General features: G+C 67.1%; 57 protein-coding genes and 1 pseudogene. 36 read left to right on the plus strand and 22 right to left on the minus strand.

Features of this window, described 5'->3' with window-relative positions; translation table 11 throughout:
• From WFJ36_RS16645 to WFJ36_RS16670, 6 genes and pseudogenes are all read right to left on the minus strand, one after another.
• Positions 1 to 424, minus strand: a pseudogene (locus WFJ36_RS16645) (ATP/GTP-binding protein); the annotation flags it as partial.
• Positions 425 to 433: 9 nt separating this feature from the next.
• Positions 434 to 1,945, minus strand: a complete 1,512-nt coding sequence (locus WFJ36_RS16650) for an SCO6880 family protein (RefSeq protein ID WP_336643761.1) — start codon at positions 1,943 to 1,945, stop codon at positions 434 to 436.
• The gene (locus tag WFJ36_RS16655; RefSeq protein ID WP_336643762.1) at positions 1,932 to 3,479 is read right to left on the minus strand and encodes a hypothetical protein; all 1,548 of its coding nucleotides are present in this window, start codon (positions 3,477 to 3,479) and stop codon (positions 1,932 to 1,934) included. The genes WFJ36_RS16650 and WFJ36_RS16655 overlap by 14 nt, the downstream gene beginning before the upstream one ends.
• 48 nt (positions 3,480 to 3,527) lie before the next feature.
• A complete protein-coding gene (locus WFJ36_RS16660; RefSeq protein WP_336643763.1) occupies positions 3,528 to 4,277 on the minus strand; it encodes a hypothetical protein in 750 nt (249 codons plus the stop codon).
• A gap of 3 nt (positions 4,278 to 4,280) precedes the next feature.
• A complete protein-coding gene (locus tag WFJ36_RS16665; protein ID WP_336643764.1) occupies positions 4,281 to 4,574 on the minus strand; it encodes a hypothetical protein in 294 nt (97 codons plus the stop codon).
• Between the two features lie 5 nt (positions 4,575 to 4,579).
• On the minus strand, positions 4,580 to 5,182 hold the full coding sequence (locus WFJ36_RS16670; protein ID WP_336643765.1) for a DUF6668 family protein: 603 nt from the start codon (positions 5,180 to 5,182) through the stop codon (positions 4,580 to 4,582).
• A 150-nt stretch (positions 5,183 to 5,332) separates the two neighbouring features.
• Between WFJ36_RS16670 and WFJ36_RS16675 the strand changes: the two genes are divergently transcribed.
• The 20 genes from WFJ36_RS16675 to WFJ36_RS16770 all read left to right on the plus strand — a co-directional run bounded on the left by WFJ36_RS16675 (position 5,333) and on the right by WFJ36_RS16770 (position 19,544).
• Complete coding sequence (locus WFJ36_RS16675) at positions 5,333 to 5,590, plus strand: helix-turn-helix domain-containing protein (RefSeq protein WP_259955011.1); 258 nt, start codon at positions 5,333 to 5,335, stop codon at positions 5,588 to 5,590.
• Between the two features lie 132 nt (positions 5,591 to 5,722).
• On the plus strand, positions 5,723 to 6,145 hold the full coding sequence (locus WFJ36_RS16680; protein ID WP_336643766.1) for a hypothetical protein: 423 nt from the start codon (positions 5,723 to 5,725) through the stop codon (positions 6,143 to 6,145).
• The gene (locus WFJ36_RS16685; protein ID WP_336643767.1) at positions 6,145 to 7,245 is read left to right on the plus strand and encodes a M23 family metallopeptidase; all 1,101 of its coding nucleotides are present in this window, start codon (positions 6,145 to 6,147) and stop codon (positions 7,243 to 7,245) included. The genes WFJ36_RS16680 and WFJ36_RS16685 overlap by 1 nt, the downstream gene beginning before the upstream one ends.
• A 9-nt stretch (positions 7,246 to 7,254) precedes the next feature.
• Positions 7,255 to 8,694 carry a MinD/ParA family ATP-binding protein gene (locus tag WFJ36_RS16690; RefSeq protein ID WP_336643768.1) on the plus strand — a complete coding sequence of 480 codons (1,440 nt, stop codon included), beginning with the start codon at positions 7,255 to 7,257 and terminating at the stop codon, positions 8,692 to 8,694.
• Positions 8,691 to 9,572: an FHA domain-containing protein gene (locus WFJ36_RS16695; RefSeq protein ID WP_336643769.1), complete on the plus strand. Its 882-nt coding sequence runs from the start codon at positions 8,691 to 8,693 to the stop codon at positions 9,570 to 9,572. Before WFJ36_RS16690 ends, WFJ36_RS16695 begins: the two co-directional genes overlap by 4 nt.
• A 55-nt stretch (positions 9,573 to 9,627) precedes the next feature.
• Complete coding sequence (locus WFJ36_RS16700) at positions 9,628 to 9,861, plus strand: hypothetical protein (RefSeq protein ID WP_082108529.1); 234 nt, start codon at positions 9,628 to 9,630, stop codon at positions 9,859 to 9,861.
• A gap of 292 nt (positions 9,862 to 10,153) precedes the next feature.
• Positions 10,154 to 11,239: a hypothetical protein gene (locus WFJ36_RS16705; RefSeq protein ID WP_336643770.1), complete on the plus strand. Its 1,086-nt coding sequence runs from the start codon at positions 10,154 to 10,156 to the stop codon at positions 11,237 to 11,239.
• A 532-nt stretch (positions 11,240 to 11,771) separates the two neighbouring features.
• Positions 11,772 to 13,127 (plus strand): ParB/RepB/Spo0J family partition protein, encoded by a 1,356-nt coding sequence (locus WFJ36_RS16710; protein WP_336643771.1) that lies wholly within the window; start codon positions 11,772 to 11,774, stop codon positions 13,125 to 13,127.
• A 397-nt stretch (positions 13,128 to 13,524) separates the two neighbouring features.
• Positions 13,525 to 14,478, plus strand: a complete 954-nt coding sequence (locus WFJ36_RS16715; protein ID WP_336643772.1) for a DUF3560 domain-containing protein — start codon at positions 13,525 to 13,527, stop codon at positions 14,476 to 14,478.
• Positions 14,479 to 14,509: 31 nt separating this feature from the next.
• On the plus strand, positions 14,510 to 15,061 hold the full coding sequence (locus WFJ36_RS16720) for a hypothetical protein (RefSeq protein ID WP_336643773.1): 552 nt from the start codon (positions 14,510 to 14,512) through the stop codon (positions 15,059 to 15,061).
• A 343-nt stretch (positions 15,062 to 15,404) separates the two neighbouring features.
• Positions 15,405 to 15,650, plus strand: coding sequence for a glutaredoxin family protein (locus tag WFJ36_RS16725; RefSeq protein ID WP_336643774.1), 246 nt, complete (start codon positions 15,405 to 15,407; stop codon positions 15,648 to 15,650).
• 3 nt (positions 15,651 to 15,653) lie between these two features.
• Positions 15,654 to 15,866 (plus strand): hypothetical protein, encoded by a 213-nt coding sequence (locus WFJ36_RS16730; protein ID WP_336643775.1) that lies wholly within the window; start codon positions 15,654 to 15,656, stop codon positions 15,864 to 15,866.
• Between the two features lie 111 nt (positions 15,867 to 15,977).
• Positions 15,978 to 16,382, plus strand: a complete 405-nt coding sequence (locus WFJ36_RS16735) for a DUF6573 family protein (RefSeq protein WP_336643776.1) — start codon at positions 15,978 to 15,980, stop codon at positions 16,380 to 16,382.
• Positions 16,383 to 16,453: 71 nt separating this feature from the next.
• Positions 16,454 to 16,678 (plus strand): hypothetical protein, encoded by a 225-nt coding sequence (locus WFJ36_RS16740; RefSeq protein WP_336643777.1) that lies wholly within the window; start codon positions 16,454 to 16,456, stop codon positions 16,676 to 16,678.
• Positions 16,679 to 16,742: 64 nt separating this feature from the next.
• A complete protein-coding gene (locus WFJ36_RS16745) occupies positions 16,743 to 17,111 on the plus strand; it encodes a single-stranded DNA-binding protein (RefSeq protein ID WP_336643778.1) in 369 nt (122 codons plus the stop codon).
• Between the two features lie 115 nt (positions 17,112 to 17,226).
• Complete coding sequence (locus WFJ36_RS16750; RefSeq protein ID WP_336643779.1) at positions 17,227 to 18,027, plus strand: ParA family protein; 801 nt, start codon at positions 17,227 to 17,229, stop codon at positions 18,025 to 18,027.
• Positions 18,028 to 18,031: 4 nt separating this feature from the next.
• A complete protein-coding gene (locus tag WFJ36_RS16755) occupies positions 18,032 to 18,415 on the plus strand; it encodes a hypothetical protein (RefSeq protein WP_336643780.1) in 384 nt (127 codons plus the stop codon).
• A complete protein-coding gene (locus tag WFJ36_RS16760; RefSeq protein WP_336643781.1) occupies positions 18,412 to 18,843 on the plus strand; it encodes a DUF192 domain-containing protein in 432 nt (143 codons plus the stop codon). Before WFJ36_RS16755 ends, WFJ36_RS16760 begins: the two co-directional genes overlap by 4 nt.
• Positions 18,836 to 19,171: a hypothetical protein gene (locus WFJ36_RS16765; RefSeq protein ID WP_336643782.1), complete on the plus strand. Its 336-nt coding sequence runs from the start codon at positions 18,836 to 18,838 to the stop codon at positions 19,169 to 19,171. The genes WFJ36_RS16760 and WFJ36_RS16765 overlap by 8 nt, the downstream gene beginning before the upstream one ends.
• 40 nt (positions 19,172 to 19,211) lie before the next feature.
• The gene (locus tag WFJ36_RS16770) at positions 19,212 to 19,544 is read left to right on the plus strand and encodes a hypothetical protein (RefSeq protein WP_336643783.1); all 333 of its coding nucleotides are present in this window, start codon (positions 19,212 to 19,214) and stop codon (positions 19,542 to 19,544) included.
• Positions 19,545 to 19,592: 48 nt separating this feature from the next.
• Here the strand turns inward: WFJ36_RS16770 and WFJ36_RS16775 are convergent, their stop codons facing one another.
• The 3 genes from WFJ36_RS16775 to WFJ36_RS16785 form a co-directional block, all read right to left on the minus strand.
• On the minus strand, positions 19,593 to 20,891 hold the full coding sequence (locus WFJ36_RS16775; protein ID WP_336643784.1) for an ATP-binding protein: 1,299 nt from the start codon (positions 20,889 to 20,891) through the stop codon (positions 19,593 to 19,595).
• 147 nt (positions 20,892 to 21,038) lie between these two features.
• Positions 21,039 to 22,034, minus strand: a complete 996-nt coding sequence (locus tag WFJ36_RS16780) for an ATP-dependent DNA ligase (protein WP_336643785.1) — start codon at positions 22,032 to 22,034, stop codon at positions 21,039 to 21,041.
• 3 nt (positions 22,035 to 22,037) lie between these two features.
• Complete coding sequence (locus WFJ36_RS16785) at positions 22,038 to 22,265, minus strand: DUF2188 domain-containing protein (protein ID WP_336643786.1); 228 nt, start codon at positions 22,263 to 22,265, stop codon at positions 22,038 to 22,040.
• 199 nt (positions 22,266 to 22,464) lie between these two features.
• Between WFJ36_RS16785 and WFJ36_RS16790 the strand changes: the two genes are divergently transcribed.
• Positions 22,465 to 22,794 carry a DUF7882 family protein gene (locus WFJ36_RS16790; protein WP_045264356.1) on the plus strand — a complete coding sequence of 110 codons (330 nt, stop codon included), beginning with the start codon at positions 22,465 to 22,467 and terminating at the stop codon, positions 22,792 to 22,794.
• Here WFJ36_RS16790 and WFJ36_RS16795 read toward each other — a convergent pair.
• From WFJ36_RS16795 to WFJ36_RS16815, 5 genes are all read right to left on the minus strand, one after another.
• Complete coding sequence (locus WFJ36_RS16795) at positions 22,791 to 23,066, minus strand: hypothetical protein (RefSeq protein ID WP_127481599.1); 276 nt, start codon at positions 23,064 to 23,066, stop codon at positions 22,791 to 22,793. The two genes, WFJ36_RS16790 and WFJ36_RS16795, sit on opposite strands and share 4 nt — an antisense overlap.
• 53 nt (positions 23,067 to 23,119) lie before the next feature.
• Positions 23,120 to 23,458, minus strand: coding sequence for a DUF7882 family protein (locus WFJ36_RS16800; RefSeq protein WP_336643787.1), 339 nt, complete (start codon positions 23,456 to 23,458; stop codon positions 23,120 to 23,122).
• Positions 23,459 to 23,758: 300 nt separating this feature from the next.
• Positions 23,759 to 23,935 carry a CsbD family protein gene (locus WFJ36_RS16805; RefSeq protein WP_082066565.1) on the minus strand — a complete coding sequence of 59 codons (177 nt, stop codon included), beginning with the start codon at positions 23,933 to 23,935 and terminating at the stop codon, positions 23,759 to 23,761.
• Positions 23,936 to 23,972: 37 nt separating this feature from the next.
• A complete protein-coding gene (locus WFJ36_RS16810) occupies positions 23,973 to 24,734 on the minus strand; it encodes a DUF2382 domain-containing protein (RefSeq protein WP_127481601.1) in 762 nt (253 codons plus the stop codon).
• 75 nt (positions 24,735 to 24,809) lie between these two features.
• Positions 24,810 to 25,472: a hypothetical protein gene (locus WFJ36_RS16815; protein ID WP_206516654.1), complete on the minus strand. Its 663-nt coding sequence runs from the start codon at positions 25,470 to 25,472 to the stop codon at positions 24,810 to 24,812.
• Positions 25,473 to 25,686: 214 nt separating this feature from the next.
• On the opposite strand from WFJ36_RS16815, the gene WFJ36_RS16820 reads away from it, so the two are divergent.
• From WFJ36_RS16820 to WFJ36_RS16835, 4 genes are all read left to right on the plus strand, one after another.
• The gene (locus WFJ36_RS16820; protein ID WP_058631423.1) at positions 25,687 to 26,406 is read left to right on the plus strand and encodes a hypothetical protein; all 720 of its coding nucleotides are present in this window, start codon (positions 25,687 to 25,689) and stop codon (positions 26,404 to 26,406) included.
• Complete coding sequence (locus WFJ36_RS16825; RefSeq protein WP_046746438.1) at positions 26,384 to 26,797, plus strand: phage holin family protein; 414 nt, start codon at positions 26,384 to 26,386, stop codon at positions 26,795 to 26,797. The genes WFJ36_RS16820 and WFJ36_RS16825 overlap by 23 nt, the downstream gene beginning before the upstream one ends.
• Positions 26,794 to 27,357 carry a DUF3618 domain-containing protein gene (locus WFJ36_RS16830; protein WP_058631421.1) on the plus strand — a complete coding sequence of 188 codons (564 nt, stop codon included), beginning with the start codon at positions 26,794 to 26,796 and terminating at the stop codon, positions 27,355 to 27,357. The genes WFJ36_RS16825 and WFJ36_RS16830 overlap by 4 nt, the downstream gene beginning before the upstream one ends.
• A 62-nt stretch (positions 27,358 to 27,419) precedes the next feature.
• On the plus strand, positions 27,420 to 28,517 hold the full coding sequence (locus tag WFJ36_RS16835) for a YihY/virulence factor BrkB family protein (RefSeq protein ID WP_336643788.1): 1,098 nt from the start codon (positions 27,420 to 27,422) through the stop codon (positions 28,515 to 28,517).
• A 32-nt stretch (positions 28,518 to 28,549) separates the two neighbouring features.
• Here WFJ36_RS16835 and WFJ36_RS16840 read toward each other — a convergent pair whose 3' ends face one another.
• Both WFJ36_RS16840 and WFJ36_RS16845 read right to left on the minus strand, forming a co-directional pair.
• Positions 28,550 to 29,266: a TetR/AcrR family transcriptional regulator C-terminal domain-containing protein gene (locus tag WFJ36_RS16840; RefSeq protein ID WP_127481604.1), complete on the minus strand. Its 717-nt coding sequence runs from the start codon at positions 29,264 to 29,266 to the stop codon at positions 28,550 to 28,552.
• 218 nt (positions 29,267 to 29,484) lie between these two features.
• Positions 29,485 to 29,688, minus strand: a complete 204-nt coding sequence (locus tag WFJ36_RS16845) for a hypothetical protein (protein ID WP_127481605.1) — start codon at positions 29,686 to 29,688, stop codon at positions 29,485 to 29,487.
• 700 nt (positions 29,689 to 30,388) lie between these two features.
• Here WFJ36_RS16845 and WFJ36_RS16850 point away from each other — a divergent pair.
• Together WFJ36_RS16850 and WFJ36_RS16855 are read left to right on the plus strand one after the other, a co-directional pair.
• Entirely contained in the window at positions 30,389 to 30,727 is a 339-nt protein-coding gene (locus WFJ36_RS16850; protein ID WP_336643789.1) for a DUF7882 family protein, read from the plus strand.
• Positions 30,728 to 30,781: 54 nt separating this feature from the next.
• Positions 30,782 to 31,057, plus strand: coding sequence for a hypothetical protein (locus WFJ36_RS16855; protein WP_336643790.1), 276 nt, complete (start codon positions 30,782 to 30,784; stop codon positions 31,055 to 31,057).
• Here the strand turns inward: WFJ36_RS16855 and WFJ36_RS16860 are convergent.
• Together WFJ36_RS16860 and WFJ36_RS16865 are read right to left on the minus strand one after the other, a co-directional pair.
• Positions 31,054 to 31,383, minus strand: a complete 330-nt coding sequence (locus tag WFJ36_RS16860; protein WP_336643791.1) for a DUF7882 family protein — start codon at positions 31,381 to 31,383, stop codon at positions 31,054 to 31,056. The genes WFJ36_RS16855 and WFJ36_RS16860 overlap by 4 nt on opposite strands.
• A 300-nt stretch (positions 31,384 to 31,683) precedes the next feature.
• Entirely contained in the window at positions 31,684 to 31,980 is a 297-nt protein-coding gene (locus WFJ36_RS16865) for a DUF7882 family protein (protein ID WP_336643792.1), read from the minus strand.
• A gap of 34 nt (positions 31,981 to 32,014) precedes the next feature.
• Here WFJ36_RS16865 and WFJ36_RS16870 point away from each other — a divergent pair, with 34 nt between their 5' ends.
• The 6 genes from WFJ36_RS16870 (at position 32,015) to WFJ36_RS16895 (ending at position 37,178) form a co-directional block, all read left to right on the plus strand.
• A complete protein-coding gene (locus WFJ36_RS16870) occupies positions 32,015 to 32,947 on the plus strand; it encodes an NAD(P)-dependent oxidoreductase (protein ID WP_336643804.1) in 933 nt (310 codons plus the stop codon).
• A gap of 641 nt (positions 32,948 to 33,588) precedes the next feature.
• The gene (locus tag WFJ36_RS16875; protein ID WP_336643793.1) at positions 33,589 to 33,930 is read left to right on the plus strand and encodes a DUF7882 family protein; all 342 of its coding nucleotides are present in this window, start codon (positions 33,589 to 33,591) and stop codon (positions 33,928 to 33,930) included.
• A 469-nt stretch (positions 33,931 to 34,399) separates the two neighbouring features.
• A complete protein-coding gene (locus tag WFJ36_RS16880; protein WP_336643794.1) occupies positions 34,400 to 34,969 on the plus strand; it encodes a recombinase family protein in 570 nt (189 codons plus the stop codon).
• Positions 34,966 to 35,481: a hypothetical protein gene (locus WFJ36_RS16885; protein WP_336643795.1), complete on the plus strand. Its 516-nt coding sequence runs from the start codon at positions 34,966 to 34,968 to the stop codon at positions 35,479 to 35,481. The genes WFJ36_RS16880 and WFJ36_RS16885 overlap by 4 nt, the downstream gene beginning before the upstream one ends.
• 50 nt (positions 35,482 to 35,531) lie before the next feature.
• Complete coding sequence (locus WFJ36_RS16890; protein WP_336643796.1) at positions 35,532 to 36,158, plus strand: hypothetical protein; 627 nt, start codon at positions 35,532 to 35,534, stop codon at positions 36,156 to 36,158.
• A gap of 30 nt (positions 36,159 to 36,188) precedes the next feature.
• A complete protein-coding gene (locus WFJ36_RS16895) occupies positions 36,189 to 37,178 on the plus strand; it encodes a zeta toxin family protein (protein ID WP_336643797.1) in 990 nt (329 codons plus the stop codon).
• 181 nt (positions 37,179 to 37,359) lie between these two features.
• Here WFJ36_RS16895 and WFJ36_RS16900 read toward each other — a convergent pair whose 3' ends face one another.
• Positions 37,360 to 37,722, minus strand: a complete 363-nt coding sequence (locus WFJ36_RS16900) for a hypothetical protein (RefSeq protein ID WP_336643798.1) — start codon at positions 37,720 to 37,722, stop codon at positions 37,360 to 37,362.
• 252 nt (positions 37,723 to 37,974) lie between these two features.
• Here WFJ36_RS16900 and WFJ36_RS16905 point away from each other — a divergent pair, with 252 nt between their 5' ends.
• From WFJ36_RS16905 to WFJ36_RS16915, 3 genes are read left to right on the plus strand one after another with little or no spacing between them, the layout of a single operon-like run.
• Positions 37,975 to 38,388, plus strand: coding sequence for a plasmid mobilization protein (locus WFJ36_RS16905; protein WP_144797853.1), 414 nt, complete (start codon positions 37,975 to 37,977; stop codon positions 38,386 to 38,388).
• Positions 38,385 to 40,076, plus strand: a complete 1,692-nt coding sequence (locus WFJ36_RS16910; RefSeq protein WP_442927882.1) for a relaxase/mobilization nuclease domain-containing protein — start codon at positions 38,385 to 38,387, stop codon at positions 40,074 to 40,076. Before WFJ36_RS16905 ends, WFJ36_RS16910 begins: the two co-directional genes overlap by 4 nt.
• 12 nt (positions 40,077 to 40,088) lie before the next feature.
• A complete protein-coding gene (locus tag WFJ36_RS16915; protein WP_336643800.1) occupies positions 40,089 to 40,931 on the plus strand; it encodes a hypothetical protein in 843 nt (280 codons plus the stop codon).
• Positions 40,932 to 40,980: 49 nt separating this feature from the next.
• On the opposite strand, the gene WFJ36_RS16920 is transcribed toward WFJ36_RS16915, so the two are convergent.
• The 3 genes from WFJ36_RS16920 to WFJ36_RS16930 form a co-directional block, all read right to left on the minus strand.
• Entirely contained in the window at positions 40,981 to 41,448 is a 468-nt protein-coding gene (locus tag WFJ36_RS16920) for a DUF4913 domain-containing protein (RefSeq protein ID WP_336643801.1), read from the minus strand.
• Entirely contained in the window at positions 41,445 to 43,232 is a 1,788-nt protein-coding gene (locus tag WFJ36_RS16925; protein ID WP_336643802.1) for a type IV secretory system conjugative DNA transfer family protein, read from the minus strand. The genes WFJ36_RS16920 and WFJ36_RS16925 overlap by 4 nt, the downstream gene beginning before the upstream one ends.
• Positions 43,229 to 44,475, minus strand: a 1,247-nt coding sequence (locus WFJ36_RS16930) for an ATP/GTP-binding protein (RefSeq protein WP_336643803.1), incomplete at its 5' end; no start/stop codon positions are given. The genes WFJ36_RS16925 and WFJ36_RS16930, both read right to left, overlap by 4 nt.

Here is a 44,475-nt window from a genome sequence, read left to right on the forward strand (position 1 = left end):
CGTAATCCGGCTTCAAGTCGCCCAGCACGAGCGGCATCACGCCGTAGCCGGCGAGGCCCGTGGCCATGCGCCGGATGATCGTCGACTTGCCGAGTCCGGGCTTGCCGAGCACGAACACGGACGGGTTGCTGATGAGCTTGGCGCGCTGGAACCAGCTGATCGGGTCGCAGCACACGGTCGCGCCCGTGTAGATGTGGCGGCCGAGGGGAACGCCGACCATCGGCGTTCCCGTACCGATCGCGAACGGCCACAGGCCGCAGACCTGGACCGTCGTGCCGCGCCATTCGTCGGGCTGCTGCACGTAGAACGACTCACCGCGGCCGCGGCCGAGCCACCCGCGCAGGCCCGGGCGCTCGGGGCGAACGGCCGGTGCCTTCTTCGGGGCGTCGACCTTCGACGCGCGGCGCTTCTTGGTGATAGCCACAGCGACCTCCTACAGGTTGTTTCGCAGCTCGGCGGGAATCTTGATGTGCTTGGACAGGACGAGCCCCAGCGGGAGCGCCGCGGCGAAGGCGCTGTCCTGCGAGCCGTAGACGGGCCGCAGACGCAGCCGCGCGGTCGCGCCGAGGTTGTCGATCGCCGCGACGGCATCCGCTTCCTCAGTGGGCGTGCGCACCGTGGCGGTGACGAGCATGCCGAAGTTCACGAGGCCGGCGCCGCTGGCCTCTTCTGCCGCGGTTGCCGCGGCCGCGCGCATCGACATGACGTCGCGGGCCTTCGCTTTCGCGTCCGCCGTGGCGCGGAACTCAGCCGCCCGCAGGTCGGCCTCCACCATCGCCGCGGCGCGAGCCGGGGAGATAGGCCGGTACAGCAGAGTGATGCGCTTGCGCGCAATGTCGCGGTGCGGTGCCAGGAGACGGCCCAGGACGCCGGACTGGACGTTGCCGCGCGGTGCGCCGGTCATCGACCAGGTGACCGAGTGACCGGAGTCGTGGCGGTAGCTCGCCCAGTTCGCCTGCGCCGCGGACGGGCCGACGTCGTTCCAGTCCAGCTCGGGCGGCTGGCCTGCTGCGTGCGCCTCGTCGATCAGCACGGAGGCTGCCGGGTCGTAGGCGATGCGGATGACCTCGCAGAGCTGCTGCGCCGTCAGTGGGTGTGCCGCGCCTGCCCCGGTCGCCTGGAGCGTCTGAGTGAGGCCCGGCAGACGCGATGCCAGCTCGCGGGCCATGTCATCCGGCTTGCGTCGCTTGCCGCCCTGTCGCGCGGCGGCACTGAACGTGATCGTCACGTACGCGCGGACGATGCTCGAGCCCGCGGGGTAGCGGTCGACGGCCTCGATGAGCATTTCGCGGGCGAACGCCGGGGCGTTGTCGTCGAGGTTCGTTTCGACCTCGCGACGCAGGCGCGTGCCGGAATCGGGGGCCGTCTCGATCGTGACCGTGGCCGCTTCGACGCCGGCCTCATCGGCCAGGTTCGCGAGCCAGTGGCCCCAGTCGGCCACCCAGACGTCGATCTGCTCGGCGTCGACGAGCGATGCACCGGCAGGCTCCGTACCGATCACGATGCTGTAGTTCGCCGTGGACGGGTGGAACAGCAGCGCGAACGGGCGATTGTACGAGTCGCGGTGCTCGCTGAGGCGGATCGTCGACGCCAGGCCGGGGAGCTGGTTCGTGCCCCAGGGCGTGCGGCCCGTGGGACCGGAGCGGTAGACGTTCGTGCCGCGCGAGCGGGCGACCCACCAACCGGCACGGTTGGAGATCCGCGAGAGCGCGTTCTTCCCGTGGGAGTCCCGCACCATCAGCAGAACGAGCAGAAGCAGGATCACCACGGCGGTGATCGCCGCGTCGAGCATGCCCCGCGTCATCAGGACGAGCACGACGACGAGCATGCCGACAAGCAGCAGACCCGTACCGACCGCGCCGAGGCCGAGAAGGCCGGCCGACGTCGGTCGACGCCAGTTTCCATATGTGCGAGCCTGTCGGCTCGACGTCTCAACGGTTGCCACTGGGACCCTCCCCTGTTGCCTGATCGCCTAGTTTCTGTGCAGCGCCCTTCGCTGCGTCGCCTACCTGTTTCGCCGCGCCGACCGCTGCGCCAGCAGCAGCCCCCCACGGACCCGCGGCAGCGCCAGCAGATGCGCCCGCGGCAGCTCCACCACCAGCGGCAGCAGCACCACCACCAGCGGCCGCGGCTCCGCCACCTGCGGCGGCTCCACCACCGGCAGCAGCACCACCGCCACCCGCGGCTGCGCCCCGGCTTGCGGCCGCGGCACCTGCCTGGCCCTGCGACCCCGCCGTACCTGTCGAGCCGGTCGCGCCCGCCGTCGACGGGGAGGCGGTCGAACCGCCGCCCGCGCCACCGCCGAGTCGGCCAATCTGAGCTGCACCGCTGGGGACGGCTGCGACACCGGCCGCGGCGAGCATGCCGCCACCTGCGCCGCCCGCCATAGCGCCGACCATCGGCGTCACGAACCGCATGAGAGCCGGGAGCGCGACGAGCGCGAGCAGCATCATCATGAGGCCCGTGATGACGGAGATAAGGCCGGTGCCGTCGTCCTTGAACACGTCGGTTCCGGCGAGCTGGAATGCCGCTGCGTAAATGATCGCGGCGGCGGGCTTGTAGAGGATGAACGCGACCAGCCAGGCCACGTTCTTGTTGAACCATCCCTTGCCGGACTCGCCGCTCATCGCGGCGGCGGCCGAGAGCGGGAGGATGCCCGTGAGAACCACGAGCATGCCGCCCCGGGCGAGCATGAGGATGATCTGCACCACGGCGACGATGATCGCGATGACGCCGAGGATGATGACGAGGAGCGCGCCCAGACCGGGGGTGCCTGCCGTGCCCGTGGTGGTCAGCACGAGCAGGTTGCTGATGTTGCGGCCGAAGCACGTGCTGTCGCCGGCACCGAGATTGCAGTCCGTGGAACGGTCGATGATCCAGACCGAGAACGCATCCGCAGCCGTGACGAGCAGAGCGACGATGCCGACGCCGGCACCGGCTACGACGATGAGACGCAGGAGGCCGAAAAACACGTCCTTGCCCGGTTCGGCGCGCATCGTCACCGCCATGCGGATCGCGCCGACGATCGTCGCGCCGACCGCGACGGCGAGCATGATCCACCAGAGCGAGCCCTGGAGGAACGCCACTGCACCACCCGCGCCGACCGGGCCGCTCGGCAGCAGCCCCGCGACGAGGCCGGATGCGCCGCCGATCAGGATCGCCGCGGCGAGGATGATTCCGAGCCGACCTACGGCCAGAATGCCCTCGCCGCGGCGAACCTTCACGGTCGTGATCGACGCCAGCGCGATTATCGCGATGATCGCGACCGCGTAGCCGATCCAGGTGATGTAGCCGAGCACCTGGAGGACCGGTGCGGAGAAGCCGGCGTCAGCACCAGCCGATGCGCCGCCGTCGCCGCCCGTGAGGACCGGTGTGCCGATGTTGACCCACATCGTCCCGAACGACGCGATGACCTTGCCGACGCCCTCGATGACGGCGTTCGCCATGTCTTCGATCGCGCCGCCGACAACGGAGTTCACGATGTCTTCGCCGCAACCAACCCAGTCAACAATCGAGCACATATGTCCTCATCCCTCCCAGTAGATGTAGCCGGCGAGATTCGGGAGCTGCGCAGGCCGTGCGGTCAGGTCGCTCTCCGAGTAGTTCACCTTCCAGTCGCCGTCCTCCCAGACGAGGGGGATCACGGCTGAGAGATAGCCGGTCTTACCGTTGCCGGTGACCGTCACCCCGACGTCTACTCGAGCGGAGTCGCCGTCGTAGCTGAGCAGGCGGAACGCCGTGACCTCGTTCCGAATCTCGGGCGAGCCCTCGGACGTGCTCGGCGTGCTCAGGAGCTGATCGCGGATCGGTCCTGCGGCGAGGGCGTACTCACGCCACGGCTGCACCGTGTCCGCGTTCAGCAGGTAGGCCACACCAACGGATGCCGCGAGAGCGGCACCCTCCGGCGTCCGCGCGAAGCACATCTTGATACCCGCGTCGGTGGTGTCTGCGGGGCCGAACTTGTCCGACACTGGGAACGGCGTCGTGCCGGCGTAGTCCCACGTCGTCTGCGGGGCCGTGTCGAGCGTCCCGCTCATTTCCACGAGGTCGAGCCCGCAGATAGACGAACCGCCCTCAGCCCCCTCCGAGGGGGCAGGGGCGGACGTCGACGAGGTAGACGGCGCCGGGGCCGGCTCGGGATCGTTCGAGGGGGAAAGGGATGACACGATCCACACCACCACGGCGGCGGCGGCGAGCAAGCCCACCACCACCGCCGCGGCGATCCAGCCGGGACGGCGGAACGGACTCTGCTGAGTCGTCTCGTCATCGAGGGACATGGGTTATCCGCCCATCAGTGCCGAGACGATTCCGGCGCCGCCACCGATGAGGATGACGCCACCGAGAATCCAGCCGAGGGCACCGGCGTGCTCGCCGCCCTCGCCGCGCCGGCTGTTGAAGAACATGCGGATCGCGACGATGACGATCGCCACGCCAGCGAGGGCGAAGCCGATCCACTTGACCCAGGAAATGATCGTCGTGAAGCCGCCCGTTCCCGGGGGCTGCACGGGGCCCGGGTCCGGAATCTGCGCCGGAACCATTGCCGCTGCGGTGAGCAGGGTGTCAATCAGAGGCATTGGCCTCATCCTTTCTGTTGGGTGTTCGCGAGTGCGGTCAGCTCGTCGACGACGCGACGGACCTCACGCGGGGCGGCGGCCGAGTCGGCTTCGTTCGTCCGCCACGTCTCAATCCACGGCACCGTCCAGGTGCGCGCGTACCCGCCCGCGACGACCTGCAAGAGGTCGCGCAGCGGCCGGGGAAGTCTGCCAGGAGCATCGGCCATGACCACGAGGCCGAGCAGGTCGACGCCGGGAACGAGCCGCGAGGCCCACTGCTGGGCGGCGACTCGCGCGGCCGCGAGGCCTCGCACGTTCGAGCGGGCGACAACGACAGCACGCACCACACCGCCGGCCTCCTGCGGCCAGTGGTGATCGGTGACCGTCGCCCCGGGGATCAGCGCCGCGAGCGTCGACTCGCCCGCGCCCCCGTGCGCACCGACGATCCAGAGCGGCGACCAGTGGCCGACGTACTGGAATGGCAGCCGGTCGGCCGCCTCCGGTGCGGGGACGCCGAACTGCGGCGCGGTCGGCCCGGTCGGAATCGCTGATCGCTCGACCAACGGCTCAACCGGCGTCGGCTCCACAGCTGGGCGACTCACCCAGGGGTTGGGCTTTCCTTCGCTCATCGTTCGGCTCCGTGAAATATTGGGCTAGGTGGTCTCCCTACCACCGTAACCCATATAGCACGATTGGAGCAAGATGAGCATGTTTAGGTGTCTCCCCCCAACGCCAGCCGCTCTACCTATGTTTAGTACGTTCTGTTATAGTCTGGTGGCATGCGAACAAGAGAGCACCGTGTGATGGGCGGCCCCCATGATGCGCTCGATGCCCTCTTCGCGAACCTCCCCGAGACGCTGACTGTCAAGGAGGTGTCCACTCTCGTGCGAAAGACCCCCCAGGGCGTCTACAGCATGCTCAAAGCCGGGAAGATCCCCGGCTACGAGGTCGCAGGTGGGTGGATCATCATTCGCGATGAGCTGAAAGAACAGATGCGGCGGGGGTCGAGCCGGGAGCAGCAGACAACGGAGGACTGATTCATGCGACGAGTGTGGCCGGCGATCACGGCCGTGGCGCTAGTAACGCTGACGGCCGTTGGATGCACAAACGCCAGCGATTACCCGAACCCTTACCCGACAGAATCTTTCTCTCCGTCGGCCACACCCAGCATGCCGAACCCCTCCGGCCTCCCGACCGTGCCCCCCGGATACATCGACGAGGACACGGGGCAGACCATCGCCCCGGTCCCCGTCGCCACCTGGAGCGACGCCGACCGCGCCGCAGTGATCGAGGCGGCGGACGCGGCTATGGCCGCGTTCGCCCGCCCCGGCGTCGACCAGGACACCTGGTGGTCTGAACTCTCCCCGCTCCTGACCCCCCAGGCGCGCACCGACTACGCCTACGTGCAGGCATCCGCCGTCCCCGCCACCCGCGTCACCGGCAGCGGCGCGATCACCGACGACACGAGCGCGATGGTCGCGCACGTCGCGGTCCCCACCGACGTCGGCAGCTACACCCTCATCCTCACCCGTCTCGACGGCGCAAGCCCGTGGCTCGTCTCCCGCTTCACACCGCCCGAAGGCGTGCGCTGATGAGCGAGAACAACAAGAAGCTCGGCCCGGTCGTCGCGATTCTCGTCCCGGCCCTCCTGCTCGGCGGCGTCCTGTCGATACCGCTGTTCGCGGCATCCGCGCTCGCGTGCAACCCCGCCGCTGGCCCCGAGAGCAGCGTCACCATCGATCCGGCCTCGGTCCCGAACATTGAGGTCGGCGGCTACGGGCACGAGCAGCTGGTCAACGCGGCCCACATCATCAAGGCCGGCGCAGACAAGGGCCTCGGCGTTCGCGATCAGACCATCGGCGTCATGACGGCGATGGGCGAATCCTCGCTCGTGAACATCGACTACGGCGACTGGGAAACCGGCGGCGTCACGAACCCGGACGGCTCCCCCACGACGTCGATCGGCCTGTTCCAGCAGCAGGCGGGCTGGGGCAGCGTCGCTGAGCGCATGGACCCGTACATCGCGTCGACGAAGTTCTTCGACGCGATGGTGAAGAAGGTCCCCGAGTCCGAGCGCCAGACGCTCGCCCCGACGCTCGTCGCGCACCGCACGCAGGTCAACTCCGACCCGTACCACTACGAGAAGTACTGGGACACGGCCGTGCAGATCGTCGAAGCCCTCGCGGGCGTCGACACTGGCCTGGCGCCGGGCACAGGTGACCAGGTCTGCACCGGCGAAGGCGGCGTGCCTGGCACCGTCAACAAGGACGGCTGGGCCGCTCCAGCCCGCGGACCGATCAGCAGCGACTTCGGCCCCCGCACACCGGTCATGACGCCCAACGGCCCCAGCAGCTCGTTCCACCGCGGCACAGACCTCGCGCCGGGATGCCATGAGCCGATCTGGGCCGCACAGTCCGGCACGGTCGTCGCCACCGGATTCGGCGTCGGCTATGGCAGCAACGGCACGATCATCGTCGACCACGGCGGCGGAGTCACCACCGTCTACCTACACATGTACGCAGACGGGATTCTCGTCAAGGAAGGTGACAAGGTCACCGGCGGCCAGCAGATCGGCAAAGTCGGCAGCAGCGGAACCTCATCCGCCTGCCACCTGCACTTTGAAACTCACGTGAACGGCGAAGCCGTCGACCCCGAGCCCTTCATGGCCGCGGTCGGGATCACACTCGGATAGGAGAGACGGATGACTAGCGAAGCAACAAACTTCCCCCGGATCGAAGCCCTCACCCACGAGGACGGCACAGGCGCGCTCATCGTGCAGGGACGCCGGCACGACGTCACGACCCCCGACGTGCACCAGACGCGCGCACAGCTCATGCAGCTCGCCGCAGACCAGGCACGCGCCCTCGGCCGGCCCGTCAAGGTGACGACCGGTGGCGTCGAGCCGACCTACCACCTGATCGTCGACGAGCACGCCCAGGTGAGCGAGGACACGAACCCGCCCGCGCCGACCACTACTCGAGGTGCGGCACGCGCCGCGGCCGCCCAGGAGGTCATCACGGACGTGCCCGCACCCGTCGACGCCCCGCCTGCAGTCGAGCCGTCCCCTGCTCCTGCAGTCGTGGCCGAGCCTGCCCCTGCAGCCGCGGTTCCGCCCCGGCCGCCGCTGCCCGCATCGGCTCCCGCGCCCGCACCCGAAGCGACCGGCGCGGCCGCATGGACGACGGAGGCTCCGGCCACCCGACGCGACGTCCGCACGTCGTTCCTGACGCAGGAACAGGCCGAGAAGCCCGCAACGCAGGGCATCCGTGGTGCGCTGACCCGCGCCGGCATCCGTATGGCCCCTAGCGACGCCGAGCGCGCCGTGCGGGCCGACGAGCGCGCCGTGAGCCAGCACTGGCCAGGCCCTCGCACGATCGCCGTCGTCAACGGCAAGGGCGGCGCCGGCAAGACGCCGACCACGATCCTGCTGAGCGCGACGTTCGCGCTGCACGGCGGGGCCGGCGTCCTCGCGTGGGACAACAACCAGACGCGCGGCACGCTCGGCTGGCGCACCGAGCAGGGGCCGCACGACGGCACTCTGCTCGACCTCCTGCCCCAGGCCGAACGGCTGCTCGGCACGGGCGCACAGGCGGCCGACCTCGCGCACTTCGTTCACCACCAGACCAGCGACCGGTTCGACGTGCTGCGTTCCAAGCCGGTCGCGCTCGCGCACGAGCAGCGCATCACCCCGGCCGACGTCGACGCGATCCACGCCGTCGCCGCCAAGTACTACCGGCTCATCTTCATCGACAGCGGCAACGATGAGAGCGATCCGATGTGGCTGCGCATGATCGACCTCGCAGACCAGCTCGTCGTCGCTACGACGACCCGAGCCGACCACGCGGAGGCCGGCGCGCTACTCCTGGAGGACCTCGCCGCACGCGACGCACGTTCCGCACGTCTCGCCCGCGATGCCGTCGCCGTCATCACCCAGGCCGACCCCAAGGCGACCCGGGCAGACATGCAGCACGTCGCCAACGGCTACAGCGCCCTCACCCGCGCCGCGGTCATGATCCCGCACGATCCTGCCCTCGTCGACGGTCAGATCACCTACGAGAGCCTGCGGCCCGCCACACAGCGCGCATGGCTCGCCGCGGGGGCAGCGGTTGCCGGAGGCCTCAACGGAGCGCCGCGCGGATGACCGACGCTCAGAAGGTCGGAGCCTGGCCCCGCATCCAGGTCGAGATACGGCCCGAGGCGCAGTACGTCGCTGCGGTGCTTCGCATCAACGGAGCACCGCAGGGCTGCGCCTCTCCCACCATCGAGGGCATGCGCGCCGGCATCATCGCTCGCTGCGCGGCCCTCGCAGGCACGCTCTCGCGGCCCGTCGCCGTCGACGTCGATGAGGCCGGACAGCGCTACCGCATCGCCGTGCGACCCAACGGTGTCGTCCAGCCGATCGACGCCGGCAACGCGATCGCCGACGCCTCCCGCCTCACGCCCGTTAACGGGCCCTGCCGGCAGTGCCAGCAGCTCGTCGTCGTCACCGCACAGACGTGCGGTGCGTGCGGTGTGGAACAGCCGCTGCGCGTGGAGCTCAACGACACTCCCCCGCGGCCGCCCGTCGCACCGACACAGGCGACGACCGTGCCGGGGATCGCACCGACCCCGGAGTACCGGCGCACGCCCGCGCCCCTGCCCGAGGTCGATGAGCACACCGTGTTCGCCCGCACGCCTCGCCCCCAGCTCGTCATCCAGCTCGACAACGGCGAGACGATCACCACGCCGGCCCCCGCCGTGCTCGGCCGCAACCCCGACGCGATCGACGGCCACACACCCGTCAAGCTCCCGAGTCCCGGCCGAGAAGTCTCCCGCACCCACGCGCTCGTCGACGTCGACGACGCCGGCAGGCTCATCGTCACCGACCACGGCTCCAGCAACGGCACGTACGTCGACGGGGAAGCCCTGTCGCCGCACACGCCGACGATCATCGCCGCCAGTGCACGCCTCCAGCTCGGAGACACCACCGTGCAGCTCCACAGCCGCACCGGTCGCGAGCAACCTTCAACCCAGGGTTGATTCTGCGGCGTGTCACTCTGACGTTAACCATTGGCATAGAACTACGCTCGCTCACATGGCCCCTCGTCGACGTCCCCGCGGCTCACTGGTAGACCCAGTGCCGCTCGGCTACGTCGTCGAGCGCAGCGCGAAAGAACGGCTTGACCGCCTCGCGGATCAAGCGGCTGTCTCGTCGGCCGTGATGTTCGAGCACATCATCGAGCACCTGGAGCTGACCAGTCGCGGCCTGCCCGTGACCTGGCCAGAGCAGGAGCTACACGACGGGGAGCTGCCTATCGACGCCGCTTAACGAGATGAGGCCCGCCAGGGGCGGGCCTCGAAACTCGAAGTGCCTCATCTGTCGAAGTTTGGCGACAGGAACAGATGAAGGCGATGTGAGGAAGAACCGGCCGGGAGCCGGAGCTTCGTTGTACCCACCTACCGCGAAGTAGAAAGGCACGTTCATCATAACGCCCACTTCCGCGTATCTCCACGCCCAATCGGCCGCGACACGCCGTGACGTGTCCCCCAAACGACCGACAGGCACCCCCGACCGCCCGCCGACACGGCGAGGGGCCCGCGGACCCCGCGGCCGCGGACTCATGCTGACGCCCCCCGAGGGCGTCTACGCCGCTGTGCCGGTCTGCCGGCCCTCCGACTGGCTGCACGCCGTGGAGTTCGCCCTGGCCCTCCCCAGCGTGGAGGCCCTACGTCGCCGTCTGCGCGTCGCAGGGCCCAGCACGGTACTCTCAGCCGCCCGGCAGTGGGCGGCCGCCGCAGACCGCGCCACGGGCCGCGACGTGGCCGTTTCCCACGCCACCGTCGCTGAGCGCATCGGATACGCCGAAGCCACCGTGAAGCGCATCATGCGCTTCCTCTCCCGGCTCGGCCTCATCGTCGAGTGCGCCCGCGGCCGCAACCGGCTCACCCTCGACGAGCTGGCCGAAGCCCGCGCGCTCGGCGCAGAGCACCAGCGCGCAGCCGCCTCCACACGGGCGCTCACGATCCCTCACTCTGTGGACGGCACCCCCCTACCCCTCTCGGGACCAATTAACGAAACCTCTCCCGTTACAGAGAACTCACCAAAGCGCGCCCGAGGCGCGCGAAAGGCCGGCGCTCCGCGCCGACCAGCTATGACTGGAGTGGTTGAGGCGGCTGAGGCCCAGCCTCGGTGGCCGTTCGCGATCCAGCAGTTCGCCGCGCAGCTCGTCGACCGGCTGCCCCGGCTCCTGCGGACCCCCCGCTCGCAGCCGCAGCGCGTCTACATGCGAACACCGGACGGCCGCACCGACGCCGTGTGGATCGGCGGCCGCCACATCGGCCAGGTGTGCGACGCGATCGCCAGGCACCGCCTCGTCGAGCGCGGCTGGACCGCACACCAGGTCCTCGAACACGTCGACCGCTACCGTGCCGGCATGCGGGCCGACGTGGAGCCGGCCGAGCAGCGCGACCCGCTCGCCTGGCTGTTCTGGCTCATCGGCAAGACGATCGCCGTCGACGAGCTGGCACCCCTCGCTCGAGCGGAAGCCGAGCGGGAACGCCACCGCGCCGAGTCCGCAGCTCGCCGCGCAGCAGACGCCGAGCTGCGCGAGCGCATCGCAGCCCAGCAGCCGGAAATCGACGCGATCCTGGCGCAGATGCACCGCCAGTTCCCGCGCACCCCGAAGGTGCGCCGGCCCAAGTCCTGACCCCGCCCACACCGCGAGGCCGCCTGACCACCTGTGGACGACCCGAGCTACCGCCGGCTCCACTCGCCCACAAGGATGGACAGCCGCCCTCAACACCACAGTGAGTCCGTCCTGACGCACCGCAGGCGCGAAGCGCCCACCGTGGACAGCACGAACGCACCCACCCTCTGCCAGGGGCAAGGCCGCACGCGGCCGCGGCAGCCCCGAAGCCCCCGGCAACCAGCCCCGCAGCTCGTCGACGGAGATCCGAACTGCACACCACAGGGACGGCCTCGCGGCCGCAGATCCTTCGCGCCCTGCGGGACGCCGTTTTTCTACCGTGAAGCCTGCGGCAGTCTACGGTCGGCCGAGCTCCACGCAAGCCCCGCGAGCGGGGCCGGCTCCCCCGAGACTTTCCGGCACGCGGTCGCTGCGCTCCCTCTCATCGCACCGGAAACTCTCTCCCCCACCGCACTCCGTGTTGCCGCTGCGCACGCCCTCCCTGACCGGCACATTCGTGCCTTCACGGCAGAAAAACGTGGAGGGGAAAGGGATGAACATGACCACCACGACCACGCCCGGAACCATCGAGCACATCGACCCTCAGACCATCGACGTGGCCACGAACGTGCGCACCGAAGCGAGCCTCGGCAAAGAGTTCGTCGACAGCATCCGCGCAAACGGCGTCCTCCAGCCCGTCGTCGCGTATCGCGACAGCGAGGGCGTGCACGTCCGCTACGGCCAGCGCCGCACCCTCGCCGCCCAGATGGTCGGCCTCGCCACGATGCCGGTCTACGTCGTCGACGTCGACGACACCGACACGGCCCAGCGCATCATCGAGCAGTTGGTCGAGAACGACCAGCGCGAAGCGCTCGGAGAGGGCGACCGACTCGACGCCTGGCGGCAGTTGGAGTTGGAAGGACTCAGCGCCACGCAGATCGCGAAGCGCACCGGCACCAAGCGCGACACGATCAAGACCGGCCTGACCGTCGCCGCCAGCGACACCGGAACCCGGCTCGTCGCAGAGGTCGGGCTGACCCTCGACCAGGCCGCGACGCTGATCGAGTTCGAGGACGACCCCCAGGCCGTCGCAGACCTCACCGAGATTGCCGGGAGCCAGCCCGACTACTTCCCCGTCGCCGTCCAGCGCGCACGCAACGAGCGTGACGCCGCAGTGCTCCGCGAGAAGGTCGAAGCCGAACTAGCCGCGAAGGGGCACCGCATCCTGTCGTCCTCCCCGAACTATGACGAACCGACCCCCTACCGTCTGCACCAGGTGACCGACGAGGGCGGGAACCGGATTACCAGCGACTACGTGGACAGCAAGCCCGGGATCGCGGCGCACGTCCGCGCCTGGGATGCCGAGCGGTTCGAGGTGACGTACTACGTCGACGACCTCGACGCGGCAGGGCTGATCCTCCGCCCCGGTGCCACCAGCGGCGCGGCGAAAGGCCCGATGACCGACGAGCAGAAGGCCGAGCGCAAGACGCTCATCGCCAACAACAAGGAGTGGGACGCCGCTGAGGCCGTCCGCCGCGAGTGGGTCGCGACGTTCCTCGCCCGCAAGACCCTGCCGAAGGATGCGATGAGCGTCGTCGCCACGCTCCTGGCCACCGGAGGCTACGACCTCGGCCAGTCCATCGGGCACGGCAACAGCCAGGCGCAGGAATTCCTCGGCATCGAGCGCGGCTACGGCGACAAGGTGGCCGAATATCTCACCGCGCACCCGACCCGCGCCGCGCACGTCGCCGTCGCGATCGTCCTCGGCGGCATCGAACAGCAGACCAGCCGCGACACCTGGCGCTCCCCCCGCCCCGAGAAGGCGGCGTACTTCCAAACGCTCCAGGCCTGGGGATACCCGCTCTCCCCCGTCGAGAAGATCGCCGCGATGCTCCCCGACGAGAACTAATAGAGGCAATATCCCCATAAGAGCCAGCCGCCCCGCGCCACCGCGCGGGGCAATGCTGTGCCGCCACGGAGGCCGGCCCAGCACCAGGCCGCCACGGAGGTCGGCCCGGACTCAGACGACGGCGCTGCGCGCCGACTGTTCCCGAGCGCGCATCCGCGCGCATCGTTTTTTGGCCTTGAAGCCTGCGGCAGTCTACGGTCGGCCACCCTCCACGCAAGCCCCGCTGCGCGGGGCCGGCTCCCCCGAGATTTTCGGGCACGCGGTCGCTACCGCTCCCTCTCATCGCACCCGAAATTCTCTCCGCCGCCGCCCTCCGGGTTGTCGCTCCAGGTGGCACTCCCTGACCGGCACTACGTGCCTTCAAGGCAAAAAAACGAGGTGGAGAGAGGAACCAAGCATGCTGAGCATCACGCACACGCACGAGGCCGGAACGATCATCGAGGGCACAGCCAAGGGCGACGGGTCCGCCGCGATCTTGAAGGCGAACCGCTGGCGCTGGGGCCGGAGCATCGGCGCGTGGTACGTCCCGAACAGCCGCGACCGTCTCCCCCAGCACCACATCATCACCCGCACCGCCGCCGCCCTGGAGGCAGCAGGGTTCGAGCTGGCACCCCTGGAAATCGACCTCACGACCCGCAGCACGGCAGAAGTCGAGGCCGGGAAGATCGCCCGCCAGGCCGACCGCGTGGCCGCACTCGACGCCAAGGCCGACCGGAAGGCAGCGAACTCGGACGCCGCGTGGAGCAAGCACCTGAGCGACGTGGCACGCCTGCCCGAGGGCGGCGAGCCGATCAAGGTCGGCCACCACTCCGAAGGCCGCCACCGCCGCGCGATCGACAAGGCGCACAACAGCATGCGGCGCAGCATCGACGCCCACCACGACGCCGAGGAAGCCGCCCGCCGCGCTGAGGCCGCCGCACACACCACGGACGCCCGCTACAACCCCGTGACCGTCGCCAACCGCATCGAGAAGATCGGCGCCGACATTCGTCGCACCGAGCGCCGGATCGTCGCGGACGTGTACGACCGGGAAACGGGATACCGCCCCGCCACGGACGAGCAGAAGGCCAAGCGAGCAGCCGCCTACGCACCGCAGCTCGACGAGCTGCGCGACCAGCTCGCCTACTGGGAGCAGGTGCGTGCCGACCAGATCGCCACCGGACGCGCGACCGGATATAGCCGCGACAGCATCGCCAAGGGCGACGCGGTAAAGGTCCGCGGCTACTGGCACACGGTCGCCCGCGTGAACGCCAAGACGGTCAGCGTCGAAACGCCCTACAGCTGGACCGATCGCGTCACCTACGCCGAGATTCAGGACCACCGCACCGCCGAGCAGATCACCAAGGACTAATAGAGGCATAAGGGATAAGGGAGATACGACCATGAACACGACGACCACCACCCCCACCGCTCAGACCGTCGAGCCGGGAACGCCGCTGCACTGGTTCCTGGAGGTCTGGAGCGGCGACGCCGCGGCCGACGTCGCCCGGGCGCTCACCTGCACCGAGGTAGACGCCCTCGCGGGTCTGCTGCGCTCCTGCGGCCGCACCGCGGCCGCGCTGGAATGGATCAACGCCCATGCACGCAGCGACGAGGAAGGAGACGCGCACTACCGCACGCCCGCCGAGGCGCTGCGCGCCGAGTTCGACGAGCTCGCGGCATCCGTCCCCGGCCTCGACCTCTGCGAAGAGGACCCCGAGACATTCGGATTCGGGCACCTGGTGTTCTACAAGCAGAACGAGGATGCCCGGATCGGGTTCACCGAAATCTGCGACCGCCCCAGCGACGACCCGGCGCGCGAGGTCACCGGCTACGAGTGGACGGCCGACCGGCGCGGCTCTGACGGCGTGAGCGTCGTCACCGCATCCGGCAGCGCCACCCTCGACGACCTGGACACCATCACCGCCGCCGCGTGGACCTGGGCGACTCAGTGAGCCGCCCCAGCCGTGCCCCCACCGGGGCACGGCGCGAGGGGAGCAACCCCCTCACACTCCCCCGCCGCCGCTACGCGGCCACATGCGCGCCCCTTCGGGTCGCCGGTATCTCCAAGGCTTCGGGCATCGTTCCTGACGCTCCATCATTGCCGCCGCGGTCCTCCACACAAGCCCCTGCGGGGCCGACTCCTCCGAGATTTTCGTCACGCGGTCGCTACGCTCCCTCACATCGCGACGAAATTCTCTCCCCCGCCGCCTGCGGTTGTGTTCCGGCCCTGCTGCTGCGGCACTGCTCCGCTTATCAGGAACGAGCCAGCGAAGTGATCGAGAAGGGACGACTGACATGGAACCTGTAACGGTGTACACGACGGGTCTGAGCTGCGTGAAGTGCACGATGACCATGCGTCTGCTCGATGGGGCCGGCATTCCGTTCGTCGAGGTGAACGTTAGGGAGAACCCCGCCGCCTACGCCTACATCACCGAGGAACTGGGCTACAGCATGGCGCCGGTCGTCGTCGTCGACGAGCAGGATCACTGGAGCGATGTTCGACCCGACCAGATCGACCGTATCGCCGCACACATGGGCTGACCGATGAGCGACGAGCAGCAGGACGAGCGAGGCCCCGTGTCATGGGAGGCGTTCAACTGGATGCGCCAAGAGATCCCCCGACTGCAGGGCGAGGTCGAGCAGCTGAAACGAGACGTCGAGTTCTGGCAGCAGCAGACGAACCACTGGTACATGAAGGCCAACTACACCCCCGAACAGATCGCGGAGTTCCAGCGCCGGCTCTCGCTCGAGGAATGACCCCTTGCTCATAATAGAGGCATTAGGTACAATAGAGACATAGACCAAGACCCGCGGAAATCCGCGAGTGTCCAGCCTCAGAAATAGAGGCATTAGGTACAGGAGGACAGCATGAGCATCGAGAACTACTTCGGCAGCGTGATCCACAGCCGCACCCGTGAGGACGCTCTGGCGGACGGCGACCTGGTGGACGCTGGCGACATGGCCCGCGAAGCCCGCTTCCGCATCCCGGTCACGCTCACTCGTGCCGCGTGGGCCGAGGCGGTCGAGTGGGACGACGACAGGCCCGAGCCGCAGGACGAGGACGGGCGACTGTGGGACGTGCTCTACATGGCCGGCCACGCCGCCGGCAACGCGCCCGGTCAGAGCCGGGTCACCTTCCGCGTCTACCGCGTGCCGAACGAGGACCGCGGACGCCAGTGGAACGAGGCAGAGCTGATCGAGCTGGCGCTGCACATCGGCCCCGGCGACGAGGGCGAGCCGGTCATCACGATCATGCTCCCCCGCGAGGACTGACAACCAATCCCGGCATTGCCTCTAATAGAGGCATTAGGTACAATGGAGGTACAGAACATGAGGAGCTGATCGTGGCGAAGCTGGCAGAGCTGCAAGAGGGGGACGTGCTCACGGCCCTCGACGGCAAGCCCTACGCCAAGCCGCTCACCGTGGCAGACGAGCTGGGACCGATCACCCCCGGCAGCCCCGTCCGCGGCGTCCGTTTTGAGCCGCCCACGAACGCCGGCATCGACTGGGTGTTCTACCCCGGCCAGATGGACGGGCACCGCATGACCATCGAACGCTACGGGGCTTAGATCCCGTTGCATGTCGGACCTAATACCGGCATTATCCCCACCAAAGAGAAAGGAACCGCTCACCATGAGCTACATCACCCGCTCAGGGAACCTCGCCGCGACTCCCGTCCTGCGTGAGAACGACAAGGGCAAGCCGTACACCTACGCCCGCGTGCTCGTCACCGACCGCATCCGGCAGGAGGACGGCAGCTACGAGGACGGCGCGACGATCGGCTACGATGTGGCCGTGCAGGGCAACCAGGCGACGAACCTCGTCGACGTCGCGGAGCGCTGCGGCAACATCCGCGTCACGTTCGCGGGGGAGTACCGCGCGAAGGTCTACCGTCCCGAAGGTGGCGAAGAGCGCATCCAGCACGAGGTCCGCGCCGATGAGGTCGGCGTGAGCCTGCACCTCCAGTCCGTGACCGTCGAGCGCAGCGGCACCAACGAGTGACCGCACCAGGGAGGGGAGTGCATCAGGCGCTCCCCTCCTTCTCTCATACCCAATAGAGGCATTGTCACTAATGGGGATACACTCAGACCATCCGAACCGGGAGGAACCCGTGACCATGACCACCCCGCGCCAGGCAACCATCCTGACCGCCTGCAACCAGAAGGGCGGCGTCGGCAAGTCGACGACGCTCTACCACCTGACCCGTGCCGCCGTGCTGGCCGGCCTGCGCGTGCTCGTCGTCGACAGCGACCCGCAGGGCAACATCACGAGCGTCCTGACCGAGGACGTCGGAGAGACGGAGCCGGGACTGGCCGACGTCCTCAGCGAGTACACGTCCGACACCATCGCAGACGTCATCGTGCCGGGAATCTGGGAAGGCCTCGACGTCGTGCCGACGACGGGGGAGACGCTCGGAGTGGTCCGCGACCAGCTCGTGGTCGCTGGAGCCGCGCGAGAGGGTCGCCTGAGCCGCGCCCTGGAGCCGATGCGCGGCGATTACGACCTCATCCTGATCGACTGCGGCCCGAACCTCGACCAGCTCGTCATCAATGCGCTCACGGCCGCTGACGGCGCGCTCGTGGTCACTCAGACGAAGCTCTGGAGCGCCAACGGGCTCGCGAAGCTGCTCGACACCATCACGCAGGTCCAGCAGAGCTACAACCCCCGGCTGCGCGTCGGAGGCGTGGTGCTCAACCAACACGAGGCCCGCACGGTCGGCGGAGGGCACTGGGCCGGCGAAATCGAGGCGGCCGCCGAAGCTCGCGGCCTCCCGCTGCTCACCCCGCCCGTGCCGAAACGTCAGGCGATCGCAGATGCCACCGAGGAATCCATCGGACTCGACGAGGGCGACGCCGACTCGCGCGAGCTCGCAGCGATCTACGACGGATACCTCACGCAGCTCACCGGAAGGAACTAAGAACATGGCCGCGAAGCGAACCGAGCGCCGCACGTCCGCACTCAGCGGACAGACGCCCGTCAACACCCAGGCAGTACCGCCGGCACCGACGCCGGCCCCGGCTGCAGTCGCCGCCGCCCCGGCCTTGGCCGCGAAGTCGAGCGGGGGAGCGGGGGCGAAGAAAGCCACCCGCACGAAGATGAACTACTACGCCGACAGCGACCAGGACGGCCGTATCCGCGCCGCGTTCTACGCCGGCCGCGACAAGTACCGTTGGCGGAACATGACCGATATGCAGCTGCACGGCGTGATGGGCCTCGTCGAGTCGCTGGAGCGCGAATTCAACGGCGGCGAGCACTTCGAGCCGATGCCTCCCGGCACCGGTCCCGTGGGCCGGCCCCTGGAATGAAGCGTGCAGCGGCCGCCGTCGCGGCCGCCGTGGCGATCGTCCTCACCGGCTGCGCCGCGGACGTCGACGAGCTGCGCGTGACCATCGATGGAGTGACGGTCACCGCCGAGCAGGCGACCAGCGTCGAGGCGCAGCGCGAAGGCCTCAGCGGGCGCGACAGCGTGCCCGAGGGGACCGGCATGTGGTTTCCGCTCGAGCCCGCACAGCGGACCGAAGTGTGGATGCAGGACACCCGCGTGCCGCTCGACGTCGTGTGGATCCGCGACGGCCGCGTGACGGGCGTTGTGACGCTCCAGCCCTGCTCCACCGAGCCATGCCCCCGAGAACCATCCCCGGGGGCCGTAGACGCGATCCTCGAAGCCCCTGACGGCACTTTCAGCCAGACGGTAGTGGGCGCCACCGTAGAACGAAGGAGTACCGATGAGTGATGACCTGATCGACCCGGCCGACCCGGAGTACGAGCTGAAAGTAGCCGAGGCGTTCCAGCGCACGGTCAACGGGGCTCACGAGGGCGACGACCTCCCGGTGCAGATCACCGTGCGCCAGGCGCAGAAGATCGCGGCGATCATGGGAGCAGTTGCCCGCGGCCATTCCGGCTACACCGACGCGCTGCGCGACGCCTCATGGTTCCTCGACGCCGTGGTGGCCGAAGGCCGGCCGCACACAATCGTGTCGCGCTCATCGGCCGAGCTGTGGGCCGTCGTCGACGCCTGGCCCTGGCCCCGACCTGGCAAGCCGAAGGACAACGCCGAGTAGACCACCCGGCAGCGTCCGATGTTCCCGCGACGATGAACCCGTGGGAACGAACAAGCGCTACCCCCACCTGCCTGCGCAGAGGGGTGAAGAGCGAGAGCTACGCGAGGCGCGCAAGCGCGGGCCGCTGCGTACCCTCGACTCGCTCCAGCTGCGCCTACACGCGCAGCCCCTCACGATCGTTCCCGAGCAGGTAACGATATGGGGTCACGCCTGGCTCCAGTTCGGCGATACGAATGTGCGGTGCGTCGTCCAGGTGAAGCGTTGGACGGCCGATGCCGTCGGCGTCCAAGTGACGATCGACGGTGACAAGCTGCGGTGCTGGATATGGCAGGGCGCATGCCAGCGAATCTCGGACCCGACCGACGTCTGGTAGACGGTCCCTATCTCACGACGGCGGACTGCAGGGGATCGAGCGCTGCGGCTAATCGTCGTCGTCGTCCGGAGCGTCGGGGTTCTCTTCTGTCGCAAGACGCACAGATAGCGCCTGTTCCTCGGCGCTGACGCTTAGGTCCGTGGCCCAGAACTCCTCTTCCGCATTCATCGGGAGCTCGAAACGCAGGATCGCGTAGGCGTGCTGGAGAGGGCGGTTGTACCGGAACAGTCCCTCGGACGTCTTTCTGATGAGTGCTCTGCGTTCCTCCGTCTGGAGCTTCCGCAGGTAGGTCGTGAGATTCCCAGGCGGGTAATCGGGCAGGTCCTCACGAATCTTTGAGAGGATCTGCGCATGCGTCGCCCCCCGTACCGGCAGCGACGCAAGCGCTCGAAGAATGATCGCGTAGTTGTGATACTTCCTCGTTTGCGTGAGCTCTAGAGCCACGTCGAAGTCTTCCCTCATGGTGCCCCCGCGGGTGCGGGAGTACGCGGTCTTCGCCTTCTCAAGGGCCTCTGAGGTCACGTATGTCGACTGGCGGCTTGTCTCCAGCACTCCGAGAGCCGTGCAGCATTCGCGTGCCAGCGCGTGCGTGATGCTCGCGACGCCCACCGAGTGCTTGATGATCCGATTACGCACCGCACCGAAGTCGACGTTCAGCAGGTCCTTGCCCTTATCGAGCAGCTGCCCGAGGTCATCGTCTCCGAGCGGCGGGATAGGGATATCAGCCAAGCGGCCGCTCATGTTGGAGGGGGTCCTCAATATCTCTCCGGCTGTCTCCGCCACGCCGAGCACGATCATCCGCAGCTGCGGGTAGTTCAGCGATTCGTCGCTGAACACCTTCATCGCGTCTGCGAGACGATTTCTCGTCTCCGCAGTCACCTTATGGAAGTCCTCGATCACCCAGACCAGGCCCTTGGAGCCGAGACGCACAGCAAGAGCTTCCGATGTCAGCTGTGCCGGCACAATTCTCTCAAAGTCCTCGGTCTGACCTGCCTCCCACGAGGCCTCAGTGTGGACCGATGCCGGCGATAGCGGCCCCCCAAACTCAGCGCCCCCCTTGAGCTGTCGAGTGTCTTGATTGCTGCGACCGGTGCGCACCATTGCGTTCATACGGTCGAAGGCAGAGGCCAAGACTTGTTCGTATGTCGTTGTCGCCTCGCACCGGGTCGTGATTGATGCCTGCTTCTCGTTCTTCAGCACATTCGCAACCAGCGAGCTTTTGCCAGCACCTGACTCACCCCACACCAGAATCTGGGTCCCCCGCTCACCGAGCAGGTTTCTCAAGTCCTGCTCTTCCAGCGGGCGGCTGACAAACCCCTTATCGGCGGGCTGTCCGGGAGTGAACACTTCTCCTAGTGAGTACGTGCGAGTGGTTGGCTTCGCGTCCCCGCCCGCCTTCTCGCCCCGCCACCACCGCATAAACCAATTCATGGCCCGACCATAGCGCGCAACGCGACAACGGAGGCGGCGTGGTCGACGTCTGGTGACCCTGGATCAGCGGGAGGGCTCGACTTCCGCCACGGGGATCTCCGGCCGGGCGCGGACGAACCGCACAACATGGCGGAAGGACTTGCCCGTCATCGCTACGTCCGCCGCGATTTCGACGACGAGCGGCTGAATGAGCGTCAGTCGTACCGGTTCCCTCCCCGACCGGTTGAAGCGGCTCAGGGTCCCGGGTTTCACCTCCTGCGGCCACGGGTGCGGCTCCGCAGACTCGCGCATCAATCGCCCCAGTTCCCGCGCGGTGCTGGTGGCCAGGTGCGCAGAGCGACCCACTATCCGCAGCTCACCGTCTACCGGCAGGCCGATCACGAGTTCTTCGGGCCGCTCCCGCGACCCGATCACCGCCGCACAGATGACGTCGAGCGTGTCATGGTGTTTCACCTTCAACCACGTTCGATCGCCGCCCACGTACGGCTGCGCTGCGCCCTTGACGACGAGGCCTTCAATCCCCGATGCCACGAGCGAGCGGAACCACTGCGCGGCTTCCGCAGCATCCGCCGTGACGGGGGAGAGGTTCAGCGGCGGGGACCATTCCCGCGCCAGCTCTTCGAGCAGCGCGCGCCGATCGTCTAGGCGCAAGTCGCGTGCGTCGCGATCGGCGATCGCGAGAATGTCGAAGGCGACATACGACGCCGGCTGTGCGCGGGAGAGCTTCGCGACGGTGCTGGAGCTGCCGTTCGTGCGGCGCAGCAGCGCATCGAAATCCAGGCGGTCGTCTGACCACACCACGGCCTCACCATCGAGGATGACGCCGCTGGGGAGTTGCGCGGCCGCCGCGACGAGCTCCGGGAATGCCCGGGTGAGGTTCTTGCCCTGCCTCGACCATAGGGATACGTCGTCGTCGTCGACGACGAGCAGCAGCCGAAATCCGTCCCACTTCGGTTCATACCTCGCCCCGCCGGGCAGCGCATCCGCGGCCGGGATCGTTTCAGCCGGCCGGGCCAACGCCACGCCTAGCGGCGGACGCAGCCCGGCCGGCAACGGCATGGCTCAGCCCTTCACGTCTCGCGGGTCGTTGCCGTAGCTGTTGCGCTCGGAGATCTGCCCGTTCTCGTTCTTGATGATGTGCTCGACCTTGCGTTCCCTTGCGAGGTCGCGCCCCGCGGCCACGGCATCCTCCTTCGTCTGATGCGCGCCGCCTGTGGTCGAGCTGTCGCCGGTCACGCGGTTATGCCACGCGCCGTCCTCGTGGAAGGTCTCAACGTCTCCAGTAGGCATGGTGCTCCTTTCGTCGTGAGCTTCATCGTCGGCCCGTCGCTCGAGAAATCGACAGCCCCTTGCGAGAAACCCGGCGCACTAGGTAGCTGCCGAAATCGATCGTTTCCGGCGCGGGCATGACCGGAGGGCGCGGGTCCTGCCGTTAGCAGCAGCCGAAACTAGATCTTAGGGGTGGGTCCGGGTCGCTAGGGTGGTTCTCATGGCCAGTCTTGTGTACGGGGATGGCGTGGATCCGATTCATATTGAGGATCGGGCGCTCGCGCATCTGAAGATCGTTATTGCGACGAAGTTGCGTCGTAATGAGAGCTTCACGTTGTCGTGGAAGCATCCCGAGGGTGATCCGGGTGGGCGTTCGACGATCTGGATTCATCCGTCGATTCCGCTGCGGTTCACTTTCGATGAAGTTGAGCCGCCGCCGATCAGTCTCAGGTGGGTCGAGCAGCTAATGCACACCGCGAATTCGTCGGGCGGGATCACGCTCGTCGACGAAGTGCTGGATGCCCCTGAGATCGAAGCTGCTGCAGACTAGAGCAGATCCCAGCTGCCGGACAGGCCGAGTGTCAACACTGCCTGGTCGGAATCCAGTGTCACTTCTTCCTCGGTGATGATCACGTGACTGGAGGGCGTGACCAGGGAACGGACGAGTCGATCTCCTGCATCTTTGAAGCGCACGATTCTTCCTGTGCTGGCGGCGGCCACTTCTAGGTCGTCGCACAGCTGTTCCGCGTCCTGTGTCGGGGAGAGGACGAAACTTGCCCCGTCGATGGTGACAAGCGTCTGAAGTGCGGTGCGCTCGCTCATCCGACCAGGGTAGGAGCCGGTGGGTGGGATCCTAAGGGGCTTGCGTGAACAGGTCAGGCTGATGCATTATCCAGATCGCGTTCGAGGCGAGTGCCCTCGGCGGGTTCGGGGGTGAGGTACAGGCCCGTGGGCGAGCTGGCAGTGAAGGCGAGAGCATCGACCCACGCCCGATTGATTGCCGGTTGCCGGCTGCCGAAGTATTTGTACACCAGTGAACTCCCGGCATGGACCCACACGGTTGTCCGTCCACCGCCCGTACTGGCATCTTCTTTCCATGTGAACGCGAAGGGCTCACCGCGGCGGAGCTTTGCCGAGATGACGAGCTGTAGATGGCTGAGTGCCCGATCTTCGATGTCGACCTTCAGTCCGCCTTCGTAGATGAACTTTCCCATGCCGTGCACTCCTCGGTCTTATCGCCACGGACCATGCCAGCAGGGGGAATGAAGGGATCGTCGTGACGTGAAACTTCATTGTCTCACCGATCCTTGGCGGCCTGCCTCCGTGTCTGACCGTGACGTTCATCGACGGGCAGGTGTGCTTCGGTGCGCCATCAACCGTGACATTCCTGGCGCCCGGATACGCGTCAGATCTGCATTCGAATCGGAACCGCGAGCATCCGGTACGGAGCACTCGCAGAGAAGTATCCGGTGCCCGCGGGGGCGTGGGCACCGGATACGAGGGAGCGAGATTTGTTAGTTGTCGGACAGAGCGTCCTTGACGTTCTCGCCAGCCTTCTTCGCGCTGGCCTTGGCCTGGTCGGCGTGACCGTCGGCTGTGGTCGACTTGTCGTTGGTTGCTTTGCCGACAGATTCCTTGGCTTTGCCTTTCAGATCTTCGGCAGTGTTCTTGATGTCATCTCCGATACCCATCGGATTCTCCTTTCAGCGGGCTGACAACGGGGAGTTGTCAGCGGTCGGTGGGGGTGTCGCCCTCGAGCTCGATCTCTTCCTTGCGGACCTCTGCGCTGACCTGCTCAGTGTCGGTCTTGGTTTCTGTGCCGATGCGGACACGCTCGACCGGGACCGTTTCCTTTTCGACCACGGGGCGCTCCTCCGTGAGGACGACCTCGTGCTCTTCCTCGCTGATGTCCGGACCATCTAGCGCGTCGCCGACGTTCGCCTCCGTGATGGGTTCACGCTCGAGACGAACCTCTTCGTGGCTGACGGGGACCGTGACAGTCTCCTCCTCGGTGACCACGTACTTGCGGAGGCGGGCTCGACCGGTCTCGACGCGCTCCGTGCCGACGTGCAGCTGTTCCTCGGACCGCGTCATCGCGTCGTCGGTCGTCGGACCGGAGGTGTCGTATCCGTCGGTCGATGCCACATCCCGGTCCGCGGGTGCGTTGTCGACGGGAGCGGCGCCGGTTCCGTAGTAGGTGTACAGCTCGTCCTGTTCGTTGTCGGTGAGGTCGGTGCCATCATCGATGCGAGGTGCGTCTTTGACGAAGTCTTTCCCGTACGGGACTCGAAGATCTCCGTCGACGGCGTCGGCCTGGTCCAGGGGCACGAACGATTCCGAGGTTCCGAACAAGCCCGTAGCTACGGTGGCCCAGTTCGGTCGACCGCTGGTGGGGTCAACGAAGATCTGGCCGACCTTTCCAATCTTGTTGCCGTCAAAGTCAGTGACGGTGGCTCCGATGAGGCTGGCGATGTTCTGTTCGCTGATCATGAGTGGTGCCCTTCGTTTCTGTCGTGCGGTGGATGGTTGGGGAATGTGTTGCGTCGGGAGCGTTGATCGCGAGGGTTAGCGGCCGAGTCCCACACGGTCGACCCTGCGGTGGTATCGCATCCCCGCCAGGCCTCCGAGGATCGCTCCGATCAGGGCAACAATGGCGGCGCCGACCGCGGTGAGGATGCCGGTGAGGGTGGCAGTCTCCGGGGTCACGGGAATCCGCGGGAAGCTCTGCAGGTTCGCGAGAATGTCCCACTGGGAACCGGCTATCGCGGTGACGATGGCGAGAATGATCGCGATCACGATCGCCCACAGCCACACCGCGATGCCCTGTTTGGCTCCACTGAATCGGGCCATTCGTCCGGCGACATAGCCTCCGGCGAAATAGGCGATGAGCAGGACGAGTCCGATCGCAATGGCGCTGATGATGCCGGTCGCGCCGACGTTCTCTGTCGCGGCGTCCGCGGCCTCTTCCGGGGTGGTGCCGTTGCCGAGCCCGATAGCGGCGCCGATCGCGGCGACCAGCGCGGTCAAGAGCACGGTGGTGCCCATCGCGGTCAGCCACCCGAAGAACGCAGAGCCGAACTTGAACCCGCCAAATTCTGCTTTCTCACGCTCGTGGACATCGGTGCGGAGAGTGTGATCCGCATCGACGGGAACCGCAGCGTGGGGGGAGTCTCTGTCGTACACGGGTGCTCCCGGCTCCCGGGGCTCAGGGGAATCGTTGCTGTTCATACGGCGAAAGTAAGCCGAAGGAACAGAGTGTAGGAGGTGGTTGTCTCGATGGCTTGAGGCGCGTACTGTATGCGAACTTACAAAGTAAGTCTGTGTCTGATCCCGGACTAGATACACCGTAAGTCTGCTCGGAACAAGGGTCCTGGCGAAGAAGGGGGAGTAGGTCTAAAACGGGTTCCACCGACTGTTCGGTCGGTCCGCGAGAGGAGCACTAATGTCGGACAACTATGAGACGACCAGCCCGAGCGGCTCGGGCGTGAACACCCCCGGTTCTTCGGGCAAGGTGGACGCTGCCAAGCAGGAAGCCGCCGACCTGAAAGACACGGCGGCGACGCAGGCGAAGGACGTTCTTGGCACGGCCAAGGATGAGGCTGCGACCGTCGTAGGGGAGGCGAAGACGCAGGCGAAGGATCTGTACGCGCAGACCCAGCGGGAGTTGTCGGAGCAGGCACACACCCAGCAGCAGCGTCTGGCCGGCGGCCTTCGCTCTGTGAGCAACGAGCTCGGCTCCATGGCCACCAACTCGGAAGGCAGTGGCGTCGCCAGCGATCTGGTCCAGCAGGTGTCGGGCCGTTTGTCTGCTGCCGCGACCTGGCTCGGCGACCGGGACCCTGGTTCCGTGCTCACGGAGGTCAAGCGCTACGCGCGTCGTAAGCCCGGCACCTTCATCCTCGCCGCAGCGATCGGCGGCATCGTTGTGGGACGCCTCACCCGCGCTCTCGCCGCGAACGCCTCCGACGAGAAGGACGCCGCCCCAACGCCCGCCCCAACGCCTGCTCCCGCGCCGGCACCTCGACAGGTCCACCCAGACCCGTCCGTGCCCGTCCCGGTGGGCAACGACACGGGCACCGGGACACCCCTCTACTCGCAGGCGGACGCAAGCCGTCCGGACATTCTGGGGGAGGACGGCTATGACCGACCCCACACCGTCTGAAGCGAAGGCCGCATCGACCTCGATCGGAGATCTGCTCGGAGAAGTGTCCCGTGACATTTCGACGCTGATGCGCCAGGAGGTCGCCCTCGCTAAAGCAGAGTTGAAGGACTCGGCCACGAAGTCCGCCAAGGGTGCGGGCCTGATGGGTGCAGCCGGCTACGGCGCACTGATGGCGGTGTTCTTCCTGTCCGTCGCGCTGTGGTGGGCTCTGGGAACGCTGATGGGCGGCGGCTGGTCCGGCGTTGTCGTCGCGGTCCTGTGGGCAGTCATCGCCCTGATCCTGTTCCTGGTCGGGCGCAGCCAGATCAAGCAAGTGAAGGGCGTCCCGCAGACCGTGGACACCCTCAAAGAGATCCCCGAAACGCTGAAGAGAAATGAGGAGAACCGATGAGCGATTCACCCGACGAGATCCGTGCCGACATCGAGCGGACCCGCCAAGACCTCGGCATGGACGTTGACGCCCTGGCCGACAAGGTCTCCCCGTCGAAGATCGTGGACCGACAGCTCGGCAAGGTGCGCGGTGCGTTCACCTCCGTGCGCGAGCGCGTGATGGGCGCCGCGGACGACGCCGGCTCATCACTGTCGGATGCGGGCTCTCACGCGGGAGAGCTGAAGGACCGGGCGGTCGCGAAAGCGGAAGGGAACCCGCTCGCTGTCGGACTGATCGCCTTCGGCGCCGGCCTGCTCGCGGCGTCGCTCATCCCCGCATCATCGAAGGAAAAGGACCTCGCCGCTACCGTGAAGGAGCAGGCACAGCCTCTCGTTGACGAGGTCACCGATGCGGCGAAGGAAGTCGGCGAGCATCTGAAGGAGCCGTTGCAGGCGTCCGTCGAATCCGTGAAGGCGTCCGCCCAGGACTCCGTCGCCACAGTCAAGGACGAAGCCCAAGGCGCGGTCGGCGACGTGAAAGACCAGGCTCAGCACGCTCGCGAGAACATCTCCGACAGCTGACCCCGCACGAATCGGGCGGGCCCGTCACACGACGGGCCCGCCCCTTCACGAAGGAACCTGCAATGACCAGCACAGCCCCCTCCACCCCGCGCAACGCCCCAGACCCCGAAGCATCAGGCAAGCCCGATTCCCCAGACGATCTGCACAAGAGGTCCTGGAAGTACGTGTTGCGCAAGACGATCCGCGAGTTCTCCTCGGACCAGTGCACGGACATCGCTGCGTCGCTGACGTACTACGCGGTGCTGTCGCTCTTCCCTGGCCTGATTGCGATCTTCTCGCTGCTGGGTGTCTTTGGGCAGGGAAAAGCCGCCAGCGATGCGGTGCTGGGAATCATCGAGCAGGTCGCTCCCGGCGACACGGTTGACACGATCCGCGGGCCGATCGAGCAGATCGCGGAATTCCCCGGTGCCGGATTTGCCCTCGTCACCGGCATCCTGCTGGCCATCTGGTCAGCATCCGGGTACGTGGGAGCGTTCAGCCGTGCGATGAACCGGATCTACGAGATCGAAGAGGGCCGGCCGTTCTGGAAGCTGAAGCCCGCCCAGCTGCTGGTCACCGTCATCACCATAGTGCTGCTCGTGATCGCCGCGATCATTCTTGTCGTCTCCGGCTCGGTCACCAAGGCGATCGGCGACGCACTCGGCATCGGCGACGTACCCCAGACGATCTGGTCCATCGCCAAGTGGCCGTTGCTCATATTCATCGTGGTGTTGGTCGTCGCGATCCTCTACTACGCCACCCCAAACGCGAAGCAGCCGAAATTCCGGTGGATCAGCATGGGCGCCCTGCTGGCAATCATTGTGCTCGCCTTCGCCACCGCAGCCTTCGGGTTCTACGTCGGCAACTTCTCCAACTACGACCGCACCTACGGCTCCCTCGCGGGAATCATCATCTTCCTGCTCTGGCTGTGGATCGCCAACCTCGCCCTGCTGTTCGGGGCAGAGTTCGACGCTGAGCTCGAGCGCGGCCGCCAACTGCAGGCCGGCATCGCAGCGGAGGAGGACATCCAGCTCCCGCCACGCGACACGCGCAAGAGCGACAAGGCCGCCGCAAAGGAGCAGGAGGATGTCGAGAAGGGCCGAGAGATCCGACAGAACGTGGACCCGGACGATGACACAGCCGAGGACACCACCACTCGAGGAACGCCTCGGAAACGCTGACGTCTGCCCGGCCTTGGGCGCTCACGTCATGTCTATTGGGTCAGCTCTCGGGCGAGACGGTCGAGGAGTACTTCTAGCGATACCTCGAACTCTTCGTCGGAGCGATCCTCGCTCAGAAGAGCCCGTAGCCGCAGGACCTCCGGCGCGTCCTGCAAGCTGATGCTGCCGTCGCGCTCGGGAATATCCGCGCCTCCTTCGTCCAGCGGTTCTTCCACCGGGCCCGTCTCAGCCCCCCGGACCGCGGACTCCAGCAAGAGTTGACCCAGTAGGAAACTACTGAAGGCACGGTACGCATCCACCGCTTGAGCGTCGGTGAACCCATGCCCCAAGAGGGCGCTGAGGAACGTGTTCACCACCTCGACGCTACGAAGCGGCGGGCGCAGCCAAGGGGCCGCGGGATGACGGGTCGCCACCAACGGAAACGCCTGCGGATGATCGATCGCGATCTGACGCACCTTATGTGCGACATCCTGCAGAAAGCCTTGCCAATGCTCTGTCAACTCGTCATCCAGGTCCGATGTCAACTGGCCGAGGAGCAGGGCGATCACACCCTCGAGTAGATCCTCACGCCCGTGCACGTACCGGTAGAGAGACATCGCCTCCACGCCCAACTCCTGAGCGAGCGAACGCATCGAGAGCCCCTGCGCACCTGAGCGATCAATCTGGTCCAGAGCAGTCTCGATAATGAGTTCGCGGCTCAGGCGGCCAGCCGATGACCCTCTGGACTCCCGGCTGGATTCCTTTGACATGACGTGCCATCCCTCCCACCGGTCAAAGCACGCACGCTATCCGTGAATGCGGATAGGACCGACCGATGTATGCCCACGGTAGACCCGCTTACGTTGTAAGCAGGGCTACCGACCCCCGCGCTGTCCGAGACTCGCCGCGCGACTCCGACCACTAGACGGGTTGAGCTCGATTGGCGGACCAGAGAGAGTGCTTCGGTCGTAGGCGATAGTCGGGAGCGTCAGTTGTCCCCGTCGGCGGCTTCGTCTTCTTCTGGGTTAAAGTGCGAAGGCGAGTCGGAGAGGCCTGCGGCTACCCCGTCGGGGTTCGTGGGGATGGTGTTGTCTTCCCCCAGGCCCCCGGGCTTGACTGTCCCATCGGAATCGTTGGTCGGAACATCGGTGTCGGAGTGCTCACGGCTCGAAGCATTGCTATCGTTCGTCATCGGCTTCTGCTTTCACTATGTCCTGTACTGCAAGAGACGGCAAGAATACCTCCTGCGACACGTTAGTTAGCACCCCACTGCCTATGAACCCAGGTCACGGTCGACCGAGGTTGGGAATTTCGCCACGCCTCAGCGTCAAGACGGTCTCACGACGCCGCGACTCAAGTCGGACGCTAGCGTCGACTGCTGCGCATGACCCGGTATCGGGACTAGGCCCGCGATGCTCCGGCCCGTCGGGATAGTTGCCGACCGAAAACGATCGTTTGCGGCTGGCCGTATGTTGAGTGCTCGGTTTAGCCGCCGGTAACGCTCACCGAAAAATGGTTCTGGCAGGGTGTTTCGGTGGGTGGTGAATCGAATCGGGCGCGGAAGCTCGAGCATCAGCGAGTTCGTGTCTTGCGCATGTGGGGTTCTTGGAGTGTGCTTCTTCTACTCGGTTTTTCGATTCGTCATAGACGGAGTGGTTGCATCGTCCCCCTCCTTGGTGCCCACTCCGAGCGGGGTGCCTCGACCTGTATGGCGGGCACCCCGTGCTTCACGCGCACCCAGTCACAGGCGGACACCGCCGCCGGTGGCTCTCCGCGTGACGATCGTGATCGTGTCGGGGAGGCTGATGACTTTGCCGGAACGTTCGTTCGAGCGGGGCAGATGACGACGCGTGTGCGGGATACTGGTGATGCACACGGCAGGAAGGTCGATCATGGGTAAGTTCACGTACGAGGGCGGTCAGAAGGTCGAGATTGAGGACCGCGCTCTGACCCATGTTCAGCTCGTGATCACGGCGAAGCTGCGCCGCGGGGAGCCGTTCCCGTTCACCTGGCGGGACGATGTCAGCATCGGTGGGGGCCGGACGACGGTGTGGATCCATCCGGGTAGCAATCTCGTGTTCAAGTTCTTCGGGAGCCGCACACCCCCGGTCAATCGTGCGTGGGTGGACGCGTTGGCGTTCACGGCGAATTCGCCGTCCGGCCTCTACATGGTCCCAGAGCCGGCGGAGGGTACGAGGTTGGACCAAGAGTTGGCTCCTGCCTCAGCATGACGTGATCGCGCAACCCTATTTGTCATGGTCCCTGGCGGTCGTACCGTGCTGGGTATGCGGGAACGGACGGTGGAGCAGACGCACGTGAGCATAGATGGCTCTCTTTTCGTGCTTTCCCCGTCGCAGGATGTCGACGAGTTGTGTGAGCAGCTGGAAGCTGCCGTGGCGACGGCGGGACGGGTCGTGCGGTTCGCGACGATCGATGGCCGCCAGGTGAGGGCCCTCATTACTCCGCGCAGCCGTGTCGTCATCACGGATGAGAACGTGACGTTCGACTCCGACGATACGGTGCTGTCGCTGGGCGCGTCGGGGAACTGGGATCTGCTTTAGGCGTTGTTGGCCTCGAGCTCGGGTGTTTCCAGGACCTCGTCGACGAGCATGATCCCGCCGCTGGAGTTCGCGGTGTGCATGAGCTGCTCTACCCACTTCACGTTGATCTGGGGTGCTTCGGGTTCATCGAACACGAACCGCAGCGGGATCGAGGGGTGAACCCAGATTGTGGAGCGCCCGCCGGGCTCTCCTTCGGGGTGCCTCCACGAGAGAGTGAACGACTCGTTGCGGCGGAGCTTGGTTGCGATGACGATCTTCAGGTGTGCGAGAGCGCGGTCATCGATGTGGATCTCATCATCGGATGCACCGTAGTGAAGAGTCGCCATACGCTCACCATAGCGGCAGACGTGGCCGGCGCCGCACGAAATCGCGCCGTCAAAAACCAAGGTGCGTCAGGCGGCTCGTGACCAGAGAGAGCCGTGTTCAGTGAACTGGGACGGGGGTGGGTGGTCGGGTGGTTGCTGAAGACTCTGGGGGAGGGAGAGCAACCGCCCGACCGCGTCGAAGATACCGGTCCCCAGGAAGGTGCCCCCACCCATCGATGTCGCAGACGCGAAGCAACAGTCCCATCTTTCCCCAGGTCGCGCAAGACAATCTTTGAGTAGGAGCGGCGCAGTGAGGCCTGTTCAGGGGAGTTGGTCGAGGACGAGTTCACCTCGCGAAGCGACGTGTTCCATCATCTTTTCGATCCGCGCGGGGTCGCTAGGCTGTAGCAGTGCGTCGTCGAAGGAGAAGATGAGGGGGATGCTCGGATGCATCCAGATCGTCAGACGGCTGGCCGGGACCTCATCGCGGGGGAGCCACGTCATCATGAAGCTTTCCTGGCGGCGCAGCTTGGTCCCGATCACGATCTTCAGCTGCGTGAGAGTCTCGTCGTCGATCTGAATCGGCGGCCGGGAGCTGTTGTATTCGAGTGTTCCCATGACGTGAACCTACTCGCTTCTTGCGGACATGCGAATGGGGGTGTGGCACAGTGCAGGGATGGACCTCCCTCACTCCCGTGCTGTCCCCGTCAGAATCGGGGTCGTGGGGGTGGGCCGCATGGGGGAACCGATCTCCCGGACGTTGACTGGCTCTCACTTGGTACAGGTCTTCGATGCGGATCCGGTCCGGACGACGACGGCGCCGGACCTGGCGTGGGCGGACTCCCTGCAGGAACTCGCTGCCGCATCGGACGTCCTTGTCACGGTTCTTCCCGGGCCGGTTGAGCTGCGCCAGGTCATGGTCGAGGTGCTTCCGCTGCTGCCTCCCGGCGCGCTCTGGCTGGATCTCACCTCCGGTGATCCTGCCGTCACCCGGGATCTCGCAGCCCATGCGGCACAGCATGACGTGTTGGTGGTGTCTGCGCCGATGGGCGGATCGGTCGACGAGGCCGCGCAGAGTACGCTCGTGTTCTTCGTCAGCGGCGAGGAGGTCGCACTCGCCCGGGCGCTGCCGATCCTGGAGGCTCTCGCGAAAGATGGTGGCATCCGGCGAGCCGGGGCACGCGCGGAGGACGGCCAGATCGTGAAGCTGCTCGCCAACGGACTCTGGTTTGCCCACGCGGTCGCGGCCGCAGAAGCACTCCTGATCGGCCAGGCCCTCGGCATCTCGCCCACCGAACTTCACCATCTTCTCCGGGACAGTGCGGGTGGGAGCCGGTTCCTCGACGAGCATGCCGGCCGACTTCTCGACGGCGACTACCTCACCACTTTCGGGGTCGACCGGGTCGTGGAAGAGCTCGACACCATCAGCACCATGGCCCGCACTGCGCAGGTCGCCACTCCGGTGCTCGATGCGTCCTCGAGCCTGCATCACGCAGCCCTTGACCACTTCGGACCGGAGCTGGGCGAATTGCTGGCGGTGAAGTTGCTCGAGCACCGTACGGGGCGTCAATTGCGCACCGACTGACGCTGAAGCGATGTGACGCCTGAAAGTGCAATCTGGCGGCCTTACTACCGGATGCCGCGCGCCGGATCAACCCCTCTTCCGGTGATCCGGGAGCGCACTATCTTCGGCCTACCGGAGGTGTTCCCCAGCATCTTCCGGGTACTACCGGTGGCCCCTCACGGACCCCAGCCCTCGTGGAGGTCGCCGGACCCTTCTAGGGGTTTGCGGATAAAAGTCGATCCCCCTCATGCGCGGGGGCGTATGAGGGGGATCGACTTTCACTCCGCGCAAGCGGAGGGCACGCGCTGACTGCTCCCGGTATCCCCAGATCCCGGTCCACCGACTCCCCAGAAGTGGTGCCAGAAAGCGCAGCCCACCGTCGGGAGACCTCACCATCCTGTCAGGCCGGGGCCGCCGGGGCACGTCCGCTGGGGTGCGGCTACAAAGATGCGTCACACACGCCGATGTGGACTTGTAGCTAACCCACTATAGACAAACGTCTAGGTCCGAACTCGCTGCTGTTGGACTCCAATTTGCAGCGATGGAACGCCTGGGGGTGTTGCTCGCGAACCAGCAGTGGGACGCTAAGTGTCTCCGCATCGCTGCCAATCCGGTTGCGATCACGGGCGCTGTCGCCCGGGGAGACAGAGCAAAGGCGCACCATGGGCACGTTCATCTACGAGGGGCATCAGAAAGCGGAGATCGAGGACCGTGCCCTCATACACCTGCAGCTCGTTATCACCGCGAAACTCCGCCGAGGGGAACCCTTCCCCTTCACCTGGCGAGAGGACATGAGTGTCGGTGGCGGCCGCACCACGGTGTGGCTGCACGAGCACAGCTCGATCACCTTCAAGTACCACGGCCGCCGGCAGCCGCCCATCAACCGGGCTTGGACGGACGCACTCGCTTTCACCGCGAACGCCCCCACCGGTCTGTATCTGACACCCGAGCCCCACGAGGGGACACACTTCGACCCCGGGACAAGCGCTCCAGCCCTCGCCTGAGCTGAAAGTTCAGGCTCTCGGTCGACGTCGCCGTGGGCCGCATCGGGTGAACGGACAGCTGCAACACCTCTTCGAGTCGGCACTCACTCGACGAGAACGACGGCTCACCAACGACCCGAGAAAGAGTCACGATTGGCGAGCCGCCGTAGCGACAACGATTATTGCGAGTCTTCCCCCGAAGACGGCTAGCGGTGTCAATAGCTGAGTCTACGGGGCTCAGACCAACCACCTCAGCGATGGAATACACGGCCTGGTCAGCGCACGCTCAAGAGCGTCTTTCTGAATGATCGTTCTTGCACGCACTTTTGAATTATCGATCAAGTGGCCGTAGTGGCACCCGCCGAAAACGATCGTTTTCGGCGGGCTCGTCGACATCGACGACCAGGTGCACGACACGCCGATAAACGATCCGCCGAAACCCCCTGCCGAAACCGAAACGCGCCGGAACATCGGCAGTACCGTTTTCGGCATGGCACACGAAGTCGGCTACGCCCGAGTCTCCAAGCGTGAGCAGAACCCGGACGCGCAGGAGGCCGAGCTGCGCGCCGCCGGCTGCGAACGAGTGTTCGTCGATCACGGCGAATCCAGCCGCGTCGCGGACCGCCCGCAGTGGCTTGCCTGCCTCGACTACCTCCGGCCGGGGGACACCCTGAAAGTGCGCCGCCTCGACCGGCTCGCCGGCAGTGAGCGCATCCTGATCGAGACGTTGCAGGACCTCGACGCCCGACAGGTCAACATCGTCAGCCTGACGGAGCCGATGATCGACACCACGACACCGATGGGCCGCGCCCTCTACGGCATCGTCGCCGTGTTCGCGCAGCTCCGCGTCGACACGATCCGAGAGAACACGACCCGCGGCCTGGACTACGCCCGCAGCCAGGGCCGCGTAGGCGGCCGGCCAAGCGTAATGACCCCCGAGCGGATCGCAACGGCGGAGCGCATGCGGGCCGAGCATCAGAGCTGGGAGAGCATCGCGCGCGTGCTCGGAGTCGGAGCCACCAGCGTGCGTCGTGCCCTCGATGGGAGAGTTGCGGGGTGACCTTCCTCGACGACTTCATTCCGCAGCTCCTTGCCACCCTTATCGGCGGCGTCATAGGCGTGTTCGGGGTCTGGTGGGCGTTCCGCCTGCAGAGACGTGCTGCCGCCCGTGACGACGTAGACCGAGCTGTCGAGAACCTTCTCATCCGGATCTCGGATCACGTCGAGGCCGTCGAGGCCTATAACTCCGAGTTCAACATGATGCGCTGGGACGGGACCGACAAGCTCGGACGGACTTTCCCCCACGCAGCGCCAGTCTCGATCGCTGTCGAACTCTTGCGCATTCGAACTAGTGATGAGGATCGCGAGATAGCCGATCTGCTGGGCGCGACCTGGAGTCACGTCGCACATTCCACGCGCGTCAACCGAGCAAGTGCCGCCGGCCATATGGCTACCGCGATCACACGTTGGCGACTGGGAGAGCCCCGGGACGCGGTTGCAGACAGCCTCGAAACGGCGCGACAGCTCTCCCTTCCGGACGATGAGGTCGAGGTCACATCCGACGAGGACTGATAGCGCTATCTATCATCCTTTGATAGAATGTTCTATAGGAGGTGGTCGTCATGACGATCGCAGAGGTTCCGGCCGAGGCGCGCGCGGCAGTGCTCGCGCGCCGCCGGAAGGAGATGGACGAGCTGGACTACCGGCGCGAGCTGCGCCGCCTGGACCAGCGTGGGTACAGCCAGCGAGAGATTGCCAAGTGGCTCGGTATCGCGCAGCCGTCCGTGCTCAGCGCGCTCCGCACCGCGGCGAAGGTGTCGATGCCGCTGGACGGATTCTCGGGCGCGACTCCCTACGAGATTTGCCAGCGCTACGCTGCAGGCTTCATCGACCGGGCGCAGCTCGTCGACGAGCTCACGCGATTCCCGTACGTGAAAGGCGGGCAGACGGACGGGTATGACTCGTTGATCGTCGACCCTGCCGGCACATGGTCGGAGGTCAGCGACGCCGCCCGTCGTGGGCTCATCGAGGATGACGTCTACGAGGAAGTGTTCAACCGTCGGCACGGGCTCGAGCAGGAGCCCCGCACGTGCTCGTCGACGGCGGACTACAGCGGTATCTCTCAGTTCGAGTTCCACATCACTGAGCGCATGACAACGGACGACGCGTACGACACGTTGATGCGCGACGCCGAGGTCGTGGATCTTTCAGCTCGCGAGGTCCCAAACCAGGCGCGACGGGACACGTAGCGCGTGGTTTCCGATGCAGTCGCTCGCCACATGCACACGGTGCGCGAGCTGTCCAAGCCTGGACAAGCACTCGCGCCTAACGCGGCCACAGCGACGACGAACAACCCCGCCTGGTGGATCGAGGGCGAAGTCACGCCGTCGCGTCGACGGCTGCACACGCGCCTGCTCCAGGAGGCCCGTGACGCCGCTCCCGACGTCGAGCAGCAGCGCCGTGCGATCGTGCTTGCCGGCCCTCCCGGCGCCGGCAAGAGCACCGTCCTGGCCGACGTGCTTGGCGAGCATCGGGGCAAGTACCTTGTGATCGACGCGGACGAGTTCAAGCGGTCCCTCCTGCGCGAGGCGCAGGCGGATGGGAGCTACGACCAGTGGCTCATGCCCGACGCCATTCGGGAGCGCGAGGCGCAGGGGGAGAGGTTCTACCCGCTGGAGCTGGCATCCCTCGTGCACGAGGAATCGTCCTACCTCGCCAAGAGCTTGCGAGCGGACGCGATCGCCGCGGGCGACAACATCGTGATCGACACCGTTCTCAGCAACGAAGCCGACGCCCTCGCGCTCGGGCAGCGACTCACGGACGCCGGCTACGACGTGCGCGTGATCGACGTCGAGGTGCCCTACGAGCTGTCGGAAGAGCGCATCCGTGGTCGCTGGGAGCACGCCTACACGACCGCCCTGGAGGGCGGTGACTCGCTCGGCGGCCGATGGGTTCCCAGCGAGTACGCGCGCGACGTGTTCGACGGACCTGGCGGCCGGTCGAAGCCGGAGGCCGCAGCACGCGCGCTGGCCGAGCAGTGCCCGTCAGTCGGTCGCTACCGAGTGTTCCGCACGACGGCCGAAGAGGCGCGCGCAGCGGACGCCGAGGGGCGTGCTGCGCAGGCGACGGTCGAGGTCGACAAGTCCCGCAGCTCGCGCAGCGCCGCGCTCATCGACACGGCCGTGGCACGCACGCAACAGCGTGCCGCAGTCGCACGTCCCAGCGCCGCAGATCGCGGACCATCTGTGAACGGTCCAGAGCGGGCCTAGCCGTTCTTCCCCCTTGTCCTGATAACAGCCCAACCACACGAGAAAACCCCCTGTCAGGGGTGAGGCTCCGCCTCATCGCGAAGCGACGCGCAGCGCCCTTGACAGGGGGTTTGCTCGTGTCACCATCCGGGCATCAGGGGGAGGGGGATACCCACAGTGAGACGGTGTGAATAGCGCGGGCTCAGGTGTTGTTGTCTGCCGCGGCAGCATCGGCGGCAGCGTTGCGCTCAGCAACGGTGCTGCGAGCGGCGCGCTTACGGGTGCGCTGCTTCTTGTCGGGCTCATCGAAGCCGATCTTGCGCAGCTCGACGTCGGTCCATCCGGCCGACAGCGCGGCGTTGTAGCGTCGCACGTCCGCGCGCTCGGCGTCGCTCACGAGCGTGGCCAGCTCGCGCTCCAGATCGGCGCGGCGACGGTCGGCATCGGCGCGCACGTCGACGACGTTCTGACGCGCCTCCGCGAGGCCACGAATGGTGCTTAACCGCTCCTGCTGGAGCTGGTTGGCTCGTGCTTCTGCTTCTTCAACGGAGAGTATTTTAGCCATATCCACAGTGTATGTATCGGTTCCGTCAAACACCAGAGCGCGCGCAGCGCGGGGAAGCTCCGAAGCGGCGCAGCCGCTTCCACCCCCTCCTGTCGTCGGTGGCGGTCTCTGTGGAGTCCCAGACGGAGCAAGCTATACAGCTACCCGGGGTAACTGGGGCTTGATCCTCGACACGGGGTCGCGGATGCGTCACACTAGACGTGTGGTCCCCGTTCGGGGTCGCTGCGCTGGCATCAGAAAGGCGGTGTTGTTATGGCGAACGAGTCGCCGGAACGCCGCACGCCCAGGGGTCGGCGTCGTGCGAACGTCCCAGGGGGACGCACGAAGCGGCACGAGGTATGGGTGTCGCCCGAGGAAGAGGGCGAGCTGTACCGTCGTGCGCTTGCGCAGAACGTAACGATCCCGCGCTACCTCTACGAGTGCGCGATGGCACCGGAGACGGGCGAGACGGCGACAGCGCGGCGTGAGCAGCTTGCAGATCTGTTCCGGCTGCACCGTTCCCTCGCGAGCGTCGGGAACAACCTCAACCAGATCGCGCGTGCGACCAACGCTGAGGGGTTTGTACCGGTCGAGCTGCGCGACGAGCTGCGGCACACCATTGCCGCGGTGCGTCGTACGGCGGAGCAGATCGACGAGGTAGTGGATCAGCTCGGAGTCCGCGCATGATGCCGAACGTCGTGCGCGGCGATCGCATGTCTGGATTGCTGACGTACCTCGCGGGCGCTGGACGTCACAACGAGCACACGGAGCCGCACGTCGTCGCGGGCGATGACGCGATCATGGCGTGGCACGCGGACACCGAGCTTGGGCGCGATTCCGCCCTGGCGATCGCGCGCCACCTGGACCGCACCAAGCAGGCGTTCGGCACGGAGGTTTCCGGCGGTCACGTGTGGCACTGCTCGCTGTCGCTGCGCGCCGAAGAGGGCATGCTCACCGACGACCAGTGGAACGCGATCGCGCGCGACTTCGTGACGCTGATGGACTTCGATGATGCCGAAGGGACGAAGGCTCCGACGCGATGGGCCGCTGTCCGTCACGGCGTCAGTCAGAACGGCAACGACCACATTCACATCGTGGTCAACCTCGTGCGCGAGGACGGCACGAAGGCGAGCGTTCACAACGACTTCCACCGCGCACAGAAGGCAGCGCGCGCCCTGGAGCAGAAGTACGGCCTGGAAGAGCTGGAGTCGGCATCCGCTGACCGGTCGACGCGAGGCTACGACCCGGCCGAGCAGGAGGCACAGGCGCGTTCGCGGGCCGAGTGGAAGTACGATCGCGCGCGCCGCGACAGCGACGAGCTGATGCCGTCGTGGGAGCAGCTTGCACCCACTGATCGACAGGCCCGCATCGCCGCGGAGAAGAGCACGGATCAGCCCCGGTACGCGCTCGCTCGCACCGTCCGCGGCTGCGCCACCGCGGCCGAGAGCGAAGGCGAGTTCGTGCGTCGCATGCGCCGTTCGGGCCTCATCGTGCGGCCGCGGTTCGCGGAGGGCACGCAGGACGTCATCACCGGCTACAGCGTGGCCCGTCGACCGGAGGCCGGCGAACGGCCCATCTGGTACGGCGGCGGACACCTGGGCCGTGACCTGACGCTGCCGCGACTGCGCGCGGAATGGCCCGATACTCCCAGCGGTGCGACGGATGCCGCGGCCGAGTGGAACGCCGCGTACCGCGGCCGTCGCGTCGTGCAGCCTGGACGCGAGGCGGCCGAGGTCGACCCGCAGATGTACGAGCAGATGAACGCCGAGCTGGGCGAGCTGCGCGAACGGCTGCGTGGCGTTCCCGTCGAGGATCGCGAGACGTGGGCGCGTGTCGCACGGCACACGGCAGGAGCGTTCGCCGCATGGTCGAACGCGATCGAGAACGAGCCGGGAGATCTCGCCCGAGCGTCCGACATTCTGTCGCGATCGGCACAGACGTGGCGCACGCCGATCAAGCCGAAGCCGACCAGCATGGGGTCGCTCGCCGGCACGGCGATGCTTCTCGCGTCGGGTGCCCGTGGCGGGAAGGGGCTTGCTGCGCAGGTCATCATGATCCGCCAGCTCGCGAACCTCGCGAAGGCGGTCTACGACGCCGCCCGAGCAAACGGTGAGCTGCGCCAGGCTCAGGCAATCCGTGACGCCGAGCGGGAGCACCTGCGCACCGTGCACGCCCGCCTGGAGGCGTACGCATCGACCGCACCGGCACAGGCACCGGCGCTCACGGTCGACCCCGAACTGGAGGCGATGAAGCAGCGCATCAGCGCCGGCCGCACAGACGTCAACAAGATCGGTTCGCCGCTGCCGACCGAGCTGCCCGCCCGCCCGCGCGTGAGCCAGAGCGTGAAGCAGCCGGAGCGCGGCCCCGAGCGATAGGAGGGTACGGAAATGGTGGACACAGACGGAATCGAAGAGAGCCTGGAGGGCATGGCGCGCGTCGCCGTCACGGCCGGCGCTCGGCTCGGTGAACAGCTCAGCCAGGCGATCGCACAGCGCGCCCGTGAGCTGGAGGCGCGCGCGGCCACCGAGGCCCGCGACCTGCGCGACCGGTTCGAGGCCGAACGCGCCGCCGCGGTGGCCGAGGTCCGGCAGGTGCACGGGGCGGAGTTCTGGAACCAGAACGATCCGCAGCGCATCGGACAGACGTTCGCCACGGCGCGCGCCTGGCGCGACTTCGAGCCCGAGGCTCGCAGCGCCGAGGACCGCATGAAGGTCGAGCTGCACGAGCGCTACGGGATCGTCACCGATGCGCTCGGCGGTGACCCGGCGAAGGTGCAGGAGTGGGTCGCACGGCTGGAGGCGGAGCGCCTCGACCGGCTTGCCCAGGAAGAGCGGCGTAAGGAGCAGGAGGACCGCGCAGACGCCGCCGTGACCCTCAGCGAGGCCGACCGGCTCGACGCTCAGGCGGCACAGGCTGAGGCGGCCGCGCAGCACGAGCCAGACCCGGCCGAGCGCGACGCCGCGGCGTCCCAGGCCGGCGAGCTGCGCGAGGCCTCCACGGACGCCCGTTCGGAGTCCACGCAGGACTACGACAGCGCCGGTCGACGAGCTGCGCGCGCGGCCGAGCTGGAGGGCAAGCAGATCGACCAGGAGACGGTCGCGACGCGCATGCGCGCGGACGTCAGCCAGGGGCGGCCGGCGTCCGAGGCCGTGAGCGCCGGCAAGGCCGCGAAGGCGCGCAAGACGCGCATCGGAGCCAGCGCGGGACGCACGCAGCAGCTCGGTCGCTGAGAGCACGAGAGAGGGGCGCCACCCGTGGGTGCGGCCCTCTCTCGTTGCGTCAGGAGGTCGGTGTCACTCGCTCGTCGACGAACAGCCCTTCGGGTGGCTCCACGTGCGTCAGCGGCTTGCCGTAGTCGATCGCGTCGGGGGAGCCGTGGAAGGGGCCGTCGTCGGCCATGAGCACCCGCATGTGGTGGTCAGCGTGATCGCGCCACCACACGGACATGCCCGTTGCCGGGTCGAGGCGCAGGTGCTCCCACGCCCGCCAGAGCGCTTCGAGGCGCATCACGGCCTCGTCGTGCTTCCACCACTCGCCCGACCACCACGGCGCGAGGCGGCCGCTGGTCTTGCGCCGGTAGGCGTGCCGGAGGAACTGGTCGACGAACTCGCTGACGTTGCCGTAGACGAGCTGCGGGCCGGGTCCCGGCGTCTCGGTGCCGGCGTCGTCCGTCGACGCCTCAGAGCCGCCGTCAGCGGCCGGCCACGACGTCTCTTCGTCGTCGTCCCACTCACCCAGACCGCTCATGCTGCACCCTCCTGCTCGAGCTGACGTGCGACGGTGACGACTTCCGCCTCCGCCTCCGCGATCGTCCGCGTGCCCTGCGGATCGTGCGCCTTGATCGAGGCGCGCACCTTCTCCGCGAACGGGCCCGTCATCCAGGGCTTCGTGCGGATCAGTGTCGGCCGCGAACCCGATGCGATCACCACGGCGCGACCCTTTGGCATAGCGCCGAGCTCCGAGACGTCCAGCGTGCGCTCCCGCTGCACTTGCTGGGACACCGAGCGGTGCCCGGTCCCGGACGACACCGACGTGCGCACGCGATCGTGCTCACCGATCAGCCGGGACAGATCCTCCAGGAACGCTGTCTCGGAGACACCGCCGCCGTAGCACTTGATGTTCGAGGCCGACCAGAGCTTGCGCATGCCGGACTCGCCCCACACGTCGACGCCCTGCGACCACGACTGCAGGATGGTCATGAGGACGATTCCCCGGCTGCCGTAGTGGCTGTAGAGGTCGGGGAGCGTCCGCCACCGGCACACGTTCGCGGCCTCGTCGAGCACGCCCAGGAGCGGCGTCGAGAGACGTCCGCCAGGCGAGTGCACGGCCAGTTCTTCGGCGGCCTCCACCACGGCGACGGTGAGCGCCGTCACGAGCGGGCCGGCGGTGCCGCGGCCCTCCTTGGACAGGCTGTAGAGCGTGCCCCCCGCGCGCACGAACGCGGCCGGATCGAACGTCGGCCGCGTGTCGCCCAGCTCGGGAACGATCCACCGCACGATCGTGCGGTTGGTCAGGCACGCCGCCATTTGCTGCGCCGTGCCGTAGATGCCGCCGCGCTGCTTGTCCGGTGCGTTCACGACGCCAGCCACCTGGTCGGCGGTCAGGTCGAAGCCATGCGACTCCAGGATGCGCACCGGCTCCTCCTCGCTCGGGCGGGTGAGCCACCGGTACACGTCCGTGATCGGGCGCTGGTCGAGAGCTGCGGCGAGCAGCAGACCGGCCAGGAGGTCTTGGCCAGCCGGGTCGAAGTAGGCATCCGTCTTGGCTCCCGGTTCACGGCTGCCCGCGGCGAAGTGCTCCGCGAGCTTGGCTGCGCGAACCTCATCGGTGACGTAGCTGAGCGGGTTCCAGTACCAGGTCGGTTCCTCCAGCGCGATGCCCTGCGGATCGAATACCCACACCGGGCCGCGCTCGGCGCGGACGTCGCGGGTCGCGTCCACGACGTCGCGCTTGTTCGACGTGACGAGCGCGGCGCCCGGTGCGTCGAGGATCGCCGGCACGGCCCGCGAGGTGGTCTTACCGGTACGCGGCCCCCAGATGTCGATATGCATGTCCTCCCAGGAGGCGAACAGCGGCCTGCCGCTGAACAGGTGCGTGCCGATCGGGACGCCGGCACTGTCAGCGACGCCGAGCCGCTGCGCGGTCGCGCGGGCCGACTTCTCGCTCAGCGCCTCCACGTCCCGACCGATCCCCATGTAGCGGGAGGCCGAGTCGACGCGCGTGCGGTTCTTCTGACCGCCGTGGCGCAGCCAGAGGTAGAACGCGACCAGGAGCAGCGCCGCGACGGCGAAGCCGACCGCGATCCACGTCGACGCCGGCAGCCACTCGATGCGGCCCCGGAACAGGTCGATAACGACCTTGAAGGGGTCAGAGGGCAGCGTGTCGGCGGTGCCCGCCCACTGGTGGGCGAGGGTGACCGACGTCCACGCTCCGACGCCCAGAACGGCCGCGCCGCCCGCGATGACGAGGACCGCGAGGCTCTGGCCGGACATGCCCGCGGGATCGCGGCGGCGGTTGTTGGGCTGGCTCATGCGACGGCCTCCTCAGCGTGCGCGCGGCGGCTGCGGCGGCCGACACGAGACTGGTCGTGCCAGAGCTTGTTCGTGTCGCTCACCTGGAGCTCCACGGACGTCAGCTCGACGTTGACGGGGATGCCGGGGCGGCCGCCGACCTTAACGAGGAACTTGCCGCGGCCGGGAGGCTCGGCCTCGCGTCCGGTTGCCGGGTCCCACTCGGGCGGGTCCTGCCAGCCGATGAGTAGTTCCTGCTCGGCGTTCGAGAACGGCACAGCGCTCGTGAGCTGCGGCATTTCTGCGGACGGTAGACCGCCGCAGATGACCATGCCGGAGCGCTCCACGAAGCCCTTGGCCTTCATCCGGTCGTCCTCGCTGGGGAGGGCGAGAAGATCGCTCATCGTGTGCGAAATCATCGCCATGCCGACGCCGCGCTGACGGTTCAGGCGCGTGAGCGCGTCGACGCGATCGACCATGCCGCGGCCGGCGCGCAGCGCCCGCCACAGCTCGTCGAGGATGACGAAGTAGTGGCGACGCGGCTCCAGACCGGCGTCCGCCAGCGCGTTCGCGACGTTGACGGTTCCGAATCCAGCGCTCCAGCACGCCAGCAGGGTCGCGGCCTGGAGGTCCATGTCGGAGTCATCGATCGCGCTCACGTCGTAGACCACGGGGCGGTCCCGACGCATCGGGTTCGTCGTCGGGCGAGCGAACGTCTCACCGAGGCGGCCGCCGCCGACGAGGCCGATCAGAGAGGCCTCCAGGTGCTCGGTGATCGCCTTGTACTTCTCGTCGATGCCGCGATCCAGCGCGACCTCTCGGACCTCCTTCGGGCCGTCCTGGATGACTCGCAGGAGGTCGCCCAGCACGGGCACGCCGTCGTGGTTCTCGTCGAGCCACTTCAGTGCCCGGTCCAGGATCGTCTCTTCGCGGTCGGTCGGCGGTTGCTGCCGGATGATCGTCAGGAGCGCGGAAACGATCGTGTGCCGCCGCCCGTGGGCGTCGGCCATGACCTGAGCTGCTTCCTTCTCGAAGCCCTCTTCCCGCAGCCGTGCGGCCGCCTCCACGGCCTCCCCAGGATCGAGGACGTTCAGATACCCGCGGCCGTGGCCGAGGGTGATGATCTGCCCGCCCATTGCGTTGATGAGGTCGACGTAATCCGGCTTCAAGTCGCCCAGCACGAGCGGCATCACGCCGTAGCCGGCGAGGCCCGTGGCCATGCGCCGGATGATCGTCGACTTGCCGAGTCCGGGCTTGCCGAGCA

It is taken from the genome of Microbacterium sp. MMO-113, from assembly GCF_037148555.1.
Lineage (GTDB): Bacteria > Actinomycetota > Actinomycetes > Actinomycetales > Microbacteriaceae > Microbacterium.

Bases quoted from the DNA above. Each gene is read 5' to 3' on its own strand.
- WFJ36_RS16660 (WP_336643763.1), bottom strand. From the start codon at position 4,277: ATGTCCCTCGATGACGAGACGACTCAGCAGAGTCCGTTCCGCCGTCCC.
- WFJ36_RS16665 (WP_336643764.1), bottom strand. From the start codon at position 4,574: ATGCCTCTGATTGACACCCTGCTCACCGCAGCGGCAATGGTTCCGGCG.
- WFJ36_RS16670 (WP_336643765.1), bottom strand. From the start codon at position 5,182: ATGAGCGAAGGAAAGCCCAACCCCTGGGTGAGTCGCCCAGCTGTGGAG.
- WFJ36_RS16675 (WP_259955011.1), top strand. From the start codon at position 5,333: ATGCGAACAAGAGAGCACCGTGTGATGGGCGGCCCCCATGATGCGCTC.
- WFJ36_RS16680 (WP_336643766.1), top strand. From the start codon at position 5,723: ATGCCGAACCCCTCCGGCCTCCCGACCGTGCCCCCCGGATACATCGAC.
- WFJ36_RS16685 (WP_336643767.1), top strand. From the start codon at position 6,145: ATGAGCGAGAACAACAAGAAGCTCGGCCCGGTCGTCGCGATTCTCGTC.
- WFJ36_RS16690 (WP_336643768.1), top strand. From the start codon at position 7,255: ATGACTAGCGAAGCAACAAACTTCCCCCGGATCGAAGCCCTCACCCAC.
- WFJ36_RS16695 (WP_336643769.1), top strand. From the start codon at position 8,691: ATGACCGACGCTCAGAAGGTCGGAGCCTGGCCCCGCATCCAGGTCGAG.
- WFJ36_RS16700 (WP_082108529.1), top strand. From the start codon at position 9,628: ATGGCCCCTCGTCGACGTCCCCGCGGCTCACTGGTAGACCCAGTGCCG.
- WFJ36_RS16705 (WP_336643770.1), top strand. From the start codon at position 10,154: ATGCTGACGCCCCCCGAGGGCGTCTACGCCGCTGTGCCGGTCTGCCGG.
- WFJ36_RS16710 (WP_336643771.1), top strand. From the start codon at position 11,772: ATGAACATGACCACCACGACCACGCCCGGAACCATCGAGCACATCGAC.
- WFJ36_RS16715 (WP_336643772.1), top strand. From the start codon at position 13,525: ATGCTGAGCATCACGCACACGCACGAGGCCGGAACGATCATCGAGGGC.
- WFJ36_RS16720 (WP_336643773.1), top strand. From the start codon at position 14,510: ATGAACACGACGACCACCACCCCCACCGCTCAGACCGTCGAGCCGGGA.
- WFJ36_RS16725 (WP_336643774.1), top strand. From the start codon at position 15,405: ATGGAACCTGTAACGGTGTACACGACGGGTCTGAGCTGCGTGAAGTGC.
- WFJ36_RS16730 (WP_336643775.1), top strand. From the start codon at position 15,654: ATGAGCGACGAGCAGCAGGACGAGCGAGGCCCCGTGTCATGGGAGGCG.
- WFJ36_RS16735 (WP_336643776.1), top strand. From the start codon at position 15,978: ATGAGCATCGAGAACTACTTCGGCAGCGTGATCCACAGCCGCACCCGT.
- WFJ36_RS16745 (WP_336643778.1), top strand. From the start codon at position 16,743: ATGAGCTACATCACCCGCTCAGGGAACCTCGCCGCGACTCCCGTCCTG.
- WFJ36_RS16750 (WP_336643779.1), top strand. From the start codon at position 17,227: ATGACCACCCCGCGCCAGGCAACCATCCTGACCGCCTGCAACCAGAAG.
- WFJ36_RS16755 (WP_336643780.1), top strand. From the start codon at position 18,032: ATGGCCGCGAAGCGAACCGAGCGCCGCACGTCCGCACTCAGCGGACAG.
- WFJ36_RS16760 (WP_336643781.1), top strand. From the start codon at position 18,412: ATGAAGCGTGCAGCGGCCGCCGTCGCGGCCGCCGTGGCGATCGTCCTC.
- WFJ36_RS16765 (WP_336643782.1), top strand. From the start codon at position 18,836: ATGAGTGATGACCTGATCGACCCGGCCGACCCGGAGTACGAGCTGAAA.
- WFJ36_RS16780 (WP_336643785.1), bottom strand. From the start codon at position 22,034: ATGCCGTTGCCGGCCGGGCTGCGTCCGCCGCTAGGCGTGGCGTTGGCC.
- WFJ36_RS16785 (WP_336643786.1), bottom strand. From the start codon at position 22,265: ATGCCTACTGGAGACGTTGAGACCTTCCACGAGGACGGCGCGTGGCAT.
- WFJ36_RS16790 (WP_045264356.1), top strand. From the start codon at position 22,465: ATGGCCAGTCTTGTGTACGGGGATGGCGTGGATCCGATTCATATTGAG.
- WFJ36_RS16795 (WP_127481599.1), bottom strand. From the start codon at position 23,066: ATGAGCGAGCGCACCGCACTTCAGACGCTTGTCACCATCGACGGGGCA.
- WFJ36_RS16800 (WP_336643787.1), bottom strand. From the start codon at position 23,458: ATGGGAAAGTTCATCTACGAAGGCGGACTGAAGGTCGACATCGAAGAT.
- WFJ36_RS16805 (WP_082066565.1), bottom strand. From the start codon at position 23,935: ATGGGTATCGGAGATGACATCAAGAACACTGCCGAAGATCTGAAAGGC.
- WFJ36_RS16810 (WP_127481601.1), bottom strand. From the start codon at position 24,734: ATGATCAGCGAACAGAACATCGCCAGCCTCATCGGAGCCACCGTCACT.
- WFJ36_RS16815 (WP_206516654.1), bottom strand. From the start codon at position 25,472: ATGAACAGCAACGATTCCCCTGAGCCCCGGGAGCCGGGAGCACCCGTG.
- WFJ36_RS16820 (WP_058631423.1), top strand. From the start codon at position 25,687: ATGTCGGACAACTATGAGACGACCAGCCCGAGCGGCTCGGGCGTGAAC.
- WFJ36_RS16825 (WP_046746438.1), top strand. From the start codon at position 26,384: ATGACCGACCCCACACCGTCTGAAGCGAAGGCCGCATCGACCTCGATC.
- WFJ36_RS16830 (WP_058631421.1), top strand. From the start codon at position 26,794: ATGAGCGATTCACCCGACGAGATCCGTGCCGACATCGAGCGGACCCGC.
- WFJ36_RS16835 (WP_336643788.1), top strand. From the start codon at position 27,420: ATGACCAGCACAGCCCCCTCCACCCCGCGCAACGCCCCAGACCCCGAA.
- WFJ36_RS16840 (WP_127481604.1), bottom strand. From the start codon at position 29,266: ATGTCAAAGGAATCCAGCCGGGAGTCCAGAGGGTCATCGGCTGGCCGC.
- WFJ36_RS16845 (WP_127481605.1), bottom strand. From the start codon at position 29,688: ATGACGAACGATAGCAATGCTTCGAGCCGTGAGCACTCCGACACCGAT.
- WFJ36_RS16850 (WP_336643789.1), top strand. From the start codon at position 30,389: ATGGGTAAGTTCACGTACGAGGGCGGTCAGAAGGTCGAGATTGAGGAC.
- WFJ36_RS16855 (WP_336643790.1), top strand. From the start codon at position 30,782: ATGCGGGAACGGACGGTGGAGCAGACGCACGTGAGCATAGATGGCTCT.
- WFJ36_RS16860 (WP_336643791.1), bottom strand. From the start codon at position 31,383: ATGGCGACTCTTCACTACGGTGCATCCGATGATGAGATCCACATCGAT.
- WFJ36_RS16865 (WP_336643792.1), bottom strand. From the start codon at position 31,980: ATGGGAACACTCGAATACAACAGCTCCCGGCCGCCGATTCAGATCGAC.
- WFJ36_RS16870 (WP_336643804.1), top strand. From the start codon at position 32,015: ATGGGGGTGTGGCACAGTGCAGGGATGGACCTCCCTCACTCCCGTGCT.
- WFJ36_RS16875 (WP_336643793.1), top strand. From the start codon at position 33,589: ATGGGCACGTTCATCTACGAGGGGCATCAGAAAGCGGAGATCGAGGAC.
- WFJ36_RS16880 (WP_336643794.1), top strand. From the start codon at position 34,400: ATGGCACACGAAGTCGGCTACGCCCGAGTCTCCAAGCGTGAGCAGAAC.
- WFJ36_RS16890 (WP_336643796.1), top strand. From the start codon at position 35,532: ATGACGATCGCAGAGGTTCCGGCCGAGGCGCGCGCGGCAGTGCTCGCG.
- WFJ36_RS16895 (WP_336643797.1), top strand. From the start codon at position 36,189: ATGCACACGGTGCGCGAGCTGTCCAAGCCTGGACAAGCACTCGCGCCT.
- WFJ36_RS16900 (WP_336643798.1), bottom strand. From the start codon at position 37,722: ATGGCTAAAATACTCTCCGTTGAAGAAGCAGAAGCACGAGCCAACCAG.
- WFJ36_RS16905 (WP_144797853.1), top strand. From the start codon at position 37,975: ATGGCGAACGAGTCGCCGGAACGCCGCACGCCCAGGGGTCGGCGTCGT.
- WFJ36_RS16910 (WP_442927882.1), top strand. From the start codon at position 38,385: ATGATGCCGAACGTCGTGCGCGGCGATCGCATGTCTGGATTGCTGACG.
- WFJ36_RS16915 (WP_336643800.1), top strand. From the start codon at position 40,089: ATGGTGGACACAGACGGAATCGAAGAGAGCCTGGAGGGCATGGCGCGC.
- WFJ36_RS16920 (WP_336643801.1), bottom strand. From the start codon at position 41,448: ATGAGCGGTCTGGGTGAGTGGGACGACGACGAAGAGACGTCGTGGCCG.
- WFJ36_RS16925 (WP_336643802.1), bottom strand. From the start codon at position 43,232: ATGAGCCAGCCCAACAACCGCCGCCGCGATCCCGCGGGCATGTCCGGC.